The sequence below is a fragment of the Candidatus Syntrophocurvum alkaliphilum genome (assembly GCF_009734445.1).
Taxonomy (GTDB): domain Bacteria; phylum Bacillota; class Syntrophomonadia; order Syntrophomonadales; family Syntrophomonadaceae; genus Syntrophocurvum; species Syntrophocurvum alkaliphilum.
Window position 1 is genome coordinate 1,744,385 of record NZ_CP046457.1, and the last position, 57,671, is coordinate 1,802,055.

Below are 57,671 nucleotides of genomic sequence, written 5' to 3' on the forward strand. Positions count from 1 at the left end.
CAGTATGTATATCAGCAGCTGATAGATAATATTCACCAACATTTTAAATTTGTTACGTAATTTAATTGTAAGTGTAAAATATAACTTCACCAATAATTTATATTACCAGTAAAGTTATGGTCAAACAAAAAACCTTTCTCTATTTTATTTATAAAAACCCCTTGGTTCTGTAGTACATGTGTAGATTATGTTTTTATATAATCATATGCCCTAAAAACTGTTGTGCAAGTAAGGAATAAATATAGCTAAGACTACAACAGCATCTAGTGTTTCTTCAAAAATATCAATTACTCCACCAGCTAATAAACCCCCAATCATAGTTATTAAAAGAAACAAAAGAATATTATCTTGCACTATTTTCGCTACATCCATTACTTTTTCAACCATATTATACATTGTTCGGGACCTCATTCATTCTTAATATTGTAGTCCTGCTACTCTATAGATTGATCCTCTATCACCAACACATAGCCTGCATTACCATCCACTCTAATTTTTTGACCAGTCTTAATTTTTTTAGTAGCATCAACAATTCCTACAACAGCAGGTATGCCATATTCTCTAGCTACCACTGTACCATGGGTCAACAAGCCCCCCACCTCCATTACCAAGGCTGCAGCATTAATGAATAGAGGTGTCCAACCTGGATCTGTAAAGGGAGCAACCAAAATCTCTCCTTTATTTACTGAGGCCTTGGTAGGGTTTTGAATTACTTTAGCAATCCCTTCTACTACCCCTGAAGATACAGGCATTCCCGCTAATGCTTTTTCAGGCAGATCTTCTCTTTTATAAGATGCCTTTATTTCTTCACCGTTGCTAGTCATCAGTCTAGGAGGATTTAATTTTTGGAAATGGCTATATTCTTCTTTTCGACTGGCTACAACTTCCTTTAGACATTCATCTTTTTTTACAGCATTATATATCTCAGACAACTTTAGATAAAATACATCCTGTTGGTAATTTAGTTGACCTTTTGATACTAATATATTGGCTTCCTCCAGTATAGCCTTTTTACATATATATAGTAGACCCATAGCAAGATATTTTGGATGCTCACGAACGGGCATAACGTTTCTAAGTACCCTTACGAGCCTTTTTACCATTTTCCCTTTAACCTTGCCATGTTTGGCTTCAACTTCTCTCACCAGTTCTTCAGCTGCTTTTTTTCCTTCACTTATGGTAATGTTGTATTCCCTACGATGGAGTCCTTCTTCTCCAGTATCCACAACAGCCATAATAGATTCAGCTATAAATTGTGGGTTTTCTGCCCACCGATCCTTTGCAATATCTAGCTCCCCGCTGCCCTTAAGCCATATTTTTCAATAAACTTATCAAAAAGTTGAATAAAATCATCATATCCATTTAAAGACTTTAACCTATCAAATAAAGTACTATAGTCTTCCTTTTTAAACTCTTGTATTAATTCTGGACTCTTTCTAATACTATCTGCTAAATCCCCTGTTAGTAGTCCCATTTCCGTAGTTATATTTCCTTCTAAGCCTTGCAAAATTTCATTAACGTATTTGCGAGAGCCTAGTAATTTTTCTTCTAACCCTTCCAAGATTTTGTAGCTAATAATAGCTGGTATGATGAGAGGAAGAAAGTTTTTAAAATCCTTAGAAAAACTTGCTATTTCATGGATAACTTCTAGCCTTTCTGCCCCCTGCCTGGCTTGATTTACTGCTTTTTGTGTTTCTACCAACCGCATATTTACATAATCATTTGCGCATTCGACAGTGGCATCTGGGTTTTTATAAAGTAGATTTTTCATTCCTCTAATCACTATAGGCATCATAAATCTTTTTAAAGCCTTGATCGTTTTACGGTCATTGACTATTTGGGTATTAAAATCAGTCCTGTTTATTAAATTCTCTAGTGCTGAGGCTAGTAAATTATCGGCATTTTTCAATATAGCAGGTAACATTTTCCTTAGTACATTGTTTTGTAAAAGACCACTTATGTCTATATAAATTCTTCCAGCTGCTGTTTTTGTATATTTATATACGTCTTGGTTTATTTCTGATTTATCTATAGAAATGATAGCTCTTGCCATATCGACACCCAGAGGAGATATAGGGTCTGTCATTACCTGAATATGACTAAAAGAAGCATAGACATGCAATGCGTCTTTTGTGGGTATAGGCTGGGGGAGTGGAAATAAGGATGTGATTGATCTGCTCTGTACAATATATAATTGTTCTCCAGCTAAACACCATTCAATATCTTGTGGACAACCATAATACTTTTCTATTCTTTTCCCCAGTTGTGCTAAATTTACTATCTGAGTATCGGTTAATACTTGGCTTTTGGATTGGTCGTTAGTTAATCGAACTTTGTTTGTTCCTCCCCCATTCAATGGCATTACCGCCAACTTCTTATCAGCTATAACCTTACTTTCTATCTTATCTTGACCCTTATTATATTTATATATATCTGGTGACACCAACCCAGATACTAAGGCTTCTCCTAAGCCATAACTGGCATCAATGGTTAGAATATCTCTATGACCAGAAACAGGATCGGCAGTAAACATTATTCCCGATACGTTAGGTGAAACCATATTCTGTACTACAACTGCCATGTAAACCTGTTTATGTTCTATGTTGTTTTGTATTCTGTAAAGTATTGCTCTATCAGTAAATAGGGAAGCCCAACAGCTCTTTACTGAATGTAGTATGGACTCAATTCCATGCACATTGAGATAAGTATCCTGTTGCCCTGCAAAAGAGGCAAATTTCATATCCTCTGCGGTAGCACTGGATCTTACAGCATAGTTATTGTAAGGCCCCATCTTATTAATTGCATTTATTATTTCTTTCTCCACCAGCTTAGGAATTTGGGATTCCATTATTCGCTCTCTGATTTCTTTTGCCACTTGCCCGATATTCTCCTGGCATAATCCTTGTAAGGCTTCCTCTAAAAACCCCTCTAGACTGTTGTGTTCAATAAACTCTTTATAACTTAAGGTGGTAACACAAAATCCAGTAGGAACAGGAAAACCAAAGTTAATCATAATACCTAGATTTAAGCCCTTCCCCCCAACAAGTGGTAAGTCCTTTTCCTTCACTTCATCTAAAAACAGAATTAGCTTTTTATTCATTTCAACACTACCCATCATATTTAGTCCTCTTCAAGAACCTCGCCATATCTGCGTTTAAGAATTTATAGGCGTTTCACTTCTTCCTCAAGCTCCTTGATTTTTTATTTAATAAATTACAAGAAAGTGAATTTTGCCCACTAATACTTAACACAAACTGCTATAATTAGATTGTTATTGCTACTACTAATGAGCAACTAGAGCAAATTAGATTGGCAATTATATAAAATAGTAATTGGAGGGATGATGATGGGGAAAAAGCTAATGATAATTATCATAATGACAACGGTACTACTTTTTGGAACTATGGGTACTGTTGCAGCAGCAAATTTCACAGATATTGCAGGGAATCCGCAGGAGGATGCAATTTTGGAAATGTCTAGATTGGGAATATTAGAGGGCGTAGGCAACGACCAGTTTGCTCCTAATGCTGAACTGAACAGGGCTGCAGCAGCTAAAGTCGCTGGCTATTTACTTGGCTATACAGAACAAGACGCTGTTAAAGCCGCCCAAACTGAAGCGATTTTTACAGACATAGTCGGAACAAGCCACGAATGGGCACTTGGGTGGATTAATTTAATGTCAGAGGAAGGAATCTTGCGCGGAACAGGTGATGGGCTATACGCTCCAGGCGATCCACTACAAATGGTGCATTGGGGAACAATTCTAATCCGTGTTTTAGAACACGAGCAATCAGGAATGAACTGGCCGAACGATTATAACGATATGGTAAATAACCTCGGATTAGAAGCTGGACTGTATTACAATGACACTGGCATCATGAATCGTGCCGAAATGGCTCGCATGACAACAACGGCACTCTATAATGTTGAACGCCCGGACGGACAACGGATCGTTGACATTGTGAGTTTTCGTGCTGATACACTTGACGATTGGCATGTCCCTGAACAACCTGAATCTAAAATATACCATAACGCCGATATCTCAGTTCAATTGAGCGAAACAGTAGTAGCACCAGGTGGCGGACAGACGATTACTATAACCGCAACAGCAATTCACGGTCCTGATAATAGACCAGCTGCATTCACTAATATTGAATTTTTTGCAAGCGTTGGGCCGCACGATCGCAATGACCAGTTATCTGTAAATGAATCATTGACTGATATTAACGGTGTAGCGACCTCTACATATACAACTGTTGCTGCTGATGATGGTAACACTATTGAGCTAGTAGCTGTTATCCAAACAGATAATGATGAATGGCTTGATAGACGCACATTTGCACTTGCCTCTAATACAGCAGCATTTGTTAGCGGACGAATTATTAACCCGTTTAATGGTGAGCCAGTCACAGACCCAGAAATAATAGTAGGTTTATACGGTAATCCACAGATTCACACCCGTCTCATAGCTGATGACCAAGGCAACTATAGTGGGCCAATTAACGCTAATACATACGATGTTAATATTAGAATGAACTTAGGCGACAGTCCTCCATACCCTGGAGAATTTAGTGGATCACATTTTAGAATCGATGACAATGGTGATGTTTGGATTGGTATTCAAAAAAGAGCTTTTAGCGCAGGCAACAGCTACACTATTCCGTCTGAGTTAGGGGTAGTGACTGGAGTACATAATCGTCCGGCAGGGACAGAAATTTACATAGTACGTAAGTCTGACCAATTCACGCAAATCGCTAATATTAGTAGTAACGGGCGCTTTATGACAACACTTCCGCCAGGTCAGTATTGGATTGGCAATTCCGTCGGCACTACACTAAAGGATAATATTAACATCCAAAAAGGCAGTGTCACAAAAGCAGGCACTTTTTAAGCACATGAAAATTACAGATTAAGCAACCTAACAACTCTCGAAACTTAGGAGGTAGGTCATCAATCTACCTCCTATTTAACAAATTACTTTAAATATCCTTATGAAATTAGAAAAATAATCTATACAACTAATATAATTGAAGGATATCATCGGCAACTTAAGCATTATACAAACTTCCCTCCCTTATTGTTGAAATTTAAAAATTAACTATTTTATTTTTTCCCTCAGCCACTTTCTTCTCTCTTTGTAATCTGGAAGGATAGATTCAACTAGATTCCAGAATTCTTTGGAGTGGTTTAGTTGGACTAGGTGGGCCAATTCGTGAACTACTATGTAATCTATAACTGGGGATGGTGCCATTATTAGTTTCCAATTAAAATTAACATTACCTTTTGAACTACAACTGCCCCAACGTTTCTTTTGTTCTTTAACAGTTACTTTTGCGGGCTTTTTGCCAATTTTATATTGATAATACTCGACTCGTTCATTTATCTTTTCTTTGGCTTTTTCACGGTACCATTTTTCCATTGCATTCTTTAATATTTCTTCATCTTTCGTGGGAGTAGATATTATAAATTTTCCTCTAAAAAGCTTAACTTCGGGCACTTTTAAACTATTATCCAGTTCTATTTGTAAGGAATAGTTTCTTCCCATGTACATAAATGATTCACCATTTACAAACTCTTTTTTAATTGGAATATGTTTTACATTTTTAAACTCATATAGCTTTTTTACTATCCAATCAGCTTTAGTCATGACCTTTTTTTTAATTGTTTCTTCTTTCATTCCAACTGGAACTATAGCTGTTACTTTATCAGGTGCTTCAACAGTAATAGCCATAGTTTTGCGTTTTCTATATATAACATCAAAGTAAATGGTCTTTGTTCCATAGTTAATTGATAGCTGCATATAATTCTCCTTAGTTGATTGTTGCGAAGTGTTTTTTAGCAAGGTTAAGCTCTAAATTGCTGATACCTACATATTTTTTTAATTAACCTTTCCTTTTTCGTCACTATCAAATAGGATAAAGTTTTGTATTATATCTAGGAGTTTTTTTCTAAGACTCCTTATAAAAAGACGTTCTGTCCATTGTTTTCTACATCAGGTATTTCCTTTAATTTAAAAGGATAAGCATCTTTCCCCTCCAAATAGAAGCAAGCTTTTGCCCATCTGGCTGTTGTTCACCTACCACGTCTTTAAGATTATCCCGCAATTCTAGCACTTTTAATAATATCCCCATCATATCCTGAAGAGTTTGGTTGCCTTCATGAAATAATGTATCCGCATTCCATGAAGATCTGTCAATATTGCCTTTATTGACCAAAACAGTATTAATACTCTGTAATGAAAAACCTGTACTATCAACCAATTTTAGAGGCTGATTAGGAGCACTTATATAATTAGCATACTCATGAATTCCTCTTAATAATTTATTAGCCAAAGTTGGGCTTTTAATTCGTAGCTTTTCAAATCCTAAAGTTCCACGTAAAACCTGTTCTACCTGATCTATAAACGTATCTGGTTTTCCAATTTGACGATATGTATGTACTAAATACTGCAGAAAACTAGACCACTCTGGATACCTATAAACAATACTTCCCAAATCACCCAAATTATCTTCTGCTTCATTTGCTAGTTTTAATAATGCTGAGTTTAGTTCTCCAGACTGCTTATTAATGAATTCTCTAAGTTTTTCTACATGATTTTCATCCTTAGCAACTAAAGTAACTACACCAACACTGCTTTGCCCAATTCTTCCTGCCCTACCTGCAATATTCCAAAAATCTTCTGGTGGCATGTCAACAGTTTTTTGTTTTTCTGGATATTGATGAGAAGCCATAATTAATCCAGAAATCGGAAAATTGACTCCCTGTGCAATAGTAGTTGTAGCGACAAGAAAATTCAATTCATTTTCCTCGAATAGCCATTCCATTAGAAATCGAACATCATCAGACAAGCCAGCATGGTGTACCCCAATTCCATAGGATAAAAGATCAATAAGCGGAAAATTTGCACCTAATTCAAGCTGCAAAAACTTTTTAACCAGTTGTATTTTTTCAGATGGTAGTTCTATATAATTAGATTCAATTTTTAACTTATCTGCTAAAGACCACACCCAATCTGGCCGCGTATGCATCACTATAACCGGTCCACGTTGCTTTAAATACTGAGCGGTTACAGCCGCCAATGTACTTTTGTCATTTACTTGAGCAAATGTCTTAGCAATGTCATGTGTTCCCGGTAAATTAAGCAAACCATTAGTGGTCAATGTATTTCTTGAAGTATGCACTGTTTCCATATCTAAACTATAATTATAACTTTTATTTTTTATTAATTCTTCTTGTTTAGCCTTAACAATACCTATAATTCTATCATTTGGCTGCCAGTCTAATGCAAGACTTATATCATCTGAATTTTGACCTCCCAGCCAACGGGCTACTTCTTGTCCGTTAGCAATAAAGGGGGTTAATAATAGGAATTGTGCCCACTGGCACTCTTTATTAATTGTAGCTAATAAAAGTTCTAGTTTCAGTCCACGACTATTACTCTGAATATTATGGGCTTCGTCAACTACAACTAATGTTAGTGGACGCCCTATCTTTTCTTCCCACCCTTGCCTAAGCATTAGGTCCAATTTTTCTGGCGTTGTCACAAGAACTCTAAATTGTGAATTTTCGGCTTGTTCCTGTAATAATCTCTGTTCAATATTGTCTACCTCAAGCGCTGGACTAACTTGTTCGACTAACACTCCCAAAGAATCAAAATCACGACGCAATTGACGTGTAACCTGATTCACTAGCGCTTTTGTAGGAACAAGATAGGCCACCCAACCTTTTTCATATTCAAATTGATTTAATGCCTGCAAAATTCGAAACTCTGCTATCATTGTTTTCCCACTTGAGGTAGGTAAACTAACAACTACAGCTCGGCGACTGGACCCTAATAAACCTTGTTCTGCTAACGTCCGGCGCTGTGGTGGTAAAACATCAAAAATGGCACGATTACCACGTCCTCTATCTACCAAACTACGAACAAACTGAGTTACCCTAGAATATAAACGTCAATAAAAAAATGAACAAAAATGCAAATATTTTTATGTACAACTAATCTTCTTTTTGACCAACTTTTGATAGAGCTTCTGCAGTTCTATATGAACTACCAAGTATATTTACAATGCTAGAATGATGTACTAGTCTGTCTAAAATAGCACTAGCTAACATGTTATCAGTAAAAATATCGGTCCAATCTGATAAACTAATATTACTAGTTACTATGGTGCTTTTTTTCTCGTATCTACGATCAATAAGCTGGAAAAACATTTTTGCCTCTTGCTCACCGATAGGCAAATATCCGATTTCATCGATTATTAAAAGCCTATATTTAGCAAAATGCTTAATTCGATTTTCTAACTTGTTTTCTAGATGAGCTTTCCTAAGTTGTTCAATTAAATCATGGCATTTAATAAAATAAGTGCTTATACGTTTTTTAGCTGCTGCAATACCTATAGAAGTGGCCAGATGCGACTTTCCGTTATGGAAAGCTTTCCATAACGGAAATTATAGTAAGTTTTTGCTTATGGAAAAAAATAAGAATATTACTGAATAATAAGAGGATAGTGCTTTTATTTCTTTCCATAACACCTCACAATTAATTATACAAATATTATTGGAGGTGCTATATGGAAAAAAGAATACCAATTGAAGAATTAGTTAATAATGTTTTAAAGGAGCTTGAGAGATTAAACTATGCCCACAATACGATAAGTGGGTACCGTGCATTTTACAAAAGAGTAATTGAATTTGCACATGAAAAAAACCAAACATATTTTTCTGAAGAGCTTGGTAGTGAGTTCTTGAAAGAAAAGTATAACTGCACAGTTAATTATTACACGGAATCAATGCCTAAATCTTTTAAGAATTCAATTAGGCGAATTAGAGTCCTTGGCGATTATCAACTTCACGGAGTAGTCATTAGAAGGATTGTAAAAAAACCTGGTTATGTGAATCCACCTCAATTTGAAAAAGAGCTTTTAGCTTATCAAAAATACTGTGAAGATAATGACTATGCTAAAAGAGGCCTTCGCACACGTATGCAAAGGCTTTTCTTTTTTATCGATTATCTGGATGGGCGCAATATTCAAAATGTGAATGATATTACTCCTGAAATAATATCTCATTATGTAAAAACAATTTATAGACATCATGAGAAAAGTATTTCATCAATACTTACAACCCTTAGAGTATTTTTAAGATTTCTATATCTTAATAAATTTACAAACGATAATTTATCAGTAAGCGTACCAAAACAAAAGAAATATCAATACCCGGCTATACCATCAGTATGGAAACAAGAAGATGTTAAACAGATGCTAGAAACAATAGATAGAGGGAACCCAACTGGAAAAAGAGATTTTGCTATACTTCTTTTAGTTACAAGACTTGGAATAAGAGTTGGTGATATTAAATCACTAAAACTATCTGATCTAAATTGGCAATCTAAAACTATAGAAATAAAACAGGAAAAAACAAAAAGCAAAACTACATACCCAATATTGGATGATATCGGCTGGGCATTAATAGATTATTTTAAAAATGGACGTCCAGTAAGTCAATCACCATATGTTTTTATACGTATGCATGCACCCTATGAAGAATTTGGCAGGGATGCTAACCTCCATAATATTATAACGAAGTATACTAGACTTGCTGGGATCACAATTCCTAAGGGTAAAAGACATGGCATGCATTCTTTACGTCACACATTAGCTAGTACTCTTCTTGAACAAGGAACACCTTTACAAGTTATTTCAGAAGTATTAAGACACATAAACTCTAAGACCACAGGAGTATATTTACAGATAGGTATTGAAGGACTTAGAAAATGTGCACTTGACCCAGAGGAGGTGTTCTTAGATGATTAAAGAACCGTACATTTTTACTAGCATTCTGGGTGATTTAATGGTTGGATATATAGAAGAACAAAGAGCTGTTGGATATAAATATACCAAAGGTGCATCACTTTTAAAAAAACTTGATCAATTGATTGTAAAAAACAATCTAAAGAGCAAAGAATTACCTAAAGAATTGGTATACCAATGGACAGCAAAAAGACCTAATGAAACAGAAAGCACCCAAAATGGCAGGATTTCAACAGTACGTGGTTTTGCAAAATATATGGTTCGTTTAGGATATGATGCTTACATTTACCCACCTCGCGCACTTACCATTGAAAGATATTCGTATATTCCTTATATTTTTTCTAAACAAGAAATAAAAAAGATATTTGATATATGCGATAACTATCCAATTTCGGTATATTCTCCAAACAGACATCTCGTTATTTCACTTATACTAAGAATGTTATATGGATGTGGCTTAAGAATATCCGAAGCTGTAAATTTAAAAATAAATGATGTTAATTTAACTGATGGAACATTGACTATACATAATACAAAATTTGATAAAAGTCGAATTGTTCCAATGTCAGAATCTCTAAACAAGCAATGTCAACTATATGTAAAAGAAGTTCATCAGTTCGAAAGCAAGAATCCCTACTTTTCCCATCGCCATATGGTGAAAATTATAATGAAAGCACTATATATAAATTGTTTAGAAAAATAATATGGCAAGCAAATATTTCTCATAGCGGAAAAGGACCGAGGCTTCATGATTTAAGACATACATTTGCAGTACATTGTTTGAAAAAATGGGTGTTAGCAGGAGAAAACCTAACAAATCTTTTACCTTACTTGTCTGTTTATCTTGGTCATAACGATTTAAGGGGAACTCAACACTATCTTAGATTAACATCTGATTTATATCCTACAATAACCACATCAGTGGAGCAGCATTTTTCAAACACAATACCGGAGGTAGTATTTTATGAAGATGACTAATTTTGCTAGAACATTAACCCGTTACATGTCAGACTATCTCCCAACGCAACGTAATGTTAGCACAAATACAATCAAGTCTTACAGAGATACATTTAAACAACTATTGAATTATTTTGATGAAATACTAAACATTAAACCTGAACATCTTACTTTTGAAAAAATAACTGCTGAGACAATTAAAGATTTTCTATTATGGCTTGAAAAGTCAAAAGGTGTTAGCATCAATACACGTAATCAAAGACTAGCTGCAATACATAGCCTCTTTAGATATGTGCAGTCAGAAAATCCAGAGTTTTTATTAGAAAGTCAACGTATATTAGGAATTCCTTTTAAAAAAAGAGAAAAGAAGTCAATATCTTATTTAACCCAGGAATGTCTTAAAGCTTTATTACAACAACCAAATCCTAATACAATAAAAGGCCGTCGTGATCTTACAATGATAGCTACTTTTTATGATACCGGAGCTAGAGTACAAGAATTAATTGATTTAAAAGCATGTGATGTTAGATTGACAAAACCTGCAACTGTTTTATTAACTGGAAAAGGAAACAAACAACGCTCTGTACCTATCATGGGAAAGACTTGTACATTATTAGAAGAGTATATGAGAGAACATTATCTTTTAGAAAATGGTTATCAGAATCATCCATTGTTTTTTAATAGCAATAGAAAACCCTTTACAAGACCAGGGGTATCATACATTCTGGAAAAGTATCTTAAGAAAGCCAAAGAATCATATCCAGAAATGCAATTCCCGAAAAGCTTACATCCTCATATGATTAGACATACTAAAGCAATACATTTATTGGAAGCTAATGTTAATTTAATTTATATTAGAGACTTACTAGGACATGTTAATGTTACCACTACAGAAATTTACGCAAGGGTTAATTCAGAAGTTAAAAGAAAAGCATTAGAAGCAGCTTATGTTGAGGTTGTAAAACAAGATATTCCTGCTTGGGATAAAGATACTGATTTATTAAATTGGTTAAATGATTTTTGCAGATAAAAAAAGATTATGGAAAGATTTTAGAATTATGCGATTTTTTTAACCATGAATTATTGCTTACTTAACACTAAAATCTTTCCATAAGCAAAAACTTGCTATAATTTCCGACTCCGGAATTTCCGATCAATAGAATATTGCTGTTAGTCTCTAAGAATCTTAAACTTTCAAAATCTAAGAATTGTTGTTTATTAATTTTAGGTTGGAATTCAAAATCAAAATCTTTGAGTTCTTTTTGATGTGGAAATCCAGCTACTTTAACCATTGCATTGGTAGCATTAAAGTTTTTAACTTCTATCTCTTTAGAAGTAAGTTCGTATAAAGCATCTATAACGCTTATTTTCCCATCATTTATTTGGTCTAAATAATTATCTAACTTAATACTCATCTGGGTTAACTTAAGCTCTTTTAAATTGTCATGTAATATTTGATAATTGCTCATTAAATTTCTCCAATTCCCTTAGATGCTGTATAGCATATTCTTCAACCCCATCATGTTTTCTAAATGTTTGTTTTAACATGTCTAAATGATGCTGTTCTGTGTATGTTATTTTTTTGTTTTCCATGATTTCATGGACAGTAATAAGTTTTTTGTTATAATAGACATGCAAGTTATTTTCAATTATTTTTATTGTTACTTTCTTTCCAATTAAGGTTGAAGGAACTGAATACATTTTCTTTTTGTAAGAGAAAAGTGCATTTGTATTTACATTCACCTTTATGGAAGAAAGCTTATAGGAAGAACATATTTTTTCTTGTGGTAAAGGAAAAAGATGTTCTCTTTCTTTTTTGTACATAAGTATAGGTGGTATGCCTGTACTCTGACAAATTCTAGTATTAGCCTCGTTTGTTATCTGCTCTAATTTTTCATGTAATTGTTCGATATTATCTAACACTCCGTTATAAGTCATTATTTCATCTATAATTTTCATAGGATTCTCTACTTTTGCTTTAGTTTGAGGCCTTCCTTTAATACAAGGAACTACTTTAAATCCATAATCATCTGCAAATTGCTGAAATTTAGGATTAACAGTACCATCTGATAATTCTGTTCTAGCTTTTAACATCATTGTAGTAGCATTATCTATAACTAACTCCTTAGGCACACCCCCTATTGTTTCAAAAGCATTAGCTAAAAAGTCTACAACACAATCTAAGCTTGTTGATAAGTAAATAAGCCAAACTTTTTGCCTTGATGCTGATAATACTAAGCTTCCTACATTTATAATTATTTCTTCACTATTTCTAAACCTAAATTTAATTTTTTCTTTCCAATCAAACTGTGCTTGTTTACCTAGTTCTGTTTCTGTTTTAATTGAATTTGAATTACCTTTTGGTTTAAAATAATTAGCAAACTCTTCATGCTTTAGTATGTAGTAATTAAAGTTATTCCTGGTGCATTTTAATCCATGCTCTCTTTGTAAATATCTAAACAGATGATCTTTGTAATAAAACATTTGAGATGATTCATCAGATAGTAATTCTTTTATAATTTCATAGTAGTCATCAATCACAGATTTTTTCTTTTTTCTTTCCTTTTTATCAGCTCCTATGTAATATTTTTTAACTGTCCTTCTATCAACCCCCAAATTCCTTGCTATTTCACTAAAATTTGGCTTATCCAAGTTATTTGCCTCCACAAGTGTTTTAAGTTTCGGTAAGTCTTTTACTGAGTTAATATCAATATCAGTAATTAATTTTATTTTCATTTCTCATCACCCAGTAAAACTATAGAAACTTATGTGATTTTTGTACATTTAAATATTAGCATTTATAAGGCCCCCTCAAGAGCTTGATTGCTCCCAAGGTGTGCTGGGGGTTGGTGTTGTGTATATCAGTAGCTTAATAAAATAGTGTCTAGCTTCGATTAATCACTAGTATGTTCATAACCCTGCCACCTTAAGAAAGGATAGCCTTGATTTTCTGATGAGTTAATGCCCCAAGTGCTACTAAAATTCCAATCAACATAAGTAGCTTGCTGCTTCATTTGCTCAGTTGTTTTAGGTGTTCCACTCCCTGACTGCCCGTTCACATCTTCGTTGTAATAGGTGTTACTGGATGAGCCACTATCCCAGGTACCTACTATGCTACCCACGCTTGAACCATCTCCAGAAACACTTCCTGTCATGTAAGAGTTTGTTATATCACCAGCTATCCAACCTGCTAAACCCCCAATACCAGAACCACTTCCTTCTACATTGCCATGAGCGTTCACATTGCTCAAATCTCTTCTGTTAGAAATAAAGTTAGCTACCCACCCAATTTGCCCAACAAATCCACCTACCCTGTGTACACCTGTGACATCACCTGAAGCATATAGACCTGATAAATTTCTTATAGAATAACCGGCAAAACCACCTATTCTGCTGTACCCATCAACATTACCTGTAGCATAGCTCTCAGTGCATGAACTTCCAGTAGCCATTTTACCTACAAACCCACCAACTTCTTCATTTCCAGCAACACTTCCAGTGGCATAACTGTTTGTAGCAGAGTTGTACGCCAATTCGCCTACAAATCCTCCAACCTGATCTGCACTGGGCGCATTCACATCACCTGTAGCGTAACTATTACTTACAGAAGTTCCCCCCTGCCCGGAAATTCTTCCAATAAAACCACCAAAATGATTATGATCTTCTTCATCAAAGATACCTGTCACATTTCCCGATGCACTAGAGTCAAGAATTGTTAATCTAGTTCCACCATGTCCCAAGAGTCCTCCAACATATTGGATACCATAGACATCTCCGTATGCTGAACAGTTTTCTATTTTCTGGTCGTAATCGGTATTAGACGTAGTTTGAGCAGCGGTTGCTCTTCCAATTAAGCCACCCACATATTTCTCGCCATGTACTGTCAAATCCGCAGTTACGTTAGCCATCTGCCCAACAAACCTGCCAGCTAGAGGACCTACATAATCCTTGCCTGTAATGCTTCCTCCCTCTATGGTTAGGTTGTGGACACCTGGATGATGGTCTAAACTGCTGTATTTCGATGTTACCCCGAACAACCCTACATCATTTACTTCTGGTCTGTCAATAAAAAGATTAATAACCGAATAACCCTCACCGTTAAATATACCTTGGAAAGTGTCTCCTTCAGTACCGATAGGCTCCCAACCTTTACCATCGTTCCAGTAGGCACCACCGTCAGATGTTGCATCGCCTAAATCAATATCATTTAGTAGGATAAAATGTGTATTGGCATGGTCAGACCCCAAGTGCTTTCTTACATTGTCTAAGTGTTCAGCTGTAGCTATTTGATAAGGGGCTTCCTCTGTACCACTACCACCATCAAAGTCCGCTTCTTCAGTTACTGTAATCGTTACGGTATCTTGAAAACCACCATCATTTGTGGTTACAGTGATTTCTGCTGTTCCTACCGCTACTCCTGTCACTTCACCAGTTGCACTTACTGTTGCTATACCATCATCGCTTGATGACCATATTACATCTTTGTTTGTCGCGCTTCCAGGTTCTACTGTTGCGTTGAACTGGAAGTTTGCTCCTACTCCAATTGTTTGGTCAGCTTCGTCAATGCTTACTCCAGTTACAGGTACTAAAGTACCTGCAGCTTTCTCCCCATCAAAGGTTGCTGTCGCTGTATCTAAGTCTGTTACTGCTTGATCAACTGTTGCTTGAGAAGCACTAGTATCATCGTATACTCCTTGGGCTGCTCCTATAGCTTCTTCATATGTATCCATAGCTACCTGGCTTACCCACTCATCAGTTGTTAGTACGTCTGAACCGTCTGTGCTTATTTCTACAGAATCTCTGTTAGTTTCTGCTTCGCCAATGGCTGTTGCTAAAGCATTTTTATCTACAGCTACATACTGAGCAGTCACTGTTAAGTCGCTTGTAATGTTTGTAAAGTCAGCTGGACTCCAACCCGTAAACTTGTAGCCATCTCTAGTTGGATCGGCTGGTGCTGTTGCTGCACTTCCGTGCTCTATTGTCTCTGTAGCGATTTCTGAATTATCCCAATCAACAAATGTTACTGTATATGTTTTTAGAGTCAGTGTAACTGATTCAATAATATCTGATTCTATAACTGTCACACTACCTGTTACATCTTCATAGCCTGTTTTAGTTATTGTATAGCTGTAAGTTCCCTCTTCTAGATCAAATTCTACTTCTCCAGGCCAAACAGTAAGCTCTTCGTCGCCATTGATTGAAACTAGCGCATCATATATACCAACATTGAATTCTACTTTATGAAGGGTAATTGGTTCATAATCTCCAGTTACCTCTATTGGATTATCTTCTCTACTTGCCACTTGAACACCCGTAGTGCCAGCTTGAATATTAACAGATTTCGTAGTAGATGATCCTAAAGTGAATTCTAATCTTGCACCTGTAGCATTTGCCCCTACTTCTACATTAGTTGAAGCAGTGTCTCTCATATTAACTCTAACATTTGGCTTGTTAACTGTCATATTCCCAATTGATGAGTTTCTAAGCCTTACAGAATTTAGTCCACCGCCATCAATCGTTAGGTTGTCAAAATTCGTGCCATCAGCGGTGAAGTTATTAACGCCTGAAGATATTGATACTGTTCCATTAATAACCTGAAATGGAGAGTGCGGTGGAGTACCATTAATAACCACATTATCTGCCTTAATAGTCAAATTCCCATCTATTATGGCATTTGAACCATTAATCGTTTGTGTATTGCTTACTGTATAGTCACCAGTATATGTCCCAGGTACTACGGTAATTGTTGTTATGTCACTATTATCTAAAGCAGTGGTTAGCTCTTCTCTATTGTAGACAGCAGCAGTTGACGCAGCATTAAATGTAATCTCTTTTTTAGCAACTGAAGAATTGTTCATACCTGATTTTACACCGATAACTTTTACTGTAACCGTCCCTCCAAGATCACTGTTGCCAGTTAAGTCACTCGCATCTACTGTTATCAATGATGATGTTGGTGATGATGTGGAAGGTGTTGTTCCATCTAATGTGTAATAGAATGTAACTCCACTAATATCGGATGAGAAGTCAACTGCAACTGATGCACTGTTATTTAAAGCACTAACATCATCCGGTGTTGTTGTAATATTAATAGCACTTACAGAAACTGTTGAGCTACTAGACGACCCACTTGATCTTCTAGGCTGTAAGTTCTCTGGCAGATTAATTTTATATTCTGAGTCCTTAGCTCCTGTACCTAAAGCTTTAATTATTCTGCCTTCATTATTAACATTTGTTGTTGTATTAACATCAAGTAGGTCTATTACTGTTTCTTTTGATGTATTTACTTTTACTTCTTCTGCCTTGTCATCTATTTGTAGTTTATTAACCTGGGTTTCTTCTTGCATTGTTAGTTTTACATTTCCTGTATTCACATTTATATTGTCAAAGGTCCCTTGAAATATTATTTCAGTATCTTTTGCTTCTTCTGCGACTGTTACTGAAGCTCCTCTATCATGTATCATTACTATACGGAGTTTGCCTGCTGCTTTTTGAATGATTATATTTCTAAAGTCTCCTCCGTTTATGTAGATACTATCTGAGCCACCACCTCTAATATAGGAGTCTCCTTCTACTGTAACATTGTTTAATGTTACTTCTCCTTCTCCTACTTCTTCTGCTATTGTAAGGTCACCTGTAATAGTTACATTTTGTAAAATTACTTGATCTGCTTTTATATATACATCACCATCAAACTTTTTATTTCCTTCTTCTGGACCATAGGTGCCTGCTTTGTTTATTGTCCAAATTGCCTCTTTTAATACTCTATCTAATAACACTAATGCTTCTGCCCTAGTTATAGGTTCTATAGGTTTAAAGCTACCATCTGGATATCCACCCATAAATCCTGCTTCTGCTACTGCTCCTACTGATCCTTTACTCCAACTTGGTATGTCTTTAGCATCATTAAATATATCTATATAATTTGTATTTTTTTTCATTTGTTTAATTTTAGTAATGATTATAGCTGCTTCCTGTCTACTTATTGTATTATTTGGTTTAATTGTTCCGTCAGGATAACCGCCAATGTAACCTGCTGCATATGCTATTTTGATTGCCTCTGTAAACCAAGTGTCTTCTGGCACATCGCCAAACTGGATTTCCCCTTCTTCTGTGAAATTAAATACTCTGTTTGTTAAGGTCATGAATTCTGCTCTAGTAATTGAATTATTAGGTTTAAATGTACCATCTGGATATCCCCTAACAATTCCTCCATCTACCATTTCTTGAATTGTATCTTTTGCCCAATGGTTTTTTATATCTAATAACGTGTTATTTGCATAAACGTTTGGTGTCGATTCAAAAACTATGGTAAATAAAAAGGTAAATAATAAAAAAACACATAGCATTTTATTCTTTTTTAAAACCAACATTGAAATACTCCCTTCAAAAATAATATCTCTTCTACTACCCTCCTCTTTATAAAATTCCACCCATTTTTAACCCCGATAAAATAATCATTTTAAAATTTCTATCTTAGGAGTAATTGCCTAAGACAAAAAGCTAATTAGCTTTTAAATTATATGCTATAATCATTTTTAAGACATCACCCCTAAAGGGTGATTTTAAGTGGGTGAGGGTTATGAGAGGGTGGCCTATCGGGCTTGGGTTTTGGGCTGGTTGGCTATGGGTAACTTTTTTAAATGGTCCATTTGTTTATAGATTTTTATTAACTTTAGAATCAACTTATATAAATATTGTAATGCTACTATTTTTAGCTTGTAATACGATTACTTATTTGGTTTTGGCTAATGAAAGTTATTATAAGAAATTCAATAATAAATTGGTAATTATTTGTGGCATGATTTTAATGGTGTGCTCTACATTACTTATTGTTGGAACTGCTTTTAGTACAGTTTTAGGTCTATACGCACTGTATTTAGCGGCTATTTTAGGCGGAATAGGGTCAGCAATAATTCTAGTATTTTACGGTGAATTATATAGTCAATATAGTATTAAACGTGCTGGTTTATATTATGGGATATGTTTGGCTATTGCAACTTTGGTGTACTTAGGAGTATCTTTTATACATTTATACCTAGCTATTCTGATAACCCTACTACTACCTATATTTTCTGTTTATTCACTTATTAAAGGACTAAGTAGTAACAACTTAATTATTATAGCTGATAATGAAGACTATGCTAAATTAGATAATATCTTACATACGATTAGCTATAATGTTCTTTTTGTTTTACTTTGTTGGTGGGCTAATGTATAACATTTTAAGCCTATTGCCAAATTTACCGGAACAACAATTATTTTGGTATAGTAGTTTAATATATTGTGTAGTAATATTTATTGCTGTTGTAAGTATATTTAAGGATGAATTTACTTATCTTCGCTATTCCCATAATCTTGCATTGCCACTGTTAGGCATTGGCTTTTTGCTAGTTCCTTTTTTAAGTGGAGGAAGTATTATAATCTCTTTTCTGTTTTTTCAAATGGGATTTGCTGTTTTTGATTTTTTTGTCTGGATGATTCTTTGTTACATTGCTAAAACAACTGAAAACAAACGCCAAGTATTTGCTATTGGCTTCTTTATAGTTACTTTGTCTATGTTTGGCAGTTCTCTCTTTCATCAAGGTATAACCTTATATGTAACTAATGTTATTCAACAAATAAACACCCTGTCCATATTGGCCGCAATTATAATGTTTGTATCAGTAATTCTTTTCATAAATCTATTTACTATATCTAAAATTAATTATGATAAACCTGATGACTCTATTACCTTAGCTGAATCAGGAGCAACTTCTGATAATGTAGTCGAACAATTATCTCCTACCATCGCTTTTTCTGAATATGGGTTGACCGCACGCGAACAACAGGTGTTAGATTTACTATTAAAAGGATATAATAATCCCAACATATGTAATTCTTTAAACATAAGCAACAATACTTTAAAAACTCATTTACGAAACATCTATAGGAAAGTTGAAGTATCAAATAGACAAGAACTGATCGATGTTTATTATTCTCAAAAATAGTATCAATATCCATAAAAAAAGGACAAGATAAATGTCCTATCCTATTCGCCTTATCCTTTTTCAACAGCGTTAGTCTTATTCAATATTGATAAAGTTTTTCCTGTGCATACGACATCTAAGCTGTGTAAAGCCCTTGTCATAGCAACATATAAAAGTTTTAAATCTAGTTCAGTTTGCTCGTAATCTTCTTCTAGAGTGGTGATAATTACTGCATCAAACTCTAGTCCTTTAGCATGATATGCAGATAAAATAACTATACCACCTTCATAACTAATATCATTAGCATTAAGTTGTTTAGCAGCAATATTACCTCTTTTGTCTAGTGATTTTTTTAATTTTGTACATTCCTTAGTAGTCTTACAAATAATGGCTACAGTAGAATAATCTTTTTCTTTTAGATCTTGAACTCTTTTTTCCAACGCACTTATAGTTTCGTTTTGGTTTTTTTGCCTTAAAACCTTTGGTTTTTCCCCATGCCTAACAACTGGCTTGGCTAACACTAAACCTGGTAACTCAGTTAGCTTTAGTACATCATTAGCTAAATCCATAATCTCTATAGTGGTACGATAGCTTTGTTCAAGAGTCAGGTATCTACTGTTTCCACTAGTAAAGACCTTTTCTCTTAATTCATTCCAATCATTCATACCACGATAAGAATGAATACCTTGAGATATATCTCCTAAGAGAGTAAACATCTCTGTATCAAAAATTTCCTTTAAAATATCTATCTGAAATAAGCTAAAATCCTGAGCTTCATCTATTACTAAATGTTTGGCCTTCATTTCTTTTTTAAAGCCAAATGCTTTGTACTGAATGTATAGTAGTGGTGTTAGGTCTTCAAACTCAACCCTTTTTTTTGCTAAAACCTCTTTAGTGTAATTACAGAAATAAGATAAAAACTCTTGGTTTATTTCGTTATTAGCAAAGTATTGTAATTTTTCAGGACTAGTTGCTAATTCCCTATAGTAGTGTAACGCATCATTTTGAGGAAAAAGAGCGATATATTTTTTCACTGCATTTTTAGAAGTTTTTTTAAGTGATTCTATTTTATTATCTCTTTCATCCATTAATATTCCTAATTGTTCTCTACGTTCTTCAGCATCATCAGTTGAACGTCTAACCTCATTTAAGCGCTTATCATAGTCATCTTCTAACTCTTCTATTATACTGTTAAGCTCTTTTTTCAGCTTACTTGTTAATATTTTTTTAACTCTTGGGATTCTGCTATATATAGGAAGATAATAAAAATCTTTTAAAAATATACTGTTAACTTCTTCGGCAGTTAGTATGGTATATTCTTCTAGCTTTAAATCCTCTTGCGGCACAAAGTCTTGTTCCAAAGAGAGCACATATTTTTCAATTATTTCTTTAAACTCCAAAGAGCCTTTAAACATAGATACATCTCTTATTAAAGCATTTTCATCCCCATCAACCAAAAGCTTTTCTAGTTTTTCATCAGGACTAACTAGTTTATATTTTACACCGGTAAGATCATAGACCAAATCAACAAACGTTGTCTGCTCTACTTGATCTACTCCTAGTTCTGGTAAAACTTCCGATATATAATTTAAAAACAAACTATTTGGTGCAATTATCATAAAGTTTTCGGGAGTAAAGCTCTCTTCATAGGTATAGATTAAATATGCTATTCTATGCAGTGCAATAGTGGTTTTTCCACTTCCTGCTGCTCCTTGAACAATTAATGGCTCAGATATGCTAGCACGTATAATTTTGTTTTGCTCTGCTTGGATTGTATTTACTATATCCTTTAGCCGATTATCCTTATTCTCCTGTAAAGCCACTTGCAAAAACTCGTCGGTTGAAGCAAAATCCACATCCATCATATCTTCTAATTTGCCATCTTTTATTATATATTGCCTTTTAAGTAAGAGTTCCCCACTGTGAGTGCCGGAGGGGGTTTCATAGGTTACATGACCTAAATTCCCATCATAATAAACACTAGCTACAGGTGAACGCCAATCAATAACTAATGGAGTCTCATCACCATCTGCTCTTGGTAGAGCAATTTTGCCTATATACAGTTTATCTTCTTTACTATTGCCTTCTCGCTTTATATCGATTCTGCAAAAATAAGGCTTTTTTTCCGCATGTACTAATCCATCATAACTATTTTCTAGTCTTTCTAAAAACTTTGAGTTCATCATTATACGAACATAACTAAGACTGCTATCAAGAAAATCGAAATCTATATAAGCTTCACGCAGTTCTTCATTGTACTGCTCACGTTTTGTATCCATGGCTAAAATAATATCTTTAACGTAATCGACGGTATATTCAAGTCTTTCTAATTCCGCCTTATACTCTGGATGTTTTTTTAATGACACTGTTAATATTCCTTCCTATTAAGATATTTAGCTTATATTTGAAAAAGTCTCCTCAGAAGAAGTAGAGAAAAACTCTAAATCAGGATTCCTATCTTTAAGCCACCTTAAAACATATTCCGCTTCTACCAATACAATTATATTATTATCACTATCATAAGCAGGTTTAGAACCTAACATATCTAAACTTTTTAAATCAATGGGATTATTTGATCTAACCCAGCGAGCCATTTGATAGGAAATGCCCTCAAAAATAATATCTGCTCCATATTCTTCTTTTAGACGGTATTTAAAAACATCAAACTGAAGCTGACCAACCGCACCTATTATGAGCTCTTCACTCGCGCCTATAGTCTTAAAAAGCTGAATAGTTCCCTCTTCAATTAACTGATGTAAGCCTTTTTGAAACTGCTTATACTTGCCTGTATCACTATTAATAAGACGAGCAAAAATCTCCGGAGCAAATTGAGGTGGTTTGCTAAACTCAAAATCACCCTTATAACATACGGTATCACCTATACTAAAAATTCCGGGGTCAAATACACCTATAATATCTCCAGGATATGCTTCCTCAATTATATCTCTTTCCTGAGCAAAAAATTGTTGAGGCTGACTTAGTTTTATAGTTTTACCAGATCGCATATGATTTACGGCTAAGCCTTTTTCAAATTTACCTGAACAAATACGCATAAAAGCTATCCTATCACGGTGGGCAGGGTTCATGTTTGCCTGTATCTTAAAAACAAAACCTGAAAAGTCATTAGTAACCGGATCAATAACTCCTTTTTGGGTTTGATAGGCACGTGGCGGTGGAGCTATATCTAAATATTCTTCTAAAAATGTCTGTACTCCAAAATTATTTAAAGCACTACCAAAGAATACTGGGGTAAGCTTTCCCTGTAATATTTCATCTATATTATAGTCATCTCCAGCAACCTCTAATAACTCTAAATCCTCTAACAGATTATTATAGTCTGATTCAGTAATCTTATTGTTAGCTATAGCCTCTTCAATAGATATTGTCTTGCGAGTTTCATTATCATCATTTTTATCAAACAGTTCTAAATGCTCTCTTTTCCGGTCATATACTCCCTTAAAATCAAAGTTCATACCCACCGGCCAATTCATAGGATAAGAGCGAATACCTAAAACATTTTCGATTTCCTCTAGTAATTCCAATGGCTCCTTACCTACACGGTCTAATTTATTTATAAATGTAAAAACAGGTAAACCTCTTAAACTACATACTTCAAAAAGCTTTATAGTCTGTGCTTCAACACCTTTGGCAGCATCAATTAACATTACTGCACTATCTGCAGCTAAAAGTGTTCTATAGGTGTCCTCACTAAAATCCTGATGGCCTGGTGTATCGAGAATATTAACTTTGTAATCATTATAAGAAAACTGCATAGCACTAGAAGTTACTGAAATACCCCGTTGTTTTTCTAGTTCCATCCAGTCTGAGGTTGCAAACTTCTTAGATTTTCGTCCCTTAACAGTTCCTGCTAACCTAATTGCTCCACCAAACAAGAGTAGTTTCTCGGTTAAAGTAGTTTTCCCAGCATCCGGGTGTGAGATAATTGCAAATGTTCTTCTTCGTTTTACTTCTGATTGAATATTTGTCACTATACATATTCCTTTCCTTTATTCATCCTATTTTTATAACATAATAAGTAAGCTTTGTGAAGTTTGTTTATAATTAACGTATTAGTTGATTATACAATATTAATAATGTACTATTATCCCTGATAATAGTAAAAAGAAAGGATAAGTTTATGAATTGCAGTCTATGTAGTGGTTCTACTTCTTGGTTTTATAATTTTAGAAATATGGATTATTATAAATGTGGTGCATGTTCCTCTGTCTTTCTACATCCTAAATACTTTCTTTCCTCAGATGAAGAAAAAGCACGCTATGAAGAACATAATAATTGTGTAGATGACAAAGGATATCAAAAATTTGTTTCGCCTATTGTTAACGCGGTTAAGGAAAGGTTTTCAATAGATGCTAGAGGACTTGACTTTGGTGCAGGAACTGGCCCCGTTATTACAAAACTTTTAAGTGATGAAGGTTTCAGTCTAGAATTATATGATCCTTTCTTTTGGAATAATCCAGAGGTTCTAGAATCAACATATGACTTTATTGTTTGTTGTGAAGTAATTGAACACTTCAAAGACCCATTAAAGGAATTCAAACTCCTAAGATCTCTATTAAACCCAGGTGGTGTTTTATACTGTATGACTGAAGTATATTCAGAAGATAGGGACTTTGAAAAATGGCACTATAAAAACGATGCTACCCACGTCTTTTTCTATCATAAGGATGCTTTTAAGTGGATTAAAGATAATTTAAAGTTTTCCAGATTAGATATTAATGGTAGGTTAATAGAACTAGAAAGATAACTGAGGTGAAATAGGGAGCGTATGTTTGTTCTAGAACAAATATCCGCCCCTATTTGTGTTTGTTTTGATGCTTTTAAATAGCAATACTTTGTAAATATTCATCATAGGTTAAACGTACATCGATCATTTTTGTTGGTGTAAGTTCGATAATACGATTAGCAATTGTCTGTACTAACTGACGATCATGAGATGTAAAGAGTATATTGCTTTTATAATCACGCATACCATTGTTTAAAGCAGTAATCGACTCTAAATCCAAATGGTTCGTAGGTTGGTCTAAAAGCAGTACATTCGCATGACAGAGCATAGTTTTAGCTAGCAAACATCGGACTTGTTCACCACCGGAAAGCACTTTAACTGGCTTTAGAACTTCTTCCCCGGAAAAGAGCATTTTCCCTAAGAAACCTCTTACATATGAATCAGCTTTGTCGGATGAGTACTGTCGCAGCCAATCAACAATGTTCATTTCCTGATCTTGAAAATAAGAGGAACTATCTATGGGTAAATATGCAGTTGTAATAGTAACACCCCATTTATAGTGTCCACTATCAGGCTCTAATTCACCAGCAAGTATCTTTAATAGAGTTGTATATGCAATTTCGTTATTTCCAACAAAAGCAATTTTATCACCTTTGTACACAGTAAAACTTACATTATCGAGAACTTTTTCTCCATCAATAGTCTTACTTAAATCAACAACCGAAAGAATATCATTACCAACTTCCCTTTCGGGCTTAAAACTAATAAAAGGATACTTACGATTAGATGGCTCAATATCTTCTAAATTTATCTTCTCTAACATTTTTTTACGTGAGGTAGCCTGTCTAGACTTGGACGCATTTGCACTAAATCGTGCAATAAACTCCTTAAGCTGTTTTACTTTTTCTTCATTTTTCTTATTCTGATCGCGTGCCATCTGTAGTGCTAATTGACTAGATTCGTACCAGAAGTCGTAATTCCCTACAAAAAGCTTAATCGTTCCAAAATCTACATCGGTGATATGAGTGCAAATATTATTCACAAAATGTCGATCATGGGTCACAACGATGACAATTCCATCGAAGGAAATTAAAAATTCTTCTAGCCAAGTGATAGCTTGAATATCTAAATGGTTAGTAGGCTCATCTAGAATAAGGATGCCAGGATTACCAAAGAGCGCCTGTGCTAAAAGCACTTTCACCTTCTCTGCCCCTTGCAGCTCAGACATTACTTTATCATGAAGCTCTATTCCTACCCCTAATCCCTGTAGCAAGGTCGAAGCTTCTGATTCGGCTTCCCAACCGTTCATTTTACTAAATTCGTCTTCTAAATCAGCAACTTTGATACCATCCTCATCACTAAAATCCGCTTTGCTATAAATCTCCTCTTTTTCTTTCATTATTTCATAGAGGCGTTGATTACCCATAATCACAGTATCTAGCACTATATAATCATCGTATTGAAAGTGGTCTTGTTTTAAAATAGACATTCGCAAACCCGAAGCTACCGTAATTTCACCAATATCAGGTTCAATTTCTCCAGCAAGTATCTTTAGAAATGTGCTTTTACCTGCTCCATTTGCACCAATAACTCCATAGCAATTACCTGGAGTAAACTTTAAATTTACATTTTCGAAAAGCTTACGCTCTCCGTATCTTAATCCTACATTACTTACAGTTATCACTTTGTCCCGCCTTTATTATTTAAATTTGCATATCTTTAAATAATAACATACATAAACTAGATTAGCACAAAAATAAAGGAGGAATCTTTCTAATGGCAATTAATCTCATGATGTCCTAAAAAGATTACTTATCGAACAATATACGTTCCACTTTCTCGTTTCAAAGCTTTATCAAGTTCACTAGCCGAAGTAACTAGTACCTCTTTACCCCCTGCTTCTATGTATCTTATAGCAGCTTCTATTTTCGGTCCCATACTACCGGGTGGAAACTGCCCCTCGGCCATAAGCTTTTTAGCTTCACTAACGGTAATAGTATCTAGATACTGCATGTTGGCTTGACCAAAATTAATCGCAACCTGCGGAACTCCAGTCAGGATTATGTAAAGATCTGCTCCTATTTCATTAGCTAACAAGCTAGAGGCATAATCCTTATCAATAACTGCTTCTACCCCAATTATTTCGTTATCTTTAGTCATAACTGGGATTCCCCCACCACCACAAGCTATGACTATGTTATTATTCTTAACCATTTGCAGAATAGCTTTCTTCTCTAATATATCGGAGGGTACTGGGGAAGGCACTACTCGTCGATAACCGCGACCGCTGTCTTCAACTACTTGCCAGTTCTTTTCTCTCGTCATCTGCTGAGCATAGTCTTCATTAAAGAAAGGACCAATAGGCTTGGTTGGCGTCTGAAATGCTGGGTCGTCTTCGTCTACTACTACAGTCGTCATTAATGTGACAACCTCTTTGTTTAACCCTAAATTCTCACATTCCTTACGCAAAGAATTAGTCAACATAAAGCCAATCGAACCTTGAGTGGAGGCAACACAAGTATATAAAGGTAAGGGTGGTACTTCATCAACAGCTCTTTCGACTTGAATAAGCATATTTCCTACTTGAGGACCATTACCATGTACAAGCACTAGTTCATAACCATTTCTCGCAATTTCAATAATAGCTTTACTTGCTTCTGATGCATTAGTCTCTTGCTCTTCTATTGTTCCTACTTGGTGCTCTGGATGAAGTGCATTTCCACCAAAAGCGACTACTGCTATTTTATTATCCATATCTTCTCTCCCTTTATCTAATAAATATAAAATGTAGAAGTATTAATCCTTCTACATTTTATAAAAACTATCCTTAGCTCACAAGGTTTTTTTAATTTATTCACCTTTTAGTAAGGGCAAGATATGGAGGACGAAGTTTCCCATAAGCTAGATGCCTTATGGAAAAACTTCGTTTTTTATCACTCCTGAGGTCTAATACCATTAGATTTATCCTGTTTTGGATTTTCTTTACCTTTCGTATTCTCTGATCCTTCAGAAAAATCAAGTGATCCTTTATCATCTGTTATCTCTTTTGATATCGATGTTTCATTTTCAGCTCCATCATTTGATGACCATTCACTTCGATTATACGCATCGCTTAAATCATCCCTAGTTTCTTTCATGGTCTGTTGAGCTACTGAGTCATCTGTTTCACCATTTATTTCTGATTTGGCAGTTTCAAATATCCCATAATCTCCCTTGCTTTTCACCAAGTTTTCTAAATAATCACCAATAACATCATCAGCTGCATTCCATACTGTTTGATTTGCTGCTTCATATAAGGATTTACCTTCATAGGCCCACTCGGTAATAAACTTACGCATAGCTACTATGACTTTAACTGCCAGCCAACCAGGAACTACTACTCTCCAACCAGTTCCTGTTATTACTATTTCACGTTCTTTAAGGTTATCACAAAACGCTTTCCAACTTGTTTCGGCACCTGATAACATGATACTTGTTGGATTAATGCTGTTATATATATTATTTATGTGTCTTTCTAGCCAACTAATAGGGTCAAGTCCTTCATAAATATATGCCTTGATACAATCTACCATCATATTGCGGACTAAGGGAGCTATCACGCCTCCTGCTGGCCCTAGTTTAACTTTTACCACTGAATTAAAACAATGATCTCCTGCCCACTCTGCCCATTCAAGTACGTTAACTATCCTATCTGCCCATCTTTCAACATCTTTATAGCCTTCGGCACCTTCAGCTAGGACTAACAGTTGGGCAATATTCCAGATTTTACGCCTTAGTTCATACATTCCTTCTGGACCTAGCACCTGGGAGTGGCGATCTAAGATATCTTGAAGTTTTGGTCTATGGGCTTCAGGTACATAGTTATCTATGACGTACTGACAGCGTTGGATTTCTTTTTCCCTATCAAATGGTAGCATATCAGTGGTTTCTACTTTAAATACTATCTCTTCTGAAAAATCTTTTTCATCCTGCCCCTTGATGCTTAATTTAACTGGTACGTTAAGATTAATACCTCCCCCTGGTATTTCTTCTTTGATATAGAAGTTATATTCAGTGAAACTTTGACTTGATGTCTTAATTTCATGTGCTAGTTCGCCTACTTCCATAGCATTTTTAGTCTGTTCATCAGTAGGCTGGATTTCTATATTTAGATTTTCAGATGTAAGTAGTTGAGGTTGATTTACTGCTCTATTGTTCTGTTCATCCCATACTACTGCCTGAAGTCTTACAGGTATTTCTCCCTGCTCTCCATCAGCTTTTAGGGTATATGTGCCATCCTGGTTTTGACCAATTTCAGGGTTCACATGATACAAACCTTCTTGCCAAACAATGGCTTTAAGCAAACGAATAGCTTCACCCCTATCAGAAGTAGCTTTTACTAATATTTCAGCCATTTCATAGGGTTGGTTTTCATCCATTTCCTTTGCTGCTTCGGTAATGGTTAGAATTGCACTATTGTTTTGTTCTTTTTCTATCTCAAATTCTACTATTCCATCATCTCTTTTAAAACGAAGTTCTGCATCAAAATCCCATTCAGGTTCTACAAGCTCGAATGTTACGTTGTTTTGGAAAATGCCACCTTCTCCTACAAAACGGAAGCTAATCACAGCATTATCTGTAAATTCTTGCAAGAACACATGTACAGTATCTGTATCTCCAGTTTGTTTTAAAAAGCCCACACTGTCTTTACTAACATCAAGCTGTAGGTCATGGTCAGCAGTCACTGCTTTAACTGAAGCACCCATATAATCTCCACTCATTTCAGGAGCTCCCATTTCCAATTGGCTGCTTTCAGAGAAAATGTCTATGTTTGCTGTTAAATCTGGTCTTGTTATTTCTTCACCATCTATCGTAACTTCAACCATGCGTGCATAAACATAATAGGTTTCTCCGCCACTAGTAATCTGGTTACCAAAATCCTTGTAAAGCACCATTTTGTAGGAACTATCTGACTCCTCTTCTTCTTCTCTTCGACTCCTGTCGGCTACATTTCCACTTGCACCTGCACCACCTGCTGCTGATGCTGCACCGGCAGCTCCTGCAGCAGCTGCGGCTACACCTGCTAGACCTATAACTATAACATTGGAAACAGCTACCGAGGTTTCTCCAGGTGTATCTCTTGCTTCAGTGTCAATGAAAATTGATGTTAGTCCAGAGCGAGAATCAATACCGTATTCAAATGTATAATTGTCGCTTAAATATCTAGGAGGGTTTCCAAATCTTGATCCTTCTTGATATGTGGGAGGAGTTGTTCTTACATCCATAATAGTATTTGTTTCCATTTCTACCCGTTCATCACGAAATACTTCTATATCATCAAACCCCATAGTAAATTCACTTTGATTTATAAACATGGGGCCAGAAAAACTAAATTGTTGTATATCTACCCTGTATAGTTCATTGTTTTGATATTTGTTTTCTATAGCTTCGAAATAAAACTCAGTTTGACCAACAAATCGATATACAGGCTCAGGTGAAGGATCTCCATGCCAGTAATCATTATAGTCAATAAATCTACCAGTGATTGAAATGTTTCCACTATATATTACATTTTGTTCTGTTTGCTCGCAAACAAACTCACCAGAAACGCTATTGGAATAACTAACTTCTTCTTCAAGAGGCGCAGATATAACACCATCACCTAAAAGTAAACCCATATAATGATTGGTTGATGCAATAGCATTGTCCTGATAATCAAAATTAATAGTGAAGTTATCATCAGCAACTACTGGTGATGTTAGTAAACCTAAGCATAAGACAATAACAATACAAACGGTTAACAAGCGTTTCATGAGGAGGCCACCTCCTCTCTTTTTCCATAAACAAACTTAATAACTAGTGCTACAATCAGCAGAGTAATACCAGCTATATAACCTATGCTTCCTCCTGAAATATATGAAAGTGGTATAGCAAGAGCAAATCCAGAAGATAAGCCAGCAATAATATAGTTCACACGTGAAACTGCAGGAATATCCTTGAAAATTTGATATATGATAGATCTAATAAAACCTCTTAAAAACCCTGCACGGTTACTTAATGCTCTTAATGATAAAATTAATCCGGTAATAGCTGCCATGTTGCTCATGGGGGTAATATCTCCTGCCATAAAATTATATGCAATTAAGGATATTCCACTACCTAATAGTAATGAGTCTAATGACTTATTTTTGCGAACTTGCAAAGCTCCTAATAAAACCTTGATACCACTAATGCTTGATGCAATCTTTTTATTCCCAAAAATATTCAAAACAGTTGTAAATACTAAATAAGTAAGTAACCCCTTACCTACAATCCCCCCAATTAACCCAGCTACACCTCCACTAGTACCTCCTTGGGCAAAGGTAAGAAAGTTTAATATTTTTATAAATTGGCTATCTACAACAAATGAATTTAATATTGTTAACACTAGCCATACTAATGAAATTAATATTATTAATAACAATGCCTTAAAATTACTAAAAACCAACTTGAATCCTTGGAAAAACCTAGTGATAGAACCTAATAAAAATTGTAAAGGCGATAAGTTTCCGGTAAGTAAACCACCTAAACCCGGTAAAGAGTGTAGCGTCATCTCACCTTTAGATGTGTCAGCAACCATCTCTGATAAGTTAATCTTTTTTTCTGCATTTTCATTTGAAACATCTGCGGTTTGAACATGGTTAAGTTCAGTTTTATCAAGATTCAAAATAAATTCCTCCTTTATAAATCCAACATATAAACTTCATATAAAATCGCCCAATATGTGTAATTATTTAATCATCTCCATCGTCTCCATCATCATTGTCATCATCTTCATCATTGGAATATTGATGTATATTATTTTCGTCAAAATATCTATCATCTTGGTAAAACCTATAATAATCATCATTACTTTTACTAGAGTTTCCTTTATTGAAATAAGGACGTAAAAGTAAAAAAACTAAAAATATAACAAAAAGAAGAACTAAAGATTCCACAAATCTACCCCCCTTATAATTTTTGTGTGTAGAAAAAAATAACTAAAAAAATAAAGGCTAATCTCATAAGATAAAGCCTTTAAATTATATGCTATGTTTACCTTTTAGCGCATCACCCCTAAAGGGTGATTTTTAATTATGTGAAGGATTAAGTTAGACGCAGGAAAGCTTCTCCTGTCCTGAAATGCAAAAAAATCGGGAATATCACCCCGAGTTTTCTCTAAATAATATATATAAAATGCTAATATTTAAATGTACAAAAAATCACATATGTTACTAATTGGATTACTCCAAACTGGCCACGCTCTACTTTAAAGTTCTTCAATTTTCTTTGTAAGAAGAATCTCTTCTCTTTTACGCACCATTTCCTCATAATTGAGACTATATTTTTTCTTTTTATAGTATTTTTCAAATGTTGCAACATATTTAGTTGATTTAAAATAATTTTCCATTCTACTCGAAACATAATGAACTTGCTCCCCGGGGTCATAAACTGCAGGTGCGTTTTTATCAAGATCTATAATTGTTTCTGTGATTACACCCCAGGAGATGTCAACAAGTGAGTAGTTTTTGAGGTCTCTCATTACTGCTCTAAGTATAGCTTCCTGAACCGGGTCAAAAAATTTAAATTTTTTTGAATACATGATAGCGCCATGCATATGGTCGAGAATATCAAGAAATCCGTCCTTAAAAACTTCATTTGATATATTTTGAAGTAACTGAAAACAATATTTAAGAATACCAAGTCCAGGACTGCTCTGCCCCGGTAACTGAGGTTTGTTTTTGTCAAAATTTGCAAGGGGATTTTTGGCTGATAACCACTCTATAAGAATCATATTGTAAGGTTCTATTTTTACCCCTTCTTCAAAAAAACGTTCATTAGGAATAAAGGTGTGCTCACTAACCCTGAGGTCAAGGAGCTGATTATCAGAGATTTATCTTTCCAGTAGAGGTTCAAGTAATATATATAGTTTTCATCTCTGTCAATATCAATAAGAATATCAGAGAACCCCATGGATTCTAGATGCTTTATCATACCTATTGATTCAATCATATTGTACATGTCTTTTTCTGAAAATCTACCAAGGAATAGATTTTTTGAACCATCTAGGCTATAAATGTCCTCCATTGTGATACTAAGATCGACATCTTCGAAATCAAAATCAAAATCGAATGTATCAGCAACACTAGTGTCAGCCTTTTTAAAATTTTTTAATTTATTTAATTTAAAAACCTTTCTTTCAGTCAATCAAATACTCCTTTCAAATCATCTGCTACGCCTTAGCTATGTTTAATATTTTTATCTGTTATAATGAATATTTTAACACTTCTACATAAGTTTTAGGTTAGCATTTATCATTATTTACTATCATCTAAAACTATGTCTCCTGCTTATATTTTACCATCTACACGTACTATACAGTCAGCTTTAGTTATAAGCCTTTTTTTAATTGTTTCTTCTTTCAGCTGGTCTCTTGATAAAAATACAGATATAATTAAACTTTTTTGTAGCAGATAATAGATAATGTGAATGCATGAGTTACATATTCTATTTAATTTCTTCTTCCCTCTGCATTAAATTTTCTTCTTAGTGCCAGCTCAGTTGGTATTATGGGCAATATCAAGCCAGCTAACTGAAATATTGTTAGTACTAACACAATAATCCCAAGAGTGTCTAAATTACTGCCACTGAAATAAATCATCGTTACAATAGATATCGCCAATAGAACAAAGCCAAGTTGAGTCCATAGCTTACCAATAAATTTATGTGCAAATTGCCATGTTTCTTGGTTTTTCATAGACCAGTGTGTTCGATATCCATATCTCCAATTAATGTCCATAGGAGGATTCTTACTCCAAATTAAACCAAAAATTATCATCGTTGCTGGAATCAATAAAGTAACTATAATATAAAATACAAACATTTTTCCACCTCCTATCAACTTATAATTGCGGTATAAATGGAATATGCCCTTTGAGCTCTATCTAGTCTTCCTAAAAATCATTAAGCTAGTTTGTTAATTGTGAATTTGGTTATATTTTATTTGCAGCTCCAACTAATATTATAAGCAAAGTATCAAATGAGGAGGACTAGCTATCAAGGTGGATTGTGGTTAATTTTTACCTAGTATTATTTCTTCACTACTCTGTATATATTTTCTCCCAGAAATAAACAATGGTTTTGTAGATAAAAAGAATAACAATGGTTCCGAAAAATGTAACTGCAAAACCACCTAATAAAACTTTAAATTCTACAACATTCCTAAAAAAGAACAGAAGCCCTACTGATAGAAGTCCTGTAAATATTGGAAAAAAAATAAAGTATAAATGTTCATTTTTTCTCATAGAAAAAGGATATGAAATAGGAATGCCTTTAGTTGCAAGGGTAAGAAACTGAAATACCGATGCAATAAACCAAACTAAGAAAATATCAAGTGTTTCCATAAGAGTTTGATTCAAAAAGAACCACCGATATAATAGTACGGCAAAAATACCAAACCAAAATACTGTGTATCCTATGCTGTTCGCTTTGTTGAGTTCAATATTAATTCTCTCGTCATTTTTCATTTTAATCCTCCTCTAACCAAAATAGTTGCTCAAGAGGCTTGTCTAGAACTTGGATTAACTTAAGGACTAAGGCAATTGTAGGATTGTATTTCTCCTTCTCAATCAGTCCTATTGTCTGCCTTGTCACGCCTACCTTTTCAGCAAGTTCCTCTTGTGTTAGCTTTTTTTCAACACGACTCAACCTAACATTGTTTTTTATTATACTAATACCCTCCAATCTAATTATAAAAATGCAATATATATTTTGCATTGCGTCAAATAATTTTTTGTTTTTTAAAAAGAGTTTTTTAGATTAGCTATTGTTTAATGTAAGTAATTGTTAAAATATGCAATAGGGGGGAGTATTACTTCCTTATATAATGTGAAAGTAGAAAATGTTTACTTATATGTAAATCAAGCCTTTAGATATATATTGTAATTAAAAAATCGTAATGGTAAATTTAATAATATTAATTTATTCTTAGGAGGAAAAATGAGTAGAAAATATTCTGGTGATGATTACTGGAAAAATTATATGGAAAATATATTCGGTATTGAACTGATAGATAAATGGGATCAATATGTTACACAAGATTGTATTTTATCAAATAATAGAAACATTAACCTTGAAATATACGATTCTGGTGATAATACAAGACCAACTTTGGTATTTGCACATGGAATAGCTGGTTATGCAAGAGTTCTTTTACCATTTTTAATTCCTCTTAGAGAAAAAGGCTATAATATTATAGCCCCAGATCTTCAGGGGTATGGATATAATGGTGGCTTAAAAGGAGATTTTGATTGGGACGCACATGTTCAAAATCTTAAAGATACCGTAGACTATGCAAAGAAAAGATTTACAGGAAAGATCATCTTGGGTGGAGCTAGTATGGGAGGCCCATTAGCCTATGCTACTGCTACACGCTATAAAAATGTAGATGCTTTGGCGTGTTGGTGTCTTTGGGACTTTAATGACAGAGAATTTATGTTAAATGAAACAAATACAAAGCAGTTTACATACTTGCTAATTCCTATTTTTAAAGTTCTTAGTAACATTTTAGGAAAGATGAGACTAAAAACATATACCTTAGTATCTTATGATACATTATCCGCTTCAAAAGAACTAAATGAACTAATAAAAGATGATCCACAAGCTGGTACTCACATTACACTTAAAGGTGCCCTAAGTTTAGTTCTTAAGAGTAAACCTGATATACCTCATAATGAATTCACTCTCCCTGTACTAGTTTTACAACCTGGAGACGATCGAATGACTCCAGTAAAGTACATAGAAAAAACATTTAATCAATTAGCATCTAAAAATAAAAAATATGTCAAGCTTAAAGGTTGTGAGCATTTTCCTATTGAAAAAGAATTTTATGTTAGATGGGCCGAAGAATTTGATAGGTTTATTAAAGAGTTGTAAGTTTAAACTTAATCCTTAGCACTATTTTACAGCGCTCGCCTAGTTTAATTAGAATCTTCTTTTTCATATCTTTATTGGTACTACCCATGAAGATAAAAAACTCGAAAAATTGATTATTATTTATATCAACTTTGCATTTATGTTTTTAAAAATAGCCTTCTTCCATTCTAGCTATAGCTGACTCTAAAAGGGTATCTATACCTTGTAATAAGTCATCATAAGTTTGTTTTTGAAAAATATGTGGATCAAGACCAATTCCTTCCATAGGTGATCCCGAGGCAGATATGTCAACTCCACGGGTAGGGAAACGAAAATATATTCCTCCATCTGTTTTAAATAAAACAGGCCCGCCTCCGGAGTCTCCTTTGGTAGGTTCACCCATTGTAATAACCCTGCCGGAGTCACTTAGATCAAAGGCAAAACTTTCAGCAGCCGAAAAGGTCTGTGGACCTACTAAAGCAATCACTTTGCCACTATAATTTATGCCGTGATATGGTTTTATACTGCGTCCTTGCCAGATGTCCGTCTCTTTCTGAATCAACCTTCTGACCATCTGATCTCCATTTAAAGAGTTACCGCCACCATTTTTTCTTAGGTCAAGAACTATACCTTTTTTATCCAACATTTGTTCTAGTGCCTCGTCAAAGGCTTCCACAATACTATCAGTCATGGTATTAATAGCAATATAACCATAGTCCCCTAATTTTTTTATTTCAATAGGCGGAAACTGGTAGATACCTAACTCGTTTCTAGGGATATTTAAAGATAATTCCAGGTTAAGTTGATCTCCTTGAGGACTTGTTAATAGATACTCTCTGGTTTTAGGTTCATATTCATATCGCCTAAACACCCACTGCAAGCTTTCCTGCTCTAGGGCTTGCGGGGTTGATCCACTAATCATTGAAAACCTTTCCTTCATCCATTCCCTAGCAGGCTTATTATCAATCTCTTCAATAACCCATCCTACTTCTACCTTTTTGTCAATCTGCTCTTGGTTTCCTAGGTATGTAATAACCACTTTACCTTCTATTAGAGCAGTTAGTATAGGAACACCATATTCAGGAACTCCTGTGTACACATTGCTGTGCCCGTTTTTTAGTTCAGCAAATAGCTTTAGGAGAGCTATGTTAAATTGAGAAAAACTTTTTGCTGATTCTGCCTTGGTTACATAGGTTGAGCGTAAAAGGTCTATATCAATATTTTTCTTATCCTTATGGGCATACCATTTGTCAATAGCATTGATTATATAGTTAACTTCCTGGCCGTATTCCTCTGATTCAAGGTTTATTGAAATTTCATTTGGAAATTCAGTAGCTCGATTAACACCTTCCATAGAGTACTTATTCGTATTTAGGCATCCGGTTATAATCAAAGCTGATATTGTTAAAGATATAACACCGATAATAATTTTTCTCATGGTCAATCTCCCAGTATATTTATTACCCATAAATATACCATAAAGGCACTCTGTTAAAGCAAGGGGTTGTATAATAATGTTTTCCAGAACCGCAAAATGGAAGTATAAGCTTTCCATTTGGAAATGTTATGGTTCAACTGACAGGTTCCATATGTATCACCTAAAATTAAATTGGTGGAGGCGGGGCTTATAGGGTTGAAGCCACAGTAGACCTATAATTTTAGTGAAAACGCTTGTCCTTTATATCTATGTTTAAATCCCACAATAAATTGCTTTTGAAAAAATATTTATTCAATTCATCTTTTCCTATTTGTTTATCTCTTAATTCTAAAACCTTTAATAGGTTTTGTAGCGATAAGTATTTTATTTTTGTTTCAGCAAAATCACGATAAAAATTTTCCATGTTTATGTATTCACGAATTAATTTGTAGTCTTTTTCAGGTTCTTTTCCTACTATTATAAAATATATATCATTAGCATAATCACATTGAAGTTTTAATGCTTGAAATTTTATTAAAACATCAGTCCATTTTCTTTTAAACTCTACTTCAAAAACAGCTATAATTTTTCCTTTGTGTTCTGTCCATATTACATCAATTAAATCGACTTGTTCGCTCGACTTACATTCAATTAAATTATTTAAATCAAGATTATGCATATTTAAGATTCCAACAGTTTTAAGGTTAGTTCCATTAAAGCTTTTATTTTTATCATTTTTTGCGAATTTAGATCTATAAGCTAAACTTACTGCTAAAGCACCTAATAAAGCTTGATAACTTAAATGTGTATTTTTCAATATTTCTTTGTTTGGAAAGTAATATTTGTGTTTAGTTAGATTCTGTAAATTTGCATTATCAAACTCTATATACACATTGTCAGTTTTCTGCGTCCCAAATTTAAGTAAATTATATTCTACAAACCAAGCCTTAATTTTATTATTATCTAATTTAAATCCATCATAATAACCCCTATCCAATATCTTCTCTCTTATTTCATTATATTTATCATACCAGTTATGATAAACCAGTATATTAGAACTATTTGGGTCATTTGTTGGTCTAGTAACAACTAATTTGCTTTTAGGGTCAATTGTTTTATTAGTTTTTATTTCTGCTATATCGAAATAATTACATTTCCCGCAAGAACGATTAGTATCCCATGGTTTTAATATATTATAACGGTTGAGTAGTTTTCTAATTTCAATATGTTTACTGTCTTTTAATGCATTAATTATCTCAGACTTTTCAATATATTGTGTATTTCTAAAAGTATTTATAATAATTTCCGAGTTATATTTATCTTCCAACTATTTATCCCCCAAACTAGTTTTCCTTAGTTTTAGGAATAAATTCAAAAAGATACTATAAAAAATTAGCAAAATATCATAAAACTTGTAAAGTAAAAATTTATTATACTAAAGAAGTGTAAATACCATAAAATACCTTGTGCTATGTAGTTATTAATTAATATAGACACAAATAAACTTTAAAAAGGGTGCCCTAATACTTATAAAAGGAGCATAGGCTTGGACAATAAAATTTTTAAAGGGCACAAAGGTAAAAACCAATGGACAATCTACCCGTATGATTGTATAAAAGCTATGAAGCAAATTCCTGATGAGTCTATAGACTGTATCATTACAAGTCCACCATATTTAAACAAAAGATCATATGGTCAAGTTGGTCGTGAACAAGGAAATAAAGCAATGTACAAATATGCTGCATCTGGAAAACCATTAGAATATGAAATTGGTTGTAATCAAAATATAGATGAATATTTCAATAGCATAAATCAAGTTTTCAAATTATGCTATGTATTATTAAAACCTGATAAATTCTTCTTTTTCAACATTGGTAATTTAAGAAGAAACAAAGAAACAACTGATATTAGCCATATATTTGTTCAAATGGCCAAGGATATTGGTTTTAAGCATAGAGATACTATAATATGGGTAAAAAATAACCCGCGACCTGTGCCGCCTAACTCCGAAATATATTGGCTTGACAATGGTTGGGAATATTTGCTAATGTTTTCAAAGGGAACTGGTACTATAGATAGAGAAAAATATGACTTAACAGTTAAGAACAACTGTAAAGTATGTAAAACTCAGCAAGAATTTGAAAAAACTAAGCCTAATTACTTCAAGACTAATATAGGTTATACTGAGGAAAGTATAAAGCATGAGCACCCTGCAAAATTCCCGCTAAGTTTACCAAGATTTGTTCTGCAACTATGTACTAAAGAAAATGACACAATACTAGATCCTTTCGCTGGAGTAGGAACTACTTTAATCGCTGGTTTACAATTAAATAGAAATGTTATAGGTTGTGAACTTAATTACGACTATTGTGAAAAAGCGGTAGATGAAATAAAAAAGACAATATTTATTATAAATAAACCATAAGTAAATTTCACAAAATTAAAAGAGGACCAGACGCATCCAATCCCCTTAAGTGTATGCCGAAGCAATACACCGCTATTACTTGTATATTATGATACTAAAACAAAAATAATTCGTAAAGTAAAAATTTAAATATAATTATTTAAGCCATTTACTTTATTTCTAAAATCTGAACCCATTATCGAGGTATGAACAGATATAGGAATAGTATTTCTTAGTTGTTCTGATTCTATATAGATATTTCGCACAATTTTTTTTAATTCTGTTTTATTTATACCGAGCTTCTTTAAAAGAAAGATTACGATTATAAAATAATCTACAATATTTTCAAAATTAATATTGGATATACCAGTTTCACTTTGAAGATATTCTTTTAATCTTGACGGAGGATTAGTTTTCTTAAATCTGCAATCAAAAACTACTGAATTATGAGCTACAGCATTACGCAGTTCTTTGATTAGAAAAATAATATCTTCTATAATTCTTCCATTTTGGTTATGGGAACTAGTATGAATTCCTAAGTCCTTAGCAACGGCTATCCTAGTGTTTTGATTTAAACACTGCAAGAAAAATCCAAATTCCCCCATATTTATAACTTCAAAAATCGCCCAAAGCGGTATTGGTTTATTACTATGAAAGAAATGAGAAATTACAGCTCTTTGTTGTGAATAACTAAAACTTATTTTTTGGTTTATCTTATTTCTAAGTTCTAATCTATTTTTCATTTTTTCCCTGTATCTTGAATTACCTGTATTCTCCTGTTTATAATCATTTAAAAAATTTGTAAAAACATAATCGAAGTCAATTGGCCCCATACTAATTAAGGTATTTAATGTGTAATTTTTAATTGCCGTTTCGATAAACATAATTCTCGGATATAAAATAGTTTTTAAGTTAGTATCAAAATCATACACACTAACAATTTCATTAAAATCGTCATATAGAATTTGATTGTTAGAATTCCCAATAAAACGATACCTTTTTACCCATGATAATAGCCCATATTTAAAAGCTGTTTTTTGTTTTTGCTACCACTTATAGATATACCATGATTATTTCTAAGATGCCGCATTAATGCGTCGGTAGTTTTGCCTTTCAACAAAATCTCCTCCAGTTATTATCTTTAAGCGAAATTTTCAACCTCATAACAACATTTCTACCTATTATCAGTATTTTCCTTCAATACAAACAAAAATCACTGAAAAATTGGAATTATATTCAAAAACAAATCACAACCCCATCCTCACCCCATTATTCCTTAGCCACTTTCTTCTCTCTTTATAATCAGGAAGGATAGATTCTACTAGATTCCAGAATTCTTTGGAATGATTTAGGTGTACTAGGTGGGCCATTTCGTGGACTACTATGTAATCTATAACTGGGGATGGTGCCATTATTAGTTTCCAATTTAAATTAATATTACCTTTTGAACTACAACTGCCCCACCGTTTCTTTTGTTCTTTCACAGTTACTTTTGCGGGTTTTTTGCCTATTTTATATTGATAATACTCGACTCGTTCATTTATTTTTTCTTTGGCTTTTTCACGGTACCATTTTTCCATTGCATTCTTTAATGCTTCTTCATCTTTCGTGGGAGTAGATATTATAAATTTTCCTCTAAAAAGCTTTACTTCGGGCACTTGTAAACTATCATCTAGTTCTATTTGTAAAGAATAGTTTCTTCCCATGTACATAAATGATTCACCATTTACAAACTCTTTTTTAAGGGGAATATGTTTTACATTTTTAAACTCATATAGCTTTTTTACTATCCAGTCCGCTTTAGTCATAACCTTCTTTTTAATTGTTTCTTCTTTCATTCCAACTGGAACTATAGCTGTTACTTTATCAGGTGCTTCAACAGTAATAGCCATAGTTTTGCGTTTTCTATATATAACATCAAAGTAAATAGTCTTTGTCCCATAGTTAATTGATAGCTGCATATAATTCTCCTTAGTTGATTGTTGCGAAGTGTTTTTTAGCAAGGTTAAGTAATGGTTGTACTAAGGATTTACGATCCTCTATAGAAAGCTTACTGTGGTATTTTATATTTAGTTTCATGTAAATTGCTCTTTCTATTTGATTACTTTTAGTAGGATTTATTGTCCAATCAATAACATAATTCTCTTTAACAATTTGAGCTACATCTGTAGCTATTTCTTTTGCTAGTTCTACTACATCAGTAGTTATGTATTCTACTCCATCCTCAGCAACTAATTCTGATTCTGTGTCATTAGTAGAACTTAATTGCTTACGAACTATTTCAAAGAATGAATACTCTTCTTTGCTAAGACCCAAAGCCTTAGCTTGTTCTGTTTCACCTTTTTGTACATCAGTTTCTAAGAATTTTTCTAATTTATTTTTTCTCTCCACCCAATCATTACGTGTTTCTTCTAGTATTTGCTGTAGCTTGTCTAGTAAGCTAGTATAGTAAACTGGATTATCATCTAGTTTTACTCGTATCATTTCTCTAACTGAGTGCTCCATAGCTGATGCTTTTGCTTCATCGGTCTTTAAGGTATTTAATTTGTCTCTAAAGTCATTATCAAATAGGCTCATAGGTGTTATCCACTGCCTAACCCCTAAAGACTGTAAGTGTTCTGAAATTATTTGTTTTACTTTTTGTCCACAATCAGATATATCTAGATGCTTACCTGGCTCAAATCTTGCTTTGGCTGCCGCCCTTATGTAAGATAGCCAACGTAAATCATTTATGTTATTAGTAGGCACATGGCTTGGTAAGATTTGCTCCATTGCCGAAGCATATCTTTTATAGGCTAGCTCAAATTCTGCTCTTTTGTCTTCTGGTTTTATTTTATTAATTAATGCATCTAAATCATTTTTATCTGTTCCGTTAAATATCGCCATCACTGCTTCACGGTATGATAGCATTTCTTTATATATTGCATCAGTTGACTGCATAGGTTCTCCTAACTCATCTTTATCAAATATAGCTAAGGCTTCTTCTAAAAAGTTAGAAACACCATAATAATCAACAATATAACCACATTTTTTATCTCCATGAGTTCGATTAACTCGGGCTATAGCTTGTAAAAGGTTGTGTTCTTTTAATGGACAATCCAAGTACATTACCTGCTCAATAGGTGCATCAAATCCTGTTAAAAGCATGTCTTTTACTATTATAAAGGTTAGTTTATCTTCCTCTAAAGGTTGCTTAAATCTATTTATAAGGTTTTTTTGCTGAGCTTTAGTAGTATTATGCTCTTTTAGATGAGGTGGATCATTAAGACTGCCTGAATATATTATTTGCACCTCTAGTGGTTCATCCATTATATCTTCCATGTGTTTATTAATAGCATTATAGTATTTAACACAAGCTTCTCGCGAAACACAAACTATTTGCGCTTTAAAACCATTAGGGTATACTTGTTCCTTATAATGTTTTAGTAGATCTTTAGCTATAGTATCTATCCGGTCATCTGCTTCAACTACAGCTTTTTTGTTAACATATTTTTGCTTTATTGCTTCTCTTTCTTCTTCACTTCTGTTTTCAAATGCTTGGTCAAACAGTTCTTCTAATGTTTCACCTTTTATCTGTAAATCAGGTCTTCTACCTTCATATATGATTGGCACAGTGGCTCCATCTTCTACTGCCTGTTGAATTGTGTATTTGTCAATATATCCCCCGAACCTTTTCGGAGTTGATTTATCTTTTTTATCTATAGGTGTACCAGTAAAGCCTATAAATACAGCATTAGGTAAAGCATCTCTCATGTTTTTAGCAGTATTTTTGTATTGACTGCGATGTGCTTCATCAGCTAATACTATTACATTTGACTTAGTTGTTAGAACCTCAAAAGGCTTTTCAAAATAAAGTGCGGTTTCTTGTTTGCCATCATTAAAAACAGCCTTTTCTTCTTTTTCACTTTGAAATTTTTGAATAGTAGTCATTATTATCTGAGCCCTAGCTCCTGATAATAGTTCTTTCATTTGGGCAATAGTTTCTGCTCTCACTGGTGTAGTTATAGTAGATAAAGTATTTACAAAGGTATTATAAATTTGGTCATCTAAGTCAATTCGATCAGTTACTACCACAATAGTAGCATCTCTTAATCTAGGTATTCTTCTTATTTTTCTAGCTAAATAAACCATAGTTAAGGATTTACCTGATCCTTGAGTGTGCCATATAACTCCACCACGTGTTAAAGCATCTTTACCATTTATTAAATTACTTATAGATTTGTTAACAGCTCTAAATTGCTGATATCTACATATCTTTTTAGTCTTTCCTTTTTCATCACTATCAAATAGGATAAAGTTTTGTATTATATCTAAAAGGTTTCTTTGTTCTAAGACTCCTTGTAAAAAGACGTTCTGTCCATTGTTGTCTACATCTGGTATATCCTTTAATTTAAAAGGATAAGGATCTTTCCACTCCAAATAGTTTCCATAACCAGAACTAATAGTACCTACATATGCATGATACTTGTTTAGAATGGCGGTAAAAAAGTTAGTATGAAAAAGACGCGGAGCACCTTCTCCTTTTTGAGAGCCTCTTTGATCCATATATCTTCTTAGTTGTTCAAATGCCTCATATTTACCTATATTCTCATTCTTACTTTTTTCTAGAAAAGGTGATTTGCATTCTAATACAACTACTGGAATTCCATTTATAAATATAATAATATCAGGAATTATTTTTTCAGTTGGCCCCTGAATTACAAACTGTCTAGTAACTAAAAACTCATTATTATCTATATTGTCCCAGTCAATAAACTTAACGGTATGAAACTTTTTCTTGCCACTACCATCTAAATCTTGATCTAAAGAGTATTTAAGATTAACTATAGCATCATATATTTTTTCGTTTATTTCTAATAAACTTGCTCCTAAGTTATCAGCACGACTAATAAAGCGCACAGCTTTATTTAGGTTACTCTCATTTATCCATGGATTAATCCTTTTTAAGGACTGAATTAACCTATCATGTAAGATTACTTCATTAAGTGATTCTCTTTCTCCATTTTCAGGAGTTAAGTTATCACCATGATTAAATTCATAACCTAGGTTTTTTAAGTATTCTATTGCTGGCAATTCTACCAAAGTTTCTTCGTTTCCTAGATATGGCAAGATTTCACCACCTTTGGGGTTTGTAATTTTGAATTTTCAATTCTTAATTTTTAATTATAGTTGGAAAGCTTTGCTTTCCATTTGTTATAGATATTGACACTGACAGACACAGATTAAACAGACTAACACAGACTTTTTATTACACCTTTACCCTTATTTGACCGGTTAAGAGTTTTTGCATAAGTCCTTTTTTTAGGAGTTCTAGGTTTTGTTTTTTGGTTTGGTAGTTTTCTAGTTTTTCGTCGACTGAGGATAGGATTTCTGCTATTTTTTGTTGTTCGGATATTGGAGGGATAGGAATAAATAATTTCATTAATTCATTTTTTGATAAGTTATACCTAGTTGAACCCTGTCCAAGTACGCTAATTTTTTTTCTTATTATCTCACTTCTTAATAAATAAGCTGCAAATTCAGGAATTAAAAAATAGAAATTTTTTAATCTATAACCAAAACAAAAACTATTTAAATAAACTTCATCAACTTCATCTAATAAAACTGAACTCATTCCTACTTCTACTACAGACTCTGAGGATGTTGTAAAAAATATATCTCCATATTTAACTTTATTCTGGTTTTCATTACTTTTTATATTAACGTATTGAAAGTTATTTATATTAATTCTTGTGTTATCAAATATATTTTTATATGGAATAAATGGCTTTCCAAAACCAAAATCATTTTTATTTTTACCAGAAAGACCAGAATATGTATCCCCTAATTCTGATAATTGTTTAAGCTCCCACTCCTCCGGAATCTCTCCTAAATCTGTCTTTTTAAATTTGGTATGTCCAATTCCTTTAGTTAGAAGTTTTTGCATTAAACCTTTTTTAAGCTCTTTGGTTTTTTCTATTAAAGCATCAATCTGCTCAATTTGCTCATCAACAGTTGAAAGTATATCGGCTATTTTTTTTTGTTCTTTCAAATGTGGTAATGATAAACTAAGTTCTTCTGTAAAAACTTCTTTTGCAACCCTTTGACGACCAGTTGTTCCAAGCATTCTATTTATTGCATAATTTCTAATTCGTTCTGATCGCATTGTATAATATAAGAACTTAGGAATGATTTCATCACTAAATGGTGATAAAACAACAAATTCAGTAGATCCTAAGCCATAATCAGTAGCTAATTTTTCAACATAACCACATTTACCATTTTCTGTACATGGTGTTATTCTTGCAAATAATGTGTCTTGCTCTTTAAATTTGCTTCCTGATGCTTCTCCATACACTCTACTTTTAATGTTTTTAATTTGGTTTTCTTCTGCTGATGGCAAAGAGCTCATTGCAATATAATCATATGTTTTTCCTCTAGTTAGTTTGTAGTTAGGATTAATTCTTGCTATTTTTGAAAGTTTTTTTACTTCCCACTCCTCTGGAATCTCACCCAATTCAGTTTTCTTATAACCTTCTCTCATTCCGCTAACCTCTTTATCAATTAAATATTTATAAATATCCCGGTAAACTTACATTAAGTAAAAAAGCACTGTTTTTCAACATTAATTAAAAATTCATAATTAAAAAAGTCAGCAACCTTAATAAGCGACCGAAAGGGAGCATCAGTAGTACCCGAAGGGTGTGTAAGTCGTTCGTCGCTCCTTGCCGTCCATGGCACCGCGACACTTGTCCATCCGTGGACTTCGAAGTCTGTGGAGTCTGTGTCTATTAAAAAACGGTGAATATATTCCTATATCTCCTCAAACCCCAACTCTTTCAAATATCCATTAAGCTTATCTTCAGTCTCGTCAATCTTAGAATTTATCTCTCTAATATCCTTTAGCACCGCTTCTATATCTACTTCTTCCTCTTCCTGAGTTGTATCTACATAACGACTAATGTTTAAGTTGTAATCATGCCCCTCGATTGTATTTCTATCTACCACTGTAGCAAATTTATCTACATTCTCAAATTTATCAAAAGCCTGTACAATTCTCTCTATATCTTCATCCCTGAGTTTATTTTTATTACCATCCTTTATAAATCCTTTACTAGCATCTATAAATAAAACTTTATCCTTTCTCTCAATGGGCTTATCTTTGTTAATTATTAATAATGCTGCTGGTATGCTTGTACCGTAAAAAATATTTGCAGGTAAGCCTATTACTGCTTCGATTAAATCATCTTTTAGAAAACCTTTTCTAACATTACCTTCTGCTCCACCTCTGAATAAAACACCATGTGGTACAACAGTTCCTATGTTTCCTTTACTATTTAGACTTGCAACCATATGACAAACAAATGCTAAATCCCCATATGATTTTGGTGGTATTCCATAGGGAAACCTTATAAATGGATCTGCTTCTACTTCTTCTTTCCCCCAATTTTTTAGACTAAATGGTGGATTCGCTAACACTTTATCAAATGTTTTTAACACTCCACCTTCTGTATGTTGAGGTTCTCTTATAGTATCACCTTTCAAAATATCTGCACCTGTAGCATTATGAAAAAGCATATTCATTTTACATATAGCCCAAGTTGAAAGGTTTATTTCTTGTCCAAATAATGATGTGTTTTTAAAATTACCACCTTGTTCTTTTATGTATCTTATACTTTCTATTAAAAATCCCCCCGAGCCAACTGTCGGGTCATAAAGTCGGTCTCCTTCTTGCGGTTTTAAAATTCTAACTAATAATCTTCTTACTTCATATGGAGTATAAAACTCCCCACCTTTAGCCCCACCATCATTAGCAAATGTTTTAATCAAATACTGGTAGGCATCTCCTAATACATCATCATTTTCTAATTTTTCACTGGCTAAATTAACTTTATCAAATAATAATAATAGCTGTGATAGCTTTTTATCAGGTACTCTCTCTTTATCATTATAATTAGCTGTGGTTAATACCCCTAAAAGTTCTGAATTTCTAGGTTCATCTTCTATTGCTTTAAATGCCTTGTCCAATTCTGGACCAATGTTTAAAGTTAGGTTTTTAAGTTTATCCCATCTAGCACTTTCTGGTACAAAAAAGTTTTCATATATAACAGGTTCTTCTAGTAGTGCAGCTACTTCACTATCTGGCATTCCTTGTGATATAAACTCTTGTCGCTTTAAATCTCTTTCTATTTCAAACTCATCATTCATTCTTTTTAAAAATAATAATCCAAAAACATAATCTTTATATTCAGCAGCAGACAATTCCCCACGCAATATATCCGCAGCATTCCATAATATAGTCTCTAATTGTTTTAAAGTTAACTTGCTCATTGCTCACGCTCCAAATCTAAGCTTCACTTATAGAAAATATTAACTATTATATTCAATTATTAACTTGGATTTCCTGTTGGTATAGATTAAATAAGCATTAAAAAACACTATAAACATAATGTTCATAGTGCCATGCTTTGTGCTTTTAAACAATATTTATTGTTCTTTGTAACTATCTACTATTATTTGAATTTTACTAACAAGTGGTGGTAAATCTATTTCTACTACATTCCAAACTATATTTAAATCGACACCCATGTAATCATGAATTAGCACATCCCTAATTCCGGCCATTTTCTTCCAAGGTATCCCATTGTGCTGTTCACGTATTTTTACTGAAACTTTTTTTGTTGCCTCTCCTATAACTTCTAAATTTCTAATTACAGCATCTTGGATCATAGTATTGTTCATAAAACTATTTTTTCCATCTTCTGTATAGCTTTGAACTTTTTCAATGCATTCTAATATATGAATTAAGTATAATTTATCACTTTTCATAATTGTATAGCCTCCCTTTTTACTTGGTCAGCTATTAAATTATGTAATGATTTTTCAGTTGCTATATCAACTTTAAATCCTAGCAATTCCTCTAATTCTAATTTTAGACCTACCATATCAAAAAGCGTTCTATCTTTATCAAAGTCAACAAGCAAATCTAAGTCACTGTTTTTATGCTCTTCACCTCTTGAAATTGATCCAAATATACGAATATTGCTGGCTCCATACTTTTGAGCCAGCTTTAATATTATTTCTTTATTTTGTTTGATAACATTTAATTTTGGTTCCATATGTATCACCTAAAATTTAATTGGTGGAGGCGGGGGGAATCGAACCCCCGTCCGAAAGAAAGACCAGCTGAGTCTCTCCGAGCGCAGTCTGTGTACTAAACTTCGCCTTCAGTCGCCCACAGACAGGCTACTTTCTGGCTATCCCCGATTAATTTCCCCTTAAAGCCCCTCGAGGAGAAAGACTTCAGGGTACCCTCACTGTGTGACGCCCTAAACTAAGCCGTGAGGAAACCTAGCCGGACGAGCTGCTTTAAGCAGCAGCTAGTGAATAATTATCTTCTGCAGTTATTTTAACTGATCCACCTTTTTAACGAGTCGGTGAAGAACTCGGCTCGCTACTCAACCCACCTTTTCCCTCGTCGAAGCCATTACGCCCCCATGATATATTAATTAATAATTCTTAATTTTTAATTCTTAATTTTTAATTCTTAATTTTTAATTCTTAATTTTTAATTCTTAATTTTTAATTCTTAATTAATGATGAAAAGCAAAGCTTTTCTTTTTACTATCGGCTAATAATTTCGATTATATGGGACTATGGGTTTTTGTTAAGTTTTAGAAATCACCTAAGTTATAATTGAAAATCTATGATTTTCATTCCTTAATTAAGAATTCATAATTCAAAATTATGAATTCAAAACTGCATAATATATATTAATATCTATAAATCACTTTGTACACTGTTATTTAAAGGATTTTTCCTTAAATGCTCTTTCCATGTCTCTTTGAGCATCACGGGCAGCGATGTCTTGTCGCTTGTCATGTAGCTTTTTACCTACTGCTACTGCTAATTCCATTTTCATAAGACCATTTTTGAGATAAACTTGCGTAGGTATTAAGGTAAATCCTTTTTCCTTTTGTAAACCAGTAAGACGGTTTATTTCTCTGCGATTAAGCAGAAGTTTTTTTGGTCTCTTTGGTTCATGGTTAAATTGGTTCCCTTGTTCGTATGGACTTATGTGAAAATTATTAACCCATACTTCACCTGACTTGACGACAGCATAAGCATCTTGAAGGTTTCCCCTACCGTTGCGTAAAGATTTAACTTCAGTACCTACTAAAGCAATTCCAGCTTCATAGGTTTCTTTTATATGATACTCAAATCTTGCCTTACGGTTTTTTATTACTGTTTTTGTTCTTTGGCTTTTACTCATACTGCACCTCTATTTATTAGTGGTTTAGAAGAAATAAACCCTCGCCTCGGTACAATTATTAGCGCCAAAGCCAGGGTTGTTTTCATCGTGTTCAATGTTTATTATATATTATCTGAAAACTTCAGTCAAGAATTTTCCATAATATGGTTTAGGGCAGGAGAAACGCCCCGTGTCTTATTCGGATAGTTCGAAGTCTATTTTGGCATCGTCGGCATCTACTTTGACTAGGCGCACTCGTACTTTATCACCTATTGAAAATTTGCGGCCAGTGTGGCTTCCTATTAGGGAATAGGAGCGGTCAATGAATTCGTAGTAGTCATCTTCAATACTTGATATGTGAACTAATCCTTCAATTGTATTATCTAGCTCTACAAATAATCCAAAGGGTTGTACTGAGGAAATTGTAGCTTCGAATTCTTCTCCTATAAACTGCTCCATGTATTGAGCTTTTTTAATATCTACTAGCTCTCTTTCCGCTTCTTCTGCCTTAATCTCTTTTAGTGATGATTGTTCACCATAGTTAGCCATTCTTTTTTCAAAGCTAGCTCGTTTTTTACCTGTCATTTTACCATCTAGTGTTGCTGATAGTACGCGATGGACTATTAAATCAGGGTATCTTCTAATTGGACTAGTAAAGTGACAGTAGTATTTTGAGGCTAGTCCAAAATGACCAAGTGCATCAGGCACGTATTTAGCATGCTTCATTGAGCGCAACAACATTAATGCCATGGTTTTTTCGCCTGCACTTCCCTTTATATCATTTAACACCTTCTGAAATGTATGTGGTTCTACCTTATTAGAGGTTATTTTTTGGCCAAATACACCTAAAACAGCATTCAGTTTAGTCAATGCTTCCTCATCTGGCTTTTCATGCACACGATATAGGATAGGTAGCTCTTGCCAATACATATGCTCAGCAACTACTTCATTTGCTTGTATCATAAAATCTTCAATTATCATTTCACTTATTCCACGCTCAAAACGTTTTATTTCTATTGGAACATTGTTATCATCTAAAATCACTTTTGATTCTGGAAAATCAAAGTCTAGTGCCCCCCTGGCCATACGTTGTTCGCGTATAATCTCAGATAATTCTTTCATTAGAAAGAAGTCTTCCACTAAATCAGAATATCTTTTTTCAAGTTCTTTATCCTCTTTAGCTAGTATTTTATTTACATCAGTATAGGTCATTCTTTCATCAATATTTATTACCGATTTACAAAGGTCATAATTTAAAACCTTACCCTTGTAATCTATCTCCATTATACAGCTCATAGCTAGTCTATTATCATTAGCATTAAGACTACAAATATCATTTGATAATTCTTTAGGTAACATAGGAAGAACCTTATTTATTAAATATACACTAGTTCCTCTTTGAAAAGCCTCCTTATCAAGTTTGCTCCCTTGCCTTACATAATAGGACACATCTGCTATATGCACTCCTAAACGATAGCCTTTATCAGTTTTAGCTATTGAAACTGCATCATCTAGATCTTTGGCATCTTCACCATCTATAGTAACCATTTTTATATCTCTTAAATCTGTTCTATTAGTTATTTCTTCATCTGTAATTGGTTTAGCTACTTTTTTAGCTTCTTCAATTACTCCTGGTGGAAAGTCTTCTGCTAAGTTATGTTTTTTTATAATTACTTGTACATCAAGACCAGGAGTTCCTTTACGTCCAAAAACCTCTACGATTTTGCCCGCTGGAAATTTATATTTGTCAGGCCATTCTGTTATGTTTACAAGTACTTTATCACCGTTTTTTACATTTAGTTTTTTAGATGGCTTAACATATATCGGATATATCTGTCTTGAATCATCAGGAATAACCTGCACTGCATGTTTTCCTTTTTCAAAGGTGCCTACTAATTGGGTATTTGCACGAGTAATTACCCTTATTACTTCTCCCTCAGGTCGTTGATCAGCAGTAGCTTTTTGATGAATTCTTACCATTACCTTGTCTAGGTGCATAGCGCCATTCAGGTTTTTACCGTAAACAAAAACACTAGGCTGATGGGTTGGGTCATCTGCATCAACAATGCCATAGCCCCTTTGACTTAGCTTTATTACACCTTTAACTAGGTTCATCATTTCGGGTAAGCCAAATTTTTCTTTGCGGGTTCTTACTATTTCTCCCTCTTTTTCCAGTTTACCTATTAGCTTACTAAATTTCATTTCATCTTCATATGAATGTACTTTTAAAACCTCCATTAGCTCATTATATGCTAATGGTCTATAGCTTGCATCTCGCATAAATTCTAGTATTGTTTCTTTATTAATCTTTTATTTCTCCCTTCATCTTGCGGAAACTTAAATACTGTAATGTAGGAGGCATGTGGACAGGGAAGCAGGGAGGGGTGTTCTTTTGCTTCCTTTAAAGGAAGCAAAAGAACCGTCCCCATGCTTCCTTGCTCTCTCCAGTGTTTCCTTGGTTTTTTTAATATTTATTTATATTATAGTTTTTTCAATTTTTACCTATTCTAATCCTAAATCTGAAGCTATTTCTTTTAAACTTTCAAGTGATATTTGTAAAAATTCTTCTAGCTCCATTCCTAGTTCTGTGCAGCTAGACATTTGATTTCTATTTGCTCCTTTGGCAAAAGCTTTTTCTTTAAATCTTTTCTTTAATGATTTTAGTACTACTTTATTTAAACTTTTATCAGGTCTTATAAGTGCAGCAGCAATAATAAAGCCACTAGCTGGATCTGCTGCATACAAGGCTTTATCCATATTGCTTTTTCGCTCTAAGCCATGAGCTTCATTATGAACCTTTACTGCATAAACTATATCTGCAGGTAGTCCATTTTCTTCTAATATTTTAGATCCTATTAAAGAATGTCTTTTAGGGTCATCATATGTACTATCATAATCTATATCATGAAGGAGTCCTGCTAACCCCCATTTTTGTTCATCTTCATTAAGGTTAATAGCTAAACCTCGCATTATTGCCTCTACAGCTAAGGAATGACTTATTAGGTTTTCATTTTTTAAGTTTTCTTTCAGTAACACTAATGCTTGTTCTCTTTGCATTTAATTCACTCCCTTAATTGGATATAAATTCTGCTATGTTTTGAGCTAAAGACTCTTTTTCTAACCCCATTGTAGCAATATGACTTGATTTTTTAAGTTTTAAGATCTTAACCTTAGTTTGCTTTGCTCTTTTTTCTATAATGTTAATACTTCTAGGATTTACCGATTTGTCCTGCATAGATTGAACAGCTAAAACCGGAACATGTATTTTATGTAATCTTTTAACTACCTTATTTCTAAGTTTAATCATACTCCTAAATGCCTTTACTGGTGTTACTCTATATGCAAATCTCCCCTGTTTTTGTAATGTTAATACATCATCACCTATCTTTTTAGGGAAAAATGGTTTTATAAATTGAAAAATAACTGCTAACCTAGTTAAAATTGGGTAATTGTTAATCAAGGGAGCATTTATACTAATAACCCCTTTAATCCCCTTTATTTCACTACCTGCATATAATGCTAATAGTCCTCCCATAGATAATCCTGCAATATAGACTTTGTCATAGTTTTCTAATAAGTAATTTATCTCCACTTTAACTGCTCTATACCATTTATTCCAATTTGTTTTATTTAGGTATTCTGGATAAGTGCCATGGCCAGGTAAAAGTGGTGCACTTATTGTGCAGTCTAGTATTTCATTTAAAATCAAAGCAGTTGGTTTTAATTCTGATGGTGATGCAGTAAATCCATGAATAAATAAAATAGCAGTATCAGTAGTTCCTTTTAAAAAAAACGGCTGAGCTTTAGGATATATAGTAACCATAGACATTACTCCCCTAATAAATAGAAAATAGGCAAGTAGCTAGAATCTACTTGCCTATTATTATAGTTTTTAATTTATATTACAGTACAAATAGTGGTACGAAAACTAGTGAAACGATACTCATTAACTTGATTAGGATATTGATTGATGGTCCAGATGTATCTTTACATGGATCACCAACAGTGTCTCCAACAATACCAGCTTCATGAGCTTCACTACCTTTTCCACCGTGGTTTCCAGCTTCGATAAATTTCTTAGCATTGTCCCATGCTCCACCAGCATTAGCAAGCATGATAGCTAAGCATACACCTGATGCTAGAGCTCCAGCAAGCATTCCGGCTAGTGCTTCAGGTCCAAGTAGAAGTCCTACTGCGATAGGAGCAATTACTGCGATTAGACCTGGGAAAATCATTTCTTTTAGTGAAGAAGCTGTACTGATGTCAACACATCTTGCATAGTCAGCTTTAGCTTCACCTTCCATAAGGCCTTTAATTTCTCTAAACTGTCTTCTAACTTCTTCCACCATTTCTGCTGCTGCTCTCCCAACTGCACCTAATGTTAGAGCACAGAAGAAGAACGGTAACATAGCACCAAATAAAAGAGCTACTATAACAGTTGGCTCAAGCAAGTTTACAGCATCAATACCTGCTACTTGGGCAAATGCTGTTAGTAGTGCCAGAGCAGTTAAAGCTGCAGAACCTATAGCAAACCCTTTACCAATAGCGGCTGTAGTATTTCCAACAGAATCTAATTTGTCTGTTGTTTCTCTTACTTCAGGAGGTAGTTCAGCCATTTCGGCAATTCCACCAGCATTATCAGCAATTGGACCATAAGCATCAACTGCAACAACCATACCAATAGTTGCTAACATACCAACAGCTGCTAAAGCGATACCATAGACTCCACCAACCGCGAATGCAATTATTATTGCAATACAGATAAGTAATATTGGGAATAGTGTTGATATCATTCCAACACCTAATCCAGCAATTATGTTAGTTGCTGGTCCGGTTTTTGAAGCTTCAGAGATTTGTTGAGTTGGACCATATTCATCTGAAGTATAGTATTCAGTAATTTTACCAATAGCAACACCAACAATTAGACCGGCTAACAACGCATAAAATACGTTGCCCATATCAGCTGGTAATAGGTATCTTACCGCAAAAAATGCAATAGCTACCATTATTACTGCTGCTACACCAGTACCAAGATTAAGTGCTTTCATTGGGTTTGTGTTTTCATCAGTTCTAACAAAAAATGTTCCTATTATAGAAGCAACAATTCCACCTGCTGCAATTATAAGTGGTAATAATAATGCACCAATGCCAACTTCAGGCATTGTGCTCATTAAAACTGCACCTAATGTCATAGCAGCTATAATTGAACCTACATATGATTCAAACAGGTCAGCACCCATTCCAGCTACGTCACCAACATTGTCACCAACGTTATCAGCAATAGTGGCTGGGTTTCTTGGATCGTCTTCTGGGATACCTGCTTCGATTTTTCCAACTAAATCAGCTCCAACGTCAGCAGCTTTAGTAAAGATTCCGCCACCAACACGTGCAAATAGCGCTATTGAACTAGCACCTAGAGCAAAACCATTAACTATAGTTGGATCACCAAATATTAAATAAAGAATTCCTAGTCCTAATAATCCCATACCTGCAACGGACATTCCCATAACTGCTCCACCTGAAAATGCAATTCCAAGTGCTTCATTTTGGGAGGTACGAGCAGCATGTGCAGTACGTACATTCGCTTTAGTAGCAATGTTCATTCCTATGTAACCAGCTAGTGCGGAACATATGGCTCCGACTAGAAAACATATAGCAGTTTGCCATCCGATTGGTGTTATAACTAATATAATAAAAACTGCTAGTACAAATAGACTTAAGTTTCTGTATTGTCTGTTTAAAAACGCCATTGCTCCTTCGTTAATGGCTTCTGAGATTTCAAACATGTGGGGTGTACCAGTATCTGCTTTCTTAACCCTACTTGTTAAATAAAGTGCAAACAGAAGCGCGAGAGCTCCACCAGCAGGAGCAAAATAAACTAAGCCTTCCATTGTAGATTAATCATCTCCTTTTTTATAGTCTATAGAAAGTGAAATTTTACTTGCACTAAATATTATCACCTCTATTAACTTAGCAATCCTATAGCTAAAGTAACAAGCATGAAGAGTGTAGCTATATAGGCAGTAATTTTTGCTAAGAGTGTATCAACTCCTTTACTCTTACCAAATATAGCTTCTCCGCCACCAGCTATACTACCAGATAAACCTGCACTTTTACCAGACTGCAATAGAATAGTAGTTATTAGACCGACAGCTAATAGAAATTGTAAAACTAGCGCTAGAGTATAAAGCAATATTTCACCTCCCAAATAATAACTTGCCTAGAGCCGGTGTACATTTTAACATAATTTTATACTTTATGACAATAAATTAACTTTATTTGTCTAAATTATAGAAACAGTCTAATCCTCTGTAAACTGCAAAAACGTCTAATTCTTCTTCAATTCTTAGTAATTGATTATATTTAGCAACTCTATCAGATCTAGCTGGAGCACCAGTTTTTATTTGTCCTACATTTAATGCTACTGCTATATCAGATATAATGGCATCTTCTGTTTCACCAGATCTATGTGAAATAACACATGTGTATCCAGCTCGTTTTGCCATTTCTATTGTGTCTAGAGTTTCTGTTAGTGTTCCTATTTGGTTAACTTTGATTAAGATACTATTACATATACCTAAGTCAATTCCTTTTGCCAGCCTTTCAGTACTTGTAACAAATAGGTCATCCCCAACTAATTGGATTTTATCTCCTAATTTGTCGGTTAATTTTTTCCAACCTTCCCAATCATCTTCATCTAATCCATCCTCTATAGATATTACAGGATATTTGTCTACTAATCTAGCATAAAATTCGATAACTTCTTCTGATGTTAAAACTTCATTAGTGCTTTCTAAATGGTACTTCCCTTCTTTATATATCTCTGTAGCAGCTACATCAAGAGCTAAATGGATATCTTTACCTGCAGAATAGCCTGCTTTTTCTACAGCTTCAATAATTACATCTAATGCAGCCTCATTAGATGGTAGATTTGGAGCAAATCCTCCTTCATCTCCAACTGATGTTGCTAAACCTTTGCTACTTAAAACTTTTTTAAGATTATGGTAAACCTCTACTCCCATTTTAAGTCCTTGATTGTAACTGGAAGCACCAGTTGGTACTATCATAAATTCTTGTATATCTACATTGTTATCTGCATGCTTTCCACCATTTAAAATGTTTAGCATTGGCACAGGTATTTCTTTAGCATTAACTCCACCTATATATTGGTAAAGTGGAATTGCTAAATATTCTGCAGCTGCTTTTGCTGCTGCTAAAGATACTCCTAGGATTGCATTAGCACCCAGTTTGCTTTTATTAGGAGTTCCATCAATATCTAACATTATTTCATCTATGTCGATTTGCCTAACTACATCTATACCTATTATTTCAGGTGCAATTAGATCATTTACATTATTAACAGCATTTATAACACCTTTACCCATATATCTGTTTTTATCATCATCTCTTAGTTCTACTGCTTCATGAGCTCCGGTTGAGGCTCCAGAAGGTACAATAGCCCTTCCCATAGAACCATCTTCTAATACAACTTCAACTTCAACAGTAGGATTACCCCTTGAATCTAAAACTTCTCTAGCAAATACATCAACTATAATACTCATACATATTTTCCTCCTTAGTTTTAATTTAAAAGCCATTATTTGTAATTAACCAACTTAATCATTAGCAATCAAACACTTTCCTGTCATCTCATCAGGAATATCTACTCCTAACATATAAAGCATTGTTGGTGCTATATCCTCTAATGCTCCTTCTTCTAATAGACGGTTTTTTTTGTATTTATTTGATACTAGAACAAATGGTACTTTTTGAGTAGTATGTGCTGTAAATGGGCTTCCCGTTTCAGGGCAAAGCATAACTTCACAATTTCCATGATCAGAGGTCAATAATACTTGTCCGCTTTTATCTAAAACCTTATTTACGACCTTATCTATGCACTCATCTACAACTTCAATTGCTTCAACTGCCGCATCTAGTACTCCGGTATGACCAACCATATCTGGATTGGCGTAGTTAACCACAATTACATCAAATATATCTTTATCAATTTGTTCTATAATTTTATCAGTAAGCTCATAAGCACTCATTTCAGGCTTTAGGTTGTAGGTTTCTACTTCAGGGGAAGGGATTAGAATTCTTTCCTCACCTTCATTTTCCCTTTCTACTCCTCCATTAAAGAAAAATGTTACATGTGCATATTTTTCAGTTTCTGCAATCCTTAATTGCTTGAATTGGTTTTCAGCTAATACTTCACCTAATGTATTGTTT

General features: G+C 34.0%; 47 protein-coding genes, 1 other RNA gene and 1 pseudogene (1 of these 49 cut by a window edge). 10 read left to right on the forward strand and 39 right to left on the reverse strand.

The window, feature by feature from the left end:
- Window positions 1-210 precede the first annotated feature (210 nt).
- From SYNTR_RS08470 to SYNTR_RS08475, 3 genes are read right to left on the reverse strand one after another with little or no spacing between them, the layout of a single operon-like run.
- Window positions 211-396, reverse strand: a complete 186-nt coding sequence (locus SYNTR_RS08470) for a hypothetical protein (protein ID WP_156204108.1) — start codon at window positions 394-396, stop codon at window positions 211-213.
- 38 nt (window positions 397-434) lie between these two features.
- Window positions 435-1,235 (reverse strand): PEP-utilizing enzyme, encoded by an 801-nt coding sequence (locus SYNTR_RS11635; RefSeq protein WP_243140169.1) that lies wholly within the window; start codon window positions 1,233-1,235, stop codon window positions 435-437.
- 53 nt (window positions 1,236-1,288) lie between these two features.
- Complete coding sequence (locus SYNTR_RS08475) at window positions 1,289-3,118, reverse strand: PEP/pyruvate-binding domain-containing protein (RefSeq protein WP_243140170.1); 1,830 nt, start codon at window positions 3,116-3,118, stop codon at window positions 1,289-1,291.
- A 222-nt stretch (window positions 3,119-3,340) separates the two neighbouring features.
- On the opposite strand from SYNTR_RS08475, the gene SYNTR_RS08480 reads away from it, so the two are divergent.
- Window positions 3,341-4,891 (forward strand): S-layer homology domain-containing protein, encoded by a 1,551-nt coding sequence (locus SYNTR_RS08480; RefSeq protein ID WP_156204109.1) that lies wholly within the window; start codon window positions 3,341-3,343, stop codon window positions 4,889-4,891.
- Between the two features lie 207 nt (window positions 4,892-5,098).
- Here the strand turns inward: SYNTR_RS08480 and SYNTR_RS08485 are convergent, their stop codons facing one another.
- From SYNTR_RS08485 to SYNTR_RS08495, 3 genes and pseudogenes are all read right to left on the reverse strand, one after another.
- Window positions 5,099-5,800: a M48 family metallopeptidase gene (locus SYNTR_RS08485; RefSeq protein ID WP_156204110.1), complete on the reverse strand. Its 702-nt coding sequence runs from the start codon at window positions 5,798-5,800 to the stop codon at window positions 5,099-5,101.
- 205 nt (window positions 5,801-6,005) lie between these two features.
- On the reverse strand, window positions 6,006-7,916 hold the full coding sequence (locus SYNTR_RS08490; protein WP_156204111.1) for a DEAD/DEAH box helicase: 1,911 nt from the start codon (window positions 7,914-7,916) through the stop codon (window positions 6,006-6,008).
- Window positions 7,917-7,995: 79 nt separating this feature from the next.
- Window positions 7,996-8,421 (reverse strand): annotated as a pseudogene (locus tag SYNTR_RS08495) (ATP-binding protein); the annotation flags it as partial.
- Between the two features lie 149 nt (window positions 8,422-8,570).
- Here SYNTR_RS08495 and SYNTR_RS08500 point away from each other — a divergent pair.
- Genes SYNTR_RS08500 through SYNTR_RS08510 form a run of 4 tightly spaced genes read left to right on the forward strand, consistent with a single transcriptional unit; the run spans window position 8,571 to window position 11,796 of the window.
- Window positions 8,571-9,812 carry a site-specific integrase gene (locus SYNTR_RS08500; protein WP_156204112.1) on the forward strand — a complete coding sequence of 414 codons (1,242 nt, stop codon included), beginning with the start codon at window positions 8,571-8,573 and terminating at the stop codon, window positions 9,810-9,812.
- Window positions 9,805-10,512, forward strand: coding sequence for a tyrosine-type recombinase/integrase (locus SYNTR_RS11730; RefSeq protein WP_197079075.1), 708 nt, complete (start codon window positions 9,805-9,807; stop codon window positions 10,510-10,512). The genes SYNTR_RS08500 and SYNTR_RS11730 overlap by 8 nt, the downstream gene beginning before the upstream one ends.
- On the forward strand, window positions 10,395-10,787 hold the full coding sequence (locus tag SYNTR_RS11735) for a tyrosine-type recombinase/integrase (RefSeq protein WP_197079076.1): 393 nt from the start codon (window positions 10,395-10,397) through the stop codon (window positions 10,785-10,787). The genes SYNTR_RS11730 and SYNTR_RS11735 overlap by 118 nt, the downstream gene beginning before the upstream one ends.
- A complete protein-coding gene (locus SYNTR_RS08510) occupies window positions 10,774-11,796 on the forward strand; it encodes a site-specific integrase (RefSeq protein ID WP_156204113.1) in 1,023 nt (340 codons plus the stop codon). Before SYNTR_RS11735 ends, SYNTR_RS08510 begins: the two co-directional genes overlap by 14 nt.
- Before the next feature lie 67 nt (window positions 11,797-11,863).
- Here the strand turns inward: SYNTR_RS08510 and SYNTR_RS08515 are convergent, their stop codons facing one another.
- The 3 genes from SYNTR_RS08515 to SYNTR_RS08525 form a co-directional block, all read right to left on the reverse strand.
- Window positions 11,864-12,235, reverse strand: coding sequence for an ATP-binding protein (locus SYNTR_RS08515; RefSeq protein WP_243140171.1), 372 nt, complete (start codon window positions 12,233-12,235; stop codon window positions 11,864-11,866).
- Window positions 12,210-13,502, reverse strand: coding sequence for an IS21 family transposase (istA, locus tag SYNTR_RS08520; protein ID WP_156204114.1), 1,293 nt, complete (start codon window positions 13,500-13,502; stop codon window positions 12,210-12,212). The genes SYNTR_RS08515 and istA overlap by 26 nt, the downstream gene beginning before the upstream one ends.
- A gap of 158 nt (window positions 13,503-13,660) precedes the next feature.
- Window positions 13,661-18,199, reverse strand: coding sequence for an S-layer homology domain-containing protein (locus SYNTR_RS08525; protein ID WP_156204115.1), 4,539 nt, complete (start codon window positions 18,197-18,199; stop codon window positions 13,661-13,663).
- A gap of 149 nt (window positions 18,200-18,348) precedes the next feature.
- Between SYNTR_RS08525 and SYNTR_RS08530 the strand changes: the two genes are divergently transcribed.
- Both SYNTR_RS08530 and SYNTR_RS08535 read left to right on the forward strand, forming a co-directional pair.
- Window positions 18,349-18,987, forward strand: a complete 639-nt coding sequence (locus SYNTR_RS08530; protein ID WP_156204116.1) for a hypothetical protein — start codon at window positions 18,349-18,351, stop codon at window positions 18,985-18,987.
- Window positions 18,980-19,756 carry a LuxR C-terminal-related transcriptional regulator gene (locus SYNTR_RS08535; protein WP_197079077.1) on the forward strand — a complete coding sequence of 259 codons (777 nt, stop codon included), beginning with the start codon at window positions 18,980-18,982 and terminating at the stop codon, window positions 19,754-19,756. Before SYNTR_RS08530 ends, SYNTR_RS08535 begins: the two co-directional genes overlap by 8 nt.
- A gap of 50 nt (window positions 19,757-19,806) precedes the next feature.
- On the opposite strand, the gene helD is transcribed toward SYNTR_RS08535, so the two are convergent.
- Both helD and SYNTR_RS08545 read right to left on the reverse strand, forming a co-directional pair.
- The gene (helD, locus tag SYNTR_RS08540) at window positions 19,807-22,101 is read right to left on the reverse strand and encodes an RNA polymerase recycling motor HelD (protein WP_156204118.1); all 2,295 of its coding nucleotides are present in this window, start codon (window positions 22,099-22,101) and stop codon (window positions 19,807-19,809) included.
- A gap of 27 nt (window positions 22,102-22,128) precedes the next feature.
- Complete coding sequence (locus SYNTR_RS08545) at window positions 22,129-23,724, reverse strand: peptide chain release factor 3 (RefSeq protein WP_197079078.1); 1,596 nt, start codon at window positions 23,722-23,724, stop codon at window positions 22,129-22,131.
- 149 nt (window positions 23,725-23,873) lie between these two features.
- Between SYNTR_RS08545 and SYNTR_RS08550 the strand changes: the two genes are divergently transcribed.
- Window positions 23,874-24,500, forward strand: coding sequence for a class I SAM-dependent methyltransferase (locus tag SYNTR_RS08550; RefSeq protein WP_156204120.1), 627 nt, complete (start codon window positions 23,874-23,876; stop codon window positions 24,498-24,500).
- A 73-nt stretch (window positions 24,501-24,573) separates the two neighbouring features.
- Here SYNTR_RS08550 and SYNTR_RS08555 read toward each other — a convergent pair whose 3' ends face one another.
- From SYNTR_RS08555 to SYNTR_RS08600, 10 genes are all read right to left on the reverse strand, one after another.
- Window positions 24,574-26,163 carry an ABC-F family ATP-binding cassette domain-containing protein gene (locus SYNTR_RS08555; RefSeq protein WP_156204121.1) on the reverse strand — a complete coding sequence of 530 codons (1,590 nt, stop codon included), beginning with the start codon at window positions 26,161-26,163 and terminating at the stop codon, window positions 24,574-24,576.
- A 128-nt stretch (window positions 26,164-26,291) separates the two neighbouring features.
- The gene (gene arcC / locus SYNTR_RS08560; protein WP_156204122.1) at window positions 26,292-27,233 is read right to left on the reverse strand and encodes a carbamate kinase; all 942 of its coding nucleotides are present in this window, start codon (window positions 27,231-27,233) and stop codon (window positions 26,292-26,294) included.
- Window positions 27,234-27,412: 179 nt separating this feature from the next.
- Window positions 27,413-30,271 (reverse strand): hypothetical protein, encoded by a 2,859-nt coding sequence (locus SYNTR_RS08565; protein WP_156204123.1) that lies wholly within the window; start codon window positions 30,269-30,271, stop codon window positions 27,413-27,415.
- Entirely contained in the window at window positions 30,268-31,164 is an 897-nt protein-coding gene (locus SYNTR_RS08570) for a hypothetical protein (RefSeq protein WP_156204124.1), read from the reverse strand. The genes SYNTR_RS08565 and SYNTR_RS08570 overlap by 4 nt, the downstream gene beginning before the upstream one ends.
- A gap of 67 nt (window positions 31,165-31,231) precedes the next feature.
- Entirely contained in the window at window positions 31,232-31,435 is a 204-nt protein-coding gene (locus SYNTR_RS08575; protein ID WP_156204125.1) for a hypothetical protein, read from the reverse strand.
- Between the two features lie 311 nt (window positions 31,436-31,746).
- Window positions 31,747-32,271 carry a hypothetical protein gene (locus SYNTR_RS08580; RefSeq protein ID WP_156204126.1) on the reverse strand — a complete coding sequence of 175 codons (525 nt, stop codon included), beginning with the start codon at window positions 32,269-32,271 and terminating at the stop codon, window positions 31,747-31,749.
- Between the two features lie 17 nt (window positions 32,272-32,288).
- Window positions 32,289-32,684 (reverse strand): hypothetical protein, encoded by a 396-nt coding sequence (locus tag SYNTR_RS08585; protein ID WP_156204127.1) that lies wholly within the window; start codon window positions 32,682-32,684, stop codon window positions 32,289-32,291.
- Between the two features lie 304 nt (window positions 32,685-32,988).
- Window positions 32,989-33,276 carry an SdpI family protein gene (locus tag SYNTR_RS08590; protein WP_197079079.1) on the reverse strand — a complete coding sequence of 96 codons (288 nt, stop codon included), beginning with the start codon at window positions 33,274-33,276 and terminating at the stop codon, window positions 32,989-32,991.
- Window positions 33,277-33,577: 301 nt separating this feature from the next.
- A complete protein-coding gene (locus SYNTR_RS08595; RefSeq protein WP_156204129.1) occupies window positions 33,578-34,003 on the reverse strand; it encodes a hypothetical protein in 426 nt (141 codons plus the stop codon).
- Between the two features lies 1 nt (window position 34,004).
- The gene (locus SYNTR_RS08600; RefSeq protein WP_478210248.1) at window positions 34,005-34,211 is read right to left on the reverse strand and encodes a helix-turn-helix transcriptional regulator; all 207 of its coding nucleotides are present in this window, start codon (window positions 34,209-34,211) and stop codon (window positions 34,005-34,007) included.
- Between the two features lie 264 nt (window positions 34,212-34,475).
- Between SYNTR_RS08600 and SYNTR_RS08605 the strand changes: the two genes are divergently transcribed.
- Entirely contained in the window at window positions 34,476-35,411 is a 936-nt protein-coding gene (locus SYNTR_RS08605) for an alpha/beta hydrolase (protein ID WP_156204130.1), read from the forward strand.
- Window positions 35,412-35,556: 145 nt separating this feature from the next.
- Here SYNTR_RS08605 and SYNTR_RS08610 read toward each other — a convergent pair whose 3' ends face one another.
- Complete coding sequence (locus SYNTR_RS08610; RefSeq protein ID WP_197079080.1) at window positions 35,557-36,828, reverse strand: S41 family peptidase; 1,272 nt, start codon at window positions 36,826-36,828, stop codon at window positions 35,557-35,559.
- 220 nt (window positions 36,829-37,048) lie between these two features.
- Window positions 37,049-38,134: a hypothetical protein gene (locus SYNTR_RS08615; protein ID WP_156204132.1), complete on the reverse strand. Its 1,086-nt coding sequence runs from the start codon at window positions 38,132-38,134 to the stop codon at window positions 37,049-37,051.
- Window positions 38,135-38,353: 219 nt separating this feature from the next.
- Here SYNTR_RS08615 and SYNTR_RS08620 point away from each other — a divergent pair, with 219 nt between their 5' ends.
- Window positions 38,354-39,232 carry a DNA-methyltransferase gene (locus SYNTR_RS08620; RefSeq protein WP_156204133.1) on the forward strand — a complete coding sequence of 293 codons (879 nt, stop codon included), beginning with the start codon at window positions 38,354-38,356 and terminating at the stop codon, window positions 39,230-39,232.
- Between the two features lie 125 nt (window positions 39,233-39,357).
- Here SYNTR_RS08620 and SYNTR_RS08625 read toward each other — a convergent pair whose 3' ends face one another.
- From SYNTR_RS08625 to gpmI, 16 genes are all read right to left on the reverse strand, one after another.
- A complete protein-coding gene (locus SYNTR_RS08625) occupies window positions 39,358-40,197 on the reverse strand; it encodes an Abi family protein (protein ID WP_156204134.1) in 840 nt (279 codons plus the stop codon).
- Window positions 40,198-40,458: 261 nt separating this feature from the next.
- On the reverse strand, window positions 40,459-41,172 hold the full coding sequence (locus SYNTR_RS08630; protein WP_156204135.1) for a M48 family metallopeptidase: 714 nt from the start codon (window positions 41,170-41,172) through the stop codon (window positions 40,459-40,461).
- Window positions 41,173-41,182: 10 nt separating this feature from the next.
- Entirely contained in the window at window positions 41,183-44,320 is a 3,138-nt protein-coding gene (locus SYNTR_RS08635) for a type I restriction endonuclease subunit R (RefSeq protein WP_197079081.1), read from the reverse strand.
- Between the two features lie 139 nt (window positions 44,321-44,459).
- The gene (locus tag SYNTR_RS08640; protein ID WP_156204137.1) at window positions 44,460-45,734 is read right to left on the reverse strand and encodes a restriction endonuclease subunit S; all 1,275 of its coding nucleotides are present in this window, start codon (window positions 45,732-45,734) and stop codon (window positions 44,460-44,462) included.
- 269 nt (window positions 45,735-46,003) lie between these two features.
- The gene (locus SYNTR_RS08645) at window positions 46,004-47,521 is read right to left on the reverse strand and encodes a type I restriction-modification system subunit M (protein ID WP_156204138.1); all 1,518 of its coding nucleotides are present in this window, start codon (window positions 47,519-47,521) and stop codon (window positions 46,004-46,006) included.
- Window positions 47,522-47,677: 156 nt separating this feature from the next.
- Complete coding sequence (locus SYNTR_RS08650) at window positions 47,678-48,019, reverse strand: HepT-like ribonuclease domain-containing protein (protein WP_156204139.1); 342 nt, start codon at window positions 48,017-48,019, stop codon at window positions 47,678-47,680.
- Window positions 48,016-48,309 (reverse strand): nucleotidyltransferase family protein, encoded by a 294-nt coding sequence (locus tag SYNTR_RS08655; protein WP_156204140.1) that lies wholly within the window; start codon window positions 48,307-48,309, stop codon window positions 48,016-48,018. The genes SYNTR_RS08650 and SYNTR_RS08655 overlap by 4 nt, the downstream gene beginning before the upstream one ends.
- Before the next feature lie 21 nt (window positions 48,310-48,330).
- Window positions 48,331-48,687, reverse strand: a transfer-messenger RNA (tmRNA) gene (ssrA, locus tag SYNTR_RS08660).
- 305 nt (window positions 48,688-48,992) lie between these two features.
- Window positions 48,993-49,463, reverse strand: coding sequence for an SsrA-binding protein SmpB (gene smpB / locus SYNTR_RS08665; protein ID WP_156204141.1), 471 nt, complete (start codon window positions 49,461-49,463; stop codon window positions 48,993-48,995).
- A 174-nt stretch (window positions 49,464-49,637) separates the two neighbouring features.
- Complete coding sequence (rnr, locus tag SYNTR_RS08670; protein ID WP_156204142.1) at window positions 49,638-51,722, reverse strand: ribonuclease R; 2,085 nt, start codon at window positions 51,720-51,722, stop codon at window positions 49,638-49,640.
- Between the two features lie 222 nt (window positions 51,723-51,944).
- The gene (locus SYNTR_RS08675; protein ID WP_156204143.1) at window positions 51,945-52,499 is read right to left on the reverse strand and encodes an HD domain-containing protein; all 555 of its coding nucleotides are present in this window, start codon (window positions 52,497-52,499) and stop codon (window positions 51,945-51,947) included.
- Between the two features lie 13 nt (window positions 52,500-52,512).
- Window positions 52,513-53,265, reverse strand: a complete 753-nt coding sequence (locus SYNTR_RS08680; protein WP_197079082.1) for an alpha/beta hydrolase — start codon at window positions 53,263-53,265, stop codon at window positions 52,513-52,515.
- A 79-nt stretch (window positions 53,266-53,344) separates the two neighbouring features.
- The gene (locus SYNTR_RS08685; protein ID WP_156204145.1) at window positions 53,345-55,333 is read right to left on the reverse strand and encodes a sodium-translocating pyrophosphatase; all 1,989 of its coding nucleotides are present in this window, start codon (window positions 55,331-55,333) and stop codon (window positions 53,345-53,347) included.
- 74 nt (window positions 55,334-55,407) lie between these two features.
- Window positions 55,408-55,635 carry a preprotein translocase subunit SecG gene (secG, locus tag SYNTR_RS08690; RefSeq protein WP_156204146.1) on the reverse strand — a complete coding sequence of 76 codons (228 nt, stop codon included), beginning with the start codon at window positions 55,633-55,635 and terminating at the stop codon, window positions 55,408-55,410.
- Between the two features lie 82 nt (window positions 55,636-55,717).
- On the reverse strand, window positions 55,718-57,004 hold the full coding sequence (gene eno / locus SYNTR_RS08695; RefSeq protein ID WP_156204147.1) for a phosphopyruvate hydratase: 1,287 nt from the start codon (window positions 57,002-57,004) through the stop codon (window positions 55,718-55,720).
- Between the two features lie 54 nt (window positions 57,005-57,058).
- Window positions 57,059-57,671 carry the end of a 2,3-bisphosphoglycerate-independent phosphoglycerate mutase gene (gene gpmI / locus SYNTR_RS08700; protein ID WP_156204148.1) on the reverse strand. It continues 932 nt past the right edge of the window, so 613 of the gene's 1,545 nt are visible here — the last part of the coding sequence; the start codon falls outside the window, past its right edge — the gene reads right to left on this strand; its stop codon occupies window positions 57,059-57,061.

What these genes read in the sequence shown, in the direction of transcription:
- SYNTR_RS08470 (WP_156204108.1), bottom strand. Translation starts at nt 396, where the DNA reads ATGTATAATATGGTTGAAAAAGTAATGGATGTAGCGAAAATAGTGCAA.
- SYNTR_RS11635 (WP_243140169.1), bottom strand. Translation starts at nt 1,235, where the DNA reads ATGGCTGTTGTGGATACTGGAGAAGAAGGACTCCATCGTAGGGAATAC.
- SYNTR_RS08475 (WP_243140170.1), bottom strand. Translation starts at nt 3,118, where the DNA reads ATGATGGGTAGTGTTGAAATGAATAAAAAGCTAATTCTGTTTTTAGAT.
- SYNTR_RS08480 (WP_156204109.1), top strand. Translation starts at nt 3,341, where the DNA reads ATGATGATGGGGAAAAAGCTAATGATAATTATCATAATGACAACGGTA.
- SYNTR_RS08485 (WP_156204110.1), bottom strand. Translation starts at nt 5,800, where the DNA reads ATGCAGCTATCAATTAACTATGGAACAAAGACCATTTACTTTGATGTT.
- SYNTR_RS08500 (WP_156204112.1), top strand. Translation starts at nt 8,571, where the DNA reads ATGGAAAAAAGAATACCAATTGAAGAATTAGTTAATAATGTTTTAAAG.
- SYNTR_RS11730 (WP_197079075.1), top strand. Translation starts at nt 9,805, where the DNA reads ATGATTAAAGAACCGTACATTTTTACTAGCATTCTGGGTGATTTAATG.
- SYNTR_RS11735 (WP_197079076.1), top strand. Translation starts at nt 10,395, where the DNA reads ATGTCAACTATATGTAAAAGAAGTTCATCAGTTCGAAAGCAAGAATCC.
- SYNTR_RS08510 (WP_156204113.1), top strand. Translation starts at nt 10,774, where the DNA reads ATGAAGATGACTAATTTTGCTAGAACATTAACCCGTTACATGTCAGAC.
- SYNTR_RS08515 (WP_243140171.1), bottom strand. Translation starts at nt 12,235, where the DNA reads ATGAGCAATTATCAAATATTACATGACAATTTAAAAGAGCTTAAGTTA.
- istA (WP_156204114.1), bottom strand. Translation starts at nt 13,502, where the DNA reads ATGAAAATAAAATTAATTACTGATATTGATATTAACTCAGTAAAAGAC.
- SYNTR_RS08530 (WP_156204116.1), top strand. Translation starts at nt 18,349, where the DNA reads ATGAGAGGGTGGCCTATCGGGCTTGGGTTTTGGGCTGGTTGGCTATGG.
- SYNTR_RS08535 (WP_197079077.1), top strand. Translation starts at nt 18,980, where the DNA reads ATGTATAACATTTTAAGCCTATTGCCAAATTTACCGGAACAACAATTA.
- SYNTR_RS08550 (WP_156204120.1), top strand. Translation starts at nt 23,874, where the DNA reads ATGAATTGCAGTCTATGTAGTGGTTCTACTTCTTGGTTTTATAATTTT.
- arcC (WP_156204122.1), bottom strand. Translation starts at nt 27,233, where the DNA reads ATGGATAATAAAATAGCAGTAGTCGCTTTTGGTGGAAATGCACTTCAT.
- SYNTR_RS08565 (WP_156204123.1), bottom strand. Translation starts at nt 30,271, where the DNA reads ATGAAACGCTTGTTAACCGTTTGTATTGTTATTGTCTTATGCTTAGGT.
- SYNTR_RS08580 (WP_156204126.1), bottom strand. Translation starts at nt 32,271, where the DNA reads ATGATTCTTATAGAGTGGTTATCAGCCAAAAATCCCCTTGCAAATTTT.
- SYNTR_RS08590 (WP_197079079.1), bottom strand. Translation starts at nt 33,276, where the DNA reads ATGGACATTAATTGGAGATATGGATATCGAACACACTGGTCTATGAAA.
- SYNTR_RS08595 (WP_156204129.1), bottom strand. Translation starts at nt 34,003, where the DNA reads ATGAAAAATGACGAGAGAATTAATATTGAACTCAACAAAGCGAACAGC.
- SYNTR_RS08605 (WP_156204130.1), top strand. Translation starts at nt 34,476, where the DNA reads ATGAGTAGAAAATATTCTGGTGATGATTACTGGAAAAATTATATGGAA.
- SYNTR_RS08610 (WP_197079080.1), bottom strand. Translation starts at nt 36,828, where the DNA reads ATGAGAAAAATTATTATCGGTGTTATATCTTTAACAATATCAGCTTTG.
- SYNTR_RS08630 (WP_156204135.1), bottom strand. Translation starts at nt 41,172, where the DNA reads ATGCAGCTATCAATTAACTATGGGACAAAGACTATTTACTTTGATGTT.
- SYNTR_RS08640 (WP_156204137.1), bottom strand. Translation starts at nt 45,734, where the DNA reads ATGAGAGAAGGTTATAAGAAAACTGAATTGGGTGAGATTCCAGAGGAG.
- SYNTR_RS08645 (WP_156204138.1), bottom strand. Translation starts at nt 47,521, where the DNA reads ATGAGCAAGTTAACTTTAAAACAATTAGAGACTATATTATGGAATGCT.
- SYNTR_RS08650 (WP_156204139.1), bottom strand. Translation starts at nt 48,019, where the DNA reads ATGAAAAGTGATAAATTATACTTAATTCATATATTAGAATGCATTGAA.
- SYNTR_RS08655 (WP_156204140.1), bottom strand. Translation starts at nt 48,309, where the DNA reads ATGGAACCAAAATTAAATGTTATCAAACAAAATAAAGAAATAATATTA.
- smpB (WP_156204141.1), bottom strand. Translation starts at nt 49,463, where the DNA reads ATGAGTAAAAGCCAAAGAACAAAAACAGTAATAAAAAACCGTAAGGCA.
- rnr (WP_156204142.1), bottom strand. Translation starts at nt 51,722, where the DNA reads ATGCGAGATGCAAGCTATAGACCATTAGCATATAATGAGCTAATGGAG.
- SYNTR_RS08675 (WP_156204143.1), bottom strand. Translation starts at nt 52,499, where the DNA reads ATGCAAAGAGAACAAGCATTAGTGTTACTGAAAGAAAACTTAAAAAAT.
- SYNTR_RS08680 (WP_197079082.1), bottom strand. Translation starts at nt 53,265, where the DNA reads ATGGTTACTATATATCCTAAAGCTCAGCCGTTTTTTTTAAAAGGAACT.
- SYNTR_RS08685 (WP_156204145.1), bottom strand. Translation starts at nt 55,333, where the DNA reads ATGGAAGGCTTAGTTTATTTTGCTCCTGCTGGTGGAGCTCTCGCGCTT.
- eno (WP_156204147.1), bottom strand. Translation starts at nt 57,004, where the DNA reads ATGAGTATTATAGTTGATGTATTTGCTAGAGAAGTTTTAGATTCAAGG.